This is a genomic window from Alteromonas sp. BZK5, assembly GCF_014349115.1.
GTDB classification, from domain to species: domain Bacteria; phylum Pseudomonadota; class Gammaproteobacteria; order Enterobacterales; family Alteromonadaceae; genus Alteromonas; species Alteromonas macleodii.
Window position 1 is genome coordinate 1 of record NZ_JACSOE010000025.1, and the last position, 56,810, is coordinate 56,810.

Consider the following 56,810-nt stretch of genomic DNA (forward strand, 5'->3'; position numbering starts at 1 on the left):
CGCTTGGAATACATTCATTGCGGATGTTGAACGAGTCAAAAATCTCTGTTGGAGAGAGTGGATAAAGTTGGTCAATTAATTAATGCAATTGGTATTATTCCCTTACCCCCCAGTGCCGCTAAATCAGTGAAATGTACTCTGACCCCAATCTTTGAAATATACTCTGACCCCATTATTTTTGTGTTGTCAGTATTTGTAGACATTCTTATTCGATAAAAGCCTTAATAGATCTGACTTACTTTTAGCAAAGTGAGCGTTTTTTGGTAAACTCTGTCGAGTATTTTTCTAGTCGAAGTAAATAGGACAAACTAATGGCCGTATTCGGTACAGTATTCATGCCACAAATGGCACTTGCTACCTTTGTCAACGATAAGTGGACTGACACCGAATTTGTCAGTGCAGATAGTATTCAGCTGCACCCTGGTGCACACGTGCTTCATTACTCAAGTACATGCTTTGAAGGCTTAAAAGCATTTAAGCACGAAGATGGCAGCATCAACATTTTCAGAATGGATAAGAATATCGAGCGCTTTGCTCAAAGTAGCCGTCTACTAAACTTGCCTGAAATAGACAAAGCGCAAGTCGAAAAGATGATCATCGATATTGTTGCAAAATACGCCTCCGAGGTTCCAGAGCCTCCAGGTTCTATGTATATCCGCCCTACGCATATCGGCACAGAAGCGTCTATCGGTAAAGCGGCAGCGCCATCAGCAAGTTCTATGCTATACGTTTTGTTATCGCCAGTTGGTGATTACTTTGCTGGCGGTTTGAAGCCACTTCGCTTGTTGCTAGACGAAACAGGCATGCGCTGTGCGCCGCACATGGGAATGGTAAAAAGCGGTGGTAACTACGCCAGTGCGTTGCCTCCTATTCTTAAAGCGCGTGCAGAAGTTCAGGCTGATCAAATTCTGTTTTGCCCTAATGGCGATGTACAAGAAACCGGAGCTGCTAACTTCCTGCTTATCGATGGTGATGAAATCATTACTAAAGGGTTAGATTCTAGCTTCCTACACGGTGTGACCCGAGCAACGATTCTTCAAATTGCCAAAGACCACGGCATGAAAGTGAGCGAGCGTGATATTACTGTAGACGAACTACTAGAGCGTTCAGCCAAACCGAATACTGAAGCAGCACTGTCTGGTACAGCGGCTGTACTTACGCCGGTAGGTACTTTTATTCACAATGATAAAGAGTATCAGGTGGGTAACGGTGAAGCTGGCCCTGTAACGATGAAGCTAAGACAAGCGTTAAATGATATCCAATGGGGTAAGGCCGAAGACACTCACAATTGGTTGGTGAAAGTGCCAAACTAGTCTAATCAGACACCCATTAAAAAAGCCTGCGAACGCAGGCTTTTTCGTTTCTAAAAAGGCACTCGATTACTTCGCTTTGCCTTGCTTAGCGACTGCATCCATCATTGCTTTGATAGCGTCAGCATCGCCAAGATATTCTTTAGAGATTGGCTTAAGGTTTTCATCTAGTTCGTATACTAGCGGCACACCTGTAGGAATGTTTAGACCCAACACTTCTTCGTCTGACATACCATCAAGGTACTTAACAAGAGCACGAAGACTGTTGCCGTGCGCAGCAATAATTACGCGTTTGCCTGCTTGGATGTCTGGACGAATAACGTCGTGCCAGTATGGTAGTACACGTTCGATAGTTAGTTTTAGACTTTCACCACGTGGCAAAATATCAGCATCTACATTGTTGTAACGCGGATCGTGACCTGGGAAGTGCTCGCTATCATCTTCAACGGCCGGAGGTGGGATGTCGAAGCTACGACGCCAGATTTTAACCTGTTCTTCACCATGCTTAGCGGCAGTCTCTGCTTTGTCTAGACCTGTTAACGCACCGTAGTGACGCTCGTTCAGACGCCAGTGACGCTCAACTGGAAGATAGTGCTGACCCATCTCTTCAAGTGCAATATTAAGTGTTTTAATTGCGCGAAGAAGTACAGACGTATAAGCCTGATCAAATGTAAATCCAGCATCTTTAAGAAGCTGACCTGCGGTCTTTGCTTGTGCTACACCAGTGTCGGTCAAGTCAACGTCGTGCCAGCCCGTGAAACGGTTTTCCAAGTTCCACTGACTTTCTCCATGACGAATAAGTACCAATTTATACATAGTTGGGTTACCTGCGGCGTTAGAGTGAAATAGTCTGAGATAATTCCAGAAATTGGACGTTCAGACGTATATTTAAAAATCTGCTGTTATCATCCTTGATTGGCGCTTAAAAATCCAGTTTATGCTGGTACAAAATCGCAGGTAAGACGTGTGTTTATCACTATAATTTGGGAATTATTATATAAAACGGGTAAGGTCTGGATGAGCAACTTTTATCCACTCTTGCATTGATGGCTCTTCAATAAAGCTAAAGTCTTCGAAGTCGAAGCCAGGTGCTACCGTACAACCAACAAGTGAGTAATCACCCATCGTTGCGGCTGCCTGAAAATTCCCCGCTTTAACAACTTCTACATAGTCATTGCTTTGCCCACCAATGCGACGTTCCCACAACTGTTGTTTTTCAAGTTGAAACAGTTGTAGTGGAGCCCCTTCGTAGTGATTCCACACTTCATCATGTAACACGCGATGAAAACGACTAACTTGTCCCTTTAATAGAAGAAAATAAATATGAGTAAGCGCGGGTCGACTAGCATTGTGCACAAACGATTTAGTTTCGTTTTCAGAACGGAAAACTTGACGATAGAAACCTCCCTCGGGGTGAGGTGCAAGGTTGTACTTCTTAACTAGCGGGTGTGTCATGATAACTTCGTTATTATTTTTATTGCTTACTACTAATGCTTGTATATCTCAAAGCTTTCCTAAGCATGTATTAAGACATTTAATGTTTAACCTTCTTTTAAGCATACCGTTTGGTGCGTTATAAGAAAACAGAAATGTTGCATATTTGTAAACCATCTTAATCAGCAAGTACTCTGTGCATATGCGAAGCTTTCTTATCAATAAGCGCTATCTGCCCTAGTCAGCTTTTTCCAGCTGTTACAGCGCTTCTCCATAATCCATCTGTTTAAACCAATAATGAGAAATAGCTAAAAAAGCGATGCCATTACTAATAGTAGGTGAACTTTTTTTCATGTTTAGGCCGTACAAATTGGAAAATAAGGCGACTAAAAACACGTTGCTCGTTTCTTGCGTTGGCAAAATTGAAACGTACACAATATTCACGAACAGGCAAAGAAGGATGGTGAGCGTATGACATATAAGTCTTTTTCGCAGCTTGAAGTAAACGGCAAAAACTTCAAGGCGGTAAATTTTGACGGTATAGGCAGTAAATATGCGCTCGACAGGCTTCCGTTTTGTATCAAAATTCTTTTGGAAAACCTGATTCGTCATGAAGACCAAGAGTTTGTTAACAGCAACGATATTGAGCAAGTAGCAAAGTGGGACACAGATAATCACGTTGATTACGAAGTGTCTTTTGTTCCCGCACGCGTCATCCTCCAAGATTTTACGGGTGTGCCTGCTATTGTTGATTTAGCAGCCATGCGCGATGCGGTTAATCGTTTAGGTGGCGACGCTCAGGCGATTAATCCCCTCAATCCAGTAGAGCTGGTTATTGACCACTCAGTAATGGTAGATCATTTTGCTGAAGACGATGCGCTTGAAAAGAATACCGACATTGAAATTCAGCGAAATAGAGAGCGTTATCAATTTCTAAAATGGGGTCAGTCTAGCTTTGACAATTTCAAAGTGGTTCCCCCTGGTCGCGGTATCGTGCATCAGGTTAACCTAGAGTATCTTGCTCGTTGCGCGTTTACTAAGGAACAGGATGGGGAAACGTTGGTTTACCCAGATACCCTAGTAGGAACAGATTCGCATACCACTATGATTAATGGCCTTGGCGTACTAGGCTGGGGTGTGGGAGGCATTGAAGCAGAAGCGGCGATGCTGGGTCAACCAGTAACAATGTTATTACCAAAAGTGGTTGGCTTCAGGCTTTCAGGTAAGTTGCCTGCTGGCGTAACTGCCACCGACATGGTGCTAACTATCACACAACAACTACGTGAACATGGCGTTGTTGGAAAGTTTGTAGAATTCTATGGACCGGGTCTTAAGCATCTTACTACGGCAGACCGTGCCACCATCGCAAACATGGCGCCCGAATATGGTGCTACTTGCGGTATCTTCCCTATTGATGATGTTGCGCTAGATTACCTGCGACTCACCGGCCGAGACGAAGATCAAATTGCCCTTGTTGAGGAATATGCAAAGTTCAGCCACTTATGGCACGACGACCACTCAAAAGATGCCCAGTATCATGAGACCCTTGAACTTAACTTAGATGAAGTGGTTCCTTCACTTGCTGGACCTAAGCGTCCTCAAGATAGAATTGCCCTCGATAATGCAGCAGAGGCATTTAGAGAGTGGCATCGTTCGCAAATTGACGTGAAAGTGCTTGATGAAGAAACCGATCTCATCGCGGAAGCGGGGTTAGGTACAACAGACGAGGTGGACGAAGAACACGACTCGTTCGTGGAGTTCAGAGGAAGCAAGTTCAACCTTGAAGATGGCGCTATTGTAATAGCTGCTATCACCAGCTGTACTAATACGTCAAATCCATCTGTACTCGTTGGCGCAGGCTTGCTTGCGAAGAAAGCAGCGGAAAAAGGGCTAACTCGTAAGCCGTGGGTTAAGACTTCATTAGCACCTGGTTCGCAGGTTGTTACTCAGTATCTAGAAGATGCAGGTCTGATGGATCCGCTTGAAGCACTAGGCTTTAACTTGGTTGGCTACGGCTGTACTACGTGTATTGGTAACTCTGGACCGCTACCTGATGCCATTACCGACGCCATTAGAAAAGCGAAACTTACGGTTACCTCAGTTTTATCTGGTAACCGCAACTTTGAAGGGCGTATCCATCCTGATGTGGCTGCAAACTACCTTGCATCACCACCACTGGTTGTTGCATACGCGTTGGCTGGAAACATGAATGTAGATATCACTAAAGAGCCGTTAGGTAAGGCGAGTGATGGTTCTCCGGTATATCTGAAAGACATCTGGCCTACCGAAGACGAAATTCAGCAATATATAGCGGAAAACGTCACCGGTGATTTGTTTAAAGAAAAGTATGCAGATGTATTTAAAGGAAGCGGTGAATGGAATGAATTGCAGGTAAGTAAAACGTCAGTCTACGACTGGCCAGAATCAACCTACATTAAGCATCCACCTTTCTTTGAAGTAATGGGTAAAGAGCCTGAGGCTTTAACTGCAATTGAAAACGCACGATGCTTGGTTAAGGTGGGCGATTCGATTACTACCGACCATATTTCTCCAGCCGGCGCCATCGCAGAAGATAGCCCAGCCGGAGAGTACCTGCAGGCCCAAGGGGTTGAGCCTAAAGACTTTAACTCTTATGGATCGCGTCGTGGTAACCACGAGGTTATGATGAGAGGTACGTTTGCTAACGTGCGTCTTCAAAACCAATTAGCACCCGGCACAAGAGGCAGTGCTACCACACACTTCCCAAGTGGCGATAGTATGTCTATTTTCCATGCTGCCATGCGTTACAAAGATGACGGCGTACCAGCCATTGTAATTGGTGGAAAAGAGTACGGTACTGGCTCAAGTCGAGATTGGGCAGCTAAAGGCCCTTCTTTGATGGGGGTGAAAGCAGTATTAGCCGAGAGCTACGAGAGAATTCACCGCTCTAACCTGATTGGAATGGGGATTTTGCCACTTCAATTTAAGTCAGGTGATAGCGCGAGTTCTTTGGAGCTTAAAGGCAATGAGTCTTTTTCTATTAACGCTGTTGAACGTGGGCAGACTGAGGTTGAAGTTAAAGCCGTGTCGGATGAAGGAAAAACAACAACGTTTACGATGGATATCAGAATTGATACATCAAACGAGTTCACTTACTTTGAAAACGGCGGCATTCTGCATTACGTGATAAGAGAATACTTGAAGAAATAGCACGTATAAGGGTAGTGGTAAGCGACTTCTCTGTAGTGAGAAGTCGCTATGCCATGTGATGTTAGTAATAGCGTTTTTCGCAGATTACTTCTTTAATATTCGAGCCGATGGCAGCGCGTGTCTCACATCTCAAATCTTGGGCTTGTGCACCGTAAAGAGAGATATATTCTTCTACATAAGGCTCTAAAGCATTGATGTAGACTTCAGGTAAAGCATTCTTTATCTGTCGGTAAGAACGGTTCCATTCAGCGGTTTTTTGTTCCATTGCAACATTCAACCAGAGCCAGCCTTCTTCATAATTAACGGGCGTCCCCCATCCTTGGAAATACATTTGCGCGAGGTAATATTGACCTTCTTTATTTCCCATTTTTGCAGAAGCAGTCAGCTTCTCCAGTGCTTTTTCATACTTCTCTGCCTTCAGGGCGTGCAAGCCCAATTCTAAAGTAGATAAATATTCGGATTTCCAAATATGATTCTTTGTATGCGACTGAGCCAACGTAGGGGCTGAAAGTACAACTGAAGATAAAACGGCAGCTATTGCTAATAGATTTTTCATGTAGTATCCCTTCTTTTTGATAAATTTATAACGCAATTCACACTCATAGTGAACCGTCTAAAAGTACAGTTTTTGTTTTATGTTACTAAAAATTTTAAGAGTTGAGTGATTAATCTCCACCAATAATTTGGACTTGTGCAAGGTCGGTGTCGCCTTTCAAAACTTTGAAAATTGCGTCTTGAACGAGGGTGCGCATGCCATCAGCAGCAGCCTGAGACTTCATATCGGCGACGCTGGCTTCTTTGTACACCATTGACCGAAGCTCTGGCGTCATACCTAGTAGTTCATGTACCCCTGTTCTACCTTTGTAACCCGTGTTTCCACATTCTTCGCAGCCTTTAGCACGGTAAAGCTCTAGTGGCGTCTGAATATTCAGCTCCGCCATGTGAGCATGACCATACTGGCGCTCAATAAAGGCCATATCGGTTTCAGTGGCGATGTACTTTTCTTTACAGTTACCGCATAGTGTTCGAATAAGACGTTGAGCCAATATACCCACGCAGGCATCTGAGAAGTTCACTGGGTCGAGACCCAAATCAAGTAAACGGGTAATCGTTTCAGGGGCTGAGTTAGTATGCAGTGTAGACAGTACTAAGTGACCGGTTAACGAGGCTTCAATACCTGCATGCGCGGTTTCTTTATCACGCATCTCACCAATAAGAATAATGTCAGGGTCAGCACGTAAGAATGCGCGCAGGGCAGCAGCAAAGTTGAAGCCAATCTTGGGGCTTACTTGTACCTGTTGTAGGCCGGGTTGCGTGATTTCCACCGGGTCCTCAGCGGTCCAAATCTTCTTTTCAGGCGTGTTTAAATATCCCAATATAGCGTGAAGCGTGGTGGTTTTACCTGAACCCGTTGGCCCAACAACGAGAAGAATGCCGTGAGGCTTCTTAATCATTTCTTCTAAACGCGCACGGTTGTTCGGTGCCAAGTTCATCTTATCAATAGGCATCGCACCGCCAGATGCCAGAATACGCATAACCACACCTTCACCGGCAACCGTAGGAATGGTGGCAACACGAACTTCAACAAGTTGACCATTCATTCTAAACGCGAGTTTGCCATCCTGAGGTACGCGTTTTTCGGCAATGTTCAAATTCGACATAATCTTTATGCGTGCAATAACCGCACTGTGATGCGAATTAGGCACTTGGTTCATGTCGCGGCACACACCGTCCACGCGCATACGTACACGAGTGGGCGCGTTTTTCTCTGGGTCTATGTGAATATCTGACGCGTTGAGTCTTTTTGCATCGTGCAGAATACGGCTTACTAAGCGCACCACAGCAGGGGCGTCGTCCGACAGCTCATCGACTTGGTCGTCGTTATCTTCAGTTGATGTACCAATCTCGTCGAGAATATCACTCATCTCGCCGGGGCCACCGCCACCGCTGTTTTCCCCCAAATATTGAAGAATTAAGCTTGGTAGGCTGACAGCTATCTCGTAGCTATCAATACCCATGGCGCTCTCTATTTCCATAAGTAGCGCCGCATTATTAGGTTCAGCCATCAACACGATAGGCTTGTCATGGGCATCGGCAATGACAGCCACATAGTTTCTTTTTAAATAAGAAACATTCAGACGGCTTTCATTTTCGAACCTGTGATACTTATCAGGTAAATAAGGAATAAAAGGCACCTGATAGTGAATAGAAAGCGAGTTGCCAATTTCTTCTTCAGAGATGCGGTGTTCCGATACAAGACGCTGTATAAGAGCGCGAATGTCTGGAGTAGAACTTTGAATATCGTTTAATGTAGCTTCGTCTAATAAGCTTTTGTGAACTAGTAGATCGAAAGGGTTGTTTGTGCCGCCCAGTTCAAATCTGAACTTGTCGCCAAGAATAAGTGCAAGGGCATTGCCTAGCTTTAAATCTTCTTCAGTAAAACCACCACTGACTTTGTTGATGATTTGGATAACACCCATCAACACGCCCGCATTCATTATAGGTACGCATAAAATGTTCTGGGTTTTAAAGTCATTGTCTTTGTCGAACTTATCAGCGAAGCGCAGGCGAGGGTGAATGCTTTGAAGTAGTGCAGGATTATACGGGTCGTCAATAACCACAGCCTTTTGTGATAGGGCAACATAACCAGCAATCGACATTGGGCTAATTGGCACTTTTATTTCCAGTGTCTCTTTACCCGTTTTAAATCTCGCGACCAAATCTTGATGCTGACGTCGACGTTGAAAAATACTCATACGCTGGGCATCAAACAAACCGAGGATAATTGGCTCTAATAAGCCATATGCATCCAGTAACGTGGAATGGTTATTTAAAATGCGTTTTATTTGTGCAAAAGTTTGCTGGTTATTCACTACTTCCATATTCTCACTACTAATAATGTTGGCGCCTAGTCCTTTATGCATTTGGCATTACAAGTGCCTGTTAAGCTGGGGTAACAAGATATACCTATACCACGAAAGCAACAATACTACTTATAGACAGTTACATACACTGGTATAGCGTAAAAATATGTGTATAAAAAGCAAACTGCCTCTTGCATTGCTTCTGCCTTTCTGTATAATTCGCGCCCACTGCCCAATTAGGGCACGTAATTTTTAGCCGCGACCTCACTGCTTTTAGGGTGGTTGCCGAAGTAACGGATTCATCATCACTGATTAGCCTGTTGCTGGCGTGCTAGAAAAAAGAACAGGGTTCCGATTGGGAACCATCGGTTTACGCACATCCTTTCTTTCCGGAATAAATGGAAGAGAAAGGGTGAATTTTTTTGTTCTTTCGATTGGAGCTTAATCGATGCCAAATCAAAGAATTCGCATTCGTTTGAAAGCGTTTGATCACAAGTTGATCGATCAGTCTACGGCTGAAATCGTTGAAACTGCGAAACGCACTGGTGCTCAGGTAAGTGGTCCTATTCCTCTACCTACTCGCAAAGAACGCTATACAGTTCTGATTTCTCCGCACGTTAACAAAGACGCGCGTGATCAATATGAAATCCGTACTCACAAGCGTTTGGTAGACATCATCGAGCCAACTGATAAAACAGTTGACGCGTTGATGCGTTTGGACTTGGCTGCTGGCGTTGATGTTCAAATCAGCCTGGGCTAATAAGAGAGGGTTATAACAATGGCGATTGGTCTAGTCGGTCGTAAAGTGGGTATGACTCGCATCTTCACTGAAGATGGTACGTCTATCCCTGTGACTGTTATTGAAGCGACCCCAAACCGCGTTACTCAGCTTCGTACTGAGGAAACTGACGGTTATCGCGCTCTTCAGGTTACTGCTGGAACTAAGAAAGCTAACCGCATCAACAAAGCTGAAGCAGGTCACTTTGCTAAAGCTGGTGTTGAAGCTGGACGCACTCTAGTAGAATTCCGCCTAGAAGAAAACGAAGGTGCCGATATTGAAGTAGGCAGTGAAATCACTGTTGAAATCTTTAACGACACTAAGAAAATTGATGTAACTGGTACATCAAAAGGTAAAGGTTTCCAAGGTGCTATCAAGCGCTGGAACTTCAGTTCTCAGCGTATGACACACGGTAACTCTTTGTCACACCGTGCTCCTGGTTCAATTGGTCAAAACCAATCACCAGGTAAAGTATTCAAAGGCAAGAAAATGGCTGGTCAGCTTGGTAACAAGCAAGTGACTACTCAGTCTTTGGAAGTTGTACGTGTTGACGTAGAGAACGGCCTTATCCTAGTTAAAGGTGCCGTACCTGGCGCAACTGGCAACGATGTAATCGTAAAGCCAGCTGTTAAAGCGTAACGTCTGGGGGAGTGAACTGATGGAATTAACATTGAAAGACGCGCAAAGCGCTCTTGAAGTATCCGAAGCGACCTTTGGACGTGAATTCAACGAAGCCCTGGTACACCAGGTAGTTGTAGCTTACGGTGCAGGTGCTCGTCAGGGTACAAAAGCGCAGAAAACTCGCGCTGAAGTTCGTGGTGGCGGTAAGAAGCCATGGCGTCAAAAAGGTACTGGCCGTGCTCGTGCTGGTACAATCCGTAGCCCAATTTGGGTTGGCGGTGGCCGTGCTTTCGCAGCAAAGCCTCGTGACTTTGACCAAAAAGTTAACAAGAAAATGTATCGCGGTGCGATCAAGAGCATCCTGTCTGAACTAATCCGTCAAGACCGTTTGGTTGTTGTAGAGAAGTTCGGTGTTGACGCACCTAAGACTAAAGCTCTTATTTCTGCACTTAACGAATATGAACTAAATGACGTTCTAATCGTTACTCCTGAAGTTGATGAGAACTTGTTCCTAGCGGCGCGCAACTTGTACAAAGTTGACGTACGTGACGTAGCAGGCATCGACCCAGTGAGCTTGATTGCATTTGAAAAAGTGCTAATGACTGCTGATGCGGTTAAACAACTTGAGGAGGCGTTAGCATGAAAGAAGAACGTCTACTGAAGGTGCTAGTAGCACCTCACGTTTCAGAAAAGTCTACAATGGCTGCTGAAGCGAACAACACAGTTGTATTTAAAGTAGCTAAAGACGCGAACAAAGCCGAAATCAAAGCTGCAGTTGAAAAACTGTTTGAAGTTGAAGTTGAAGGTGTTCGTACTGTGAACGTTAAGGGTAAAACCAAGCGTCACGGCATGTCTTTCGGTAAGCGCAGCGACTGGAAAAAGGCCTACGTGGTTCTTAAAGAAGGTCAGGACATCGACTTTGTCGGTGGTGCTGAGTAAGAAGGGGATTAGAAATGCCATTATTGAAAGCTAAGCCAACTTCTGCCGGTCGTCGTCACGTTGTTCAGGTCGTAAATCCTGACCTGCACAAAGGTGCACCGTACGCACCTTTGCTTGAAAAGAACAGCAAATCTGGCGGTCGTAACAACAATGGTCGTATTACCACTCGTCACATTGGTGGTGGTCATAAGCAACACTACCGTGTAATCGACTTTAAACGCAACAAAGACGGCATTCCAGCTAAAGTTGAGCGTTTAGAATACGATCCAAACCGTTCTGCAAACATTGCACTAGTATTGTACGCAGACGGTGAACGTCGTTACATTCTGGCTCCTAAGGGTATGCAAGCAGGTGATGCAATCCAGTCTGGTTCGGACGCTCCGATCAAGTCTGGTAACACTCTACCTATGCGTAACATCCCTGTAGGTACTGTTGTACACGCAATTGAAATGAAGCCTGGCAAAGGTGCGCAAATCGCACGTTCTGCTGGTGCTTATGCTCAGATCCTAGCACGTGACGGAAACTACGTTACCCTACGTCTACGCTCTGGCGAAATGCGTAAAGTTCTATCTGATTGCCGCGCCACTATCGGTGAAGTTGGCAATGCAGAGCACATGCTTCGTTCACTAGGTAAAGCTGGTGCTACACGCTGGCGTGGTGTTCGTCCTACCGTTCGTGGTGTTGCCATGAACCCGGTTGATCACCCACACGGTGGTGGTGAAGGTCGTACATCAGGCGGTCGTCACCCAGTAACTCCTTGGGGTGTTCCTACCAAAGGTAAGAAAACCCGAAGCAACAAGCGTACTGATAAGCTTATCGTACGTCGTCGAAACAAGTAATAGCGAGGATTCACCATGCCACGTTCTCTCAAGAAAGGTCCTTTTATTGACCTTCACTTGCTGAAGAAGGTAGAGGCTGCAGTGGAAAAGAACGAACGTAAACCAATCAAAACTTGGTCTCGTCGTTCTATGATCATCCCAGATATGATTGGGTTGACCATTGCGGTCCATAACGGTCGCCAACATGTACCTGTCATTATTAGTGACGAAATGGTCGGCCACAAGTTGGGCGAATTTGCGCCAACGCGTACTTACCGCGGCCATGTCGCGGATAAGAAAGCTAAACGTTAAGGGGTAGGAAGATGGAAGCATTAGCTAAACACCGTTTTGCCCGCACGTCGGCTCAAAAGGCACGCTTGGTTGCAGATCAAATTCGCGGAATGCACGTTGAGAAAGCTCTAGAGCTTCTTGCGTACAGCCCGAAGAAAAGCGCAGCGCTAGTAAAGAAAGTATTGGAATCTGCGATTGCTAACGCAGAGCACAACGAAGGCGCAGACATCGACGAGTTACGCGTGTCTAAAGTTTTCGTTGACGAAGGTCCAACTATGAAACGTATCAAGCCACGTGCTAAAGGCCGTGCTGATCGTATCTTCAAGCGCAGCAGTCACATCACTGTGGTTGTAGCGGATAACTAGGAGTAGATAATGGGACAGAAGGTACATCCTACAGGTATACGCCTGGGTATCAGCAAACCATGGACTTCTACCTGGTACGCTAATACTGCAGACTATGCAGACAACCTGTATAACGATCATCAGGTACGTCAGTATCTGACTAAGCAACTAAAGAACGCTTCACTTTCTAAAATCGTGATCGAGCGTCCTGCTAAGAGCATCCGTGTGACTATTCACACTGCTCGTCCAGGCGTTGTAATCGGTAAGAAAGGTGAAGACGTAGAGAAGTTGCGTAACTACGTATCTAAGCTAGCCGGCGTGCCAGCTCAGATCAACATCGCTGAAGTACGTAAGCCAGAGCTAGATGGCCAGCTAGTAGCTGACAGCATCTCTAGCCAGCTAGAGCGTCGTGTTATGTTCCGTCGTGCTATGAAGCGCGCAGTACAAAACGCAATGCGTCTAGGCGCGAAAGGTATCAAAGTTGAAGTTAGCGGCCGTTTGGGCGGAGCAGAGATTGCACGTTCTGAATGGTACCGTGAAGGTCGCGTTCCTCTGCACACTTTCCGTGCGGATATCGATTACGCAACCTCTGAAGCGTCAACTACTTACGGTATCATCGGCGTTAAAGTATGGATCTTCAAAGGTGAAGTTCTAGGTGGTCTACCTACAACTCAAGAGCAAGCACCAGCTGCTCAACCTAAGAAGAAAGGCCGCAACGCTAAGCGAGAGGGCTAATCATGTTACAACCAAAACGCATGAAGTTCCGTAAGATGCACAAAGGTCGCAACCGCGGCTTAGCAGCGGGTAATACTGTTGCCTTTGGTACTTACGGCCTTAAAGCAGTTGGTCGTGGTCGAATGACTGCGCGCCAAATCGAAGCAGCGCGTCGTGCTATGACTCGTCACGTTAAGCGTCAAGGTAAAATTTGGATTCGAGTTTTCCCTGACAAGCCAATTACTGAGAAGCCTCTAGAAGTGCGTCAAGGTAAAGGTAAAGGTAACGTTGAGTACTGGGTATGCCAAATTCAGCCTGGTCGTGTGCTATACGAGATGGAAGGTGTTCCTGAAAATCTTGCACGCGAAGCGTTTGAATTGGCAGCGGCTAAACTGCCATTTAAAACAACCTTTGTAACTCGGACGGTGATGTAATGAAAGCGACTGAACTGAAAGAAAAGAGCGTAGAAGAGCTGAACGCAGAGTTGATTAACCTGCTACGCGAACAGTTCAACCTACGCATGCAGCACACAACAGGTCAGCTTGAAAAAACTGATCAGTTGAGAAAAGTACGTCGTAACATCGCGCGTGTTAAAACCATTCTGACTCAAAAGGCTGATGCGTAATGACTGAGCAAAAAATTCGTACAGTACAAGGTCGTGTGGTTAGCAACAAGATGGATAAGTCTATCACTGTTGTAGTTGAACGTTTTGTTAAGCACCCAATCTACGGGAAGTTCATCAAGCGCTCTACTAAGCTTCACGCCCACGACGAAAACAACGTATGCAATAAAGGTGACGTAGTAACAGTACGTGAATGTCGCCCACTATCTAAGAGCAAATCTTGGATGCTAGTTGACGTTGTTGAGAAAGCTGGCGTTTAATCGCTAACTTTTTTCAAAGTCTTAAAAAAGCCGCTCTCGAGCGGCTTTTTTGTATCTGCAGTTTCTTACACGTGCTTCCATAGGCTTAAGCGTGTTCATTATCAGCGCCGTTGAAGACTAGCGTCTTGTATAAATCAGCGTAGGCACTGGACATCCTTTCTATACCAAATTTACTTGTGACAAGCTTATACAAAGCCTCTCCATATTGTGCTCTTTCATCAGGGGATTCAATTAGACTAATTAAGCTCTCCCCAATTCCGTCAATATCTCCCGGCGCTACCATTACACCTGTCTCCTTATGCTTGATAACTTCGGGTATTCCCCCCACAGGACTAGATAACACTGCACATTTATTAGCACCTGCCTGAAGTAAAATATCGCCTAAACCCTCTGAGTAGGAAGGATGAACCAGAATATCTACATTAGGGAGTATTTTGGCTACCTCTTTAGTAAAACCGCAAAGCTTCACATGCTCGTCTAGCTTATGGCGTTCTATAAGTGATTGATAGCTCTCTTTTAGATTTCCCTCGCCAAACAATAAACAGGTTACATTTTCATGCTTGTTCAATACATCGTGCATAGCCAAAATGATATCCGCTTGCCCTTTTTGAGATATGTACTGAGCGAAGTTTGCAATGACGATATGGTCTTCAGGAATAGAGAATGTACGTCGCAGCCAACCGCTATCTTTGCATTGGGAATACTCTGTTAAGTCTACTGCAGGATATATAACGCGCTGATGTTCTACGCCTTCACAATGTAGTGAAACCACTTTCCTCACACCTTCAGATACGCTGATAACTGCATCGAATTGTTTGTACTTATAAAATGAAAAGTGAGTTTCGGGGTTATCTATTCGCCTTGTGCAAACCGTAGGCACACCTGAAATTTTGGCGAGCATGGCACCCCATACATCCGAACCCCGTTCGCTGTGCACATGAATAATATCTGGGTTAACCCCATTTACGACTTCCAGTAAACGCTTTACACATAGGAAGTCTGACTCACCGGCATACTTGATGGTATGCGTTTCACAATACCCAAAAGCCGTATGACGAATCTCACTGTCTTCAGCGCAAACCAAGTGAAGTGATATATCATCATGGTGCTCTAACGCATTGATGAGGTATGCAACTTGTTCTGCGCCACCGTGAAGATGTATGCCAAGTTCAATGTGAAGAACGCGTATACTCAAATGCCTTCCTTAAAATTTATTTAATATTCTGTATACGCTGCTTTTTTATTTAAGACCGTTTTTTTGCGGCTTTTCTTATATGGTTGTGGTTACATCTTACTGTTTAAACATCGCTATACGCATAAAGCGAGTGATCAATATATTATTGCCTTTCTCATATACACTCTTTACTTACGTATAGGGTCGCTTTGCCCTAGACGCGGGCTATTTAGCCACTACAATGTCGAAAGAATCTATCGGGAACTGCGGCACTAGATAGCTAGAATTACCTGCTTACCTCTGGGAGTGGGTGTTTCGCAGTGCCAAGCACACCGTATTTGAAAAGCATAATTCAACATCGATAGTCGATCACTTGTAGTCGTGCCGTCGAAGTATCTGTATCAAAAAGGATGTATTTATGGTTGTTGCCAATACACGTGGCTATAAACCTACTCTACTTGAAACGCTCTGCCGGTGGGGATATTCGCTTGTATTGGCGATTGCGATTCCCTTCGCATTTATTCATTTATTGATAAAAGCCACGAAAACAAGCGATGACTCACATCGAGGGAGGTTTGAGCGTTTTGGCATAGTTCCAAAGCCGCTCAAACAGAATGGCTATTTGTTTCACTGTGTTTCAGTGGGGGAAGTCGTGGCTGCTTCATGCGTAATAAAGCGAATAATGCAACACGAGCCAGACGCGCAAATAACCGTTACTACAACCACGTCTACAGGCTCTGCTCGCGTTCGAGATATATTCAAAGACACCGTTCACCATTTCTATCTGCCTTATGATTTGTCGCTGACTATGTCTTCAATGCTGAAACGCATTAAGCCCAAAGCAGTAATGATTACAGAAGTTGAACTATGGCCAAACCTAATTCACGTGTGCTGGAAGCGCAATATTCCCGTTATGGTAATAAATGCTCGCATGACTGAGCGCTCGGCTAAACGTTATAAAAAAATCGGACAGCTATTTAACCCTATGTTGGCTAAGCTATCTCACGTATGTGCTCAAGGGCAGAGAGACTATGATAATTATGCATGGCTTGGTGTTGCGCAAGATAAGCTAACCCTCACGAATAATATTAAGTTTGATCAAGCCGCAAATACAGCGAGCTCTTCTGCACATTTTCTTGGGTTAGCTAAGGGTGCAAGGCCAATACTAGTTGCAGGCAGCACGCACGAACCTGAAGAGAGCGTTATCGTTGAATCTGCAAAGGTTTTATGGAACGAGAACCCTCAACTACGGGTGATTATTGTCCCTCGCCATCCAGAGCGTTTTGAAGCCGTAGCAAAATTACTTGAAAGGCATAATCTGAACTTCGTCAAAAGTTCAGAGGTGGATAACGTTCCAGACGATGTGAACGTTATCCTGTTGGATGAAATGGGTAAGTTAAATCATGCTTATGCGGTAGCAACATTTGCCTTTGTTGGCGGCTCTATTGCCGATAGAGGCGGCCATAATGCCCTTGAGCCGGCAGCATTCTCGTTGCCAATAATGATGGGGCCACACACCTATAATAACCCTGTTATCTGCGACTATTTAAAAGAATGTGGCGCATTAAGCATTGTAGAAGATGCTTCTTGCGTTTCTTCAACGGTGCAAGAATGGCTTGAATCACCCAGTAAAGCTGAAAAAGCGGGAATGGCCGGTAAAAAGGTACTACAGGATAACAGTGGCGCGTTAGATTCTACTTTAGCGTGTATACATCGCAGTATTCGTTAAATGCCGTCAGTCAAAAACAGCAACTCGTTGTTATTGAACAAAAAAGGAACCCCGCCTTTGTGCGTCTGATGCACCAAATTAGGCGCTGTGACAGCTAAAAGATAATGAATAGGGACTTGGTTTTTAGCTATCTATTTGATTATACAGGGATTGTCAAAGTTGGTTCGCTGCTTGCTATAAAGTGTGCGACAGCGTAACAACAGTAAAATCCAAATAAATATGCACCTTTTAAAAAGGGCACTGCGTTGCGCGTTTTCCAGGGAGAGACCTCCTGCCGGTGGGCAGGAGGTTTTCTTACTTTTGCACTTCTACTTTTTCTTCTTTTCGTTCTGGTTCAATCAAGCTAATCACACGCCATCCTGCTTTAGGCTGAATACTGTTACCGTTGATAAAAGTATAGCTCTTACCTTCAGCGTTGATCGCAATGAGAGGTGTAGCGCGCTCACCATACTGTTTTATGTACTGCTCGTAAGTAAACTCTTCAGATAAACGGGTGGTTTTCACCATTGAGTCACGGGCAATGGCCGATGCTAAATACCCATAAGTAACGCCTTCATCGAACAGAGTAAGTTTTTTCGCGTATTGTTCGCTAACTTGGTGACTTGGTCGCGTAGATTGTTCGTTATTTGTCAGCGCCCATACTTTGTCTTTGCCCATCGTGTATTCAAAGTGATAAGCAATAAGTGGGTTAAGCTGTTTATAAGGCGACATAATCAGCACGGTACCGAATGTATTCAGATCAAGATGTCGCGCTGCATGGTCAGACATTGGGTTGCCAAAATATACTGGGATATCCTTCATACGCGCTTCTCTTATTGCGTCCCAGTTAGTATCTGCAATGGTAACGTCTAGCCTTTGGTTTATCATTTCCGTCGCTAAGGCGCGGTTGAATTTACTGCCACCGAAAATCAGATAGCCAGTTGGCGCTGGCGCTCTCACCTTAAGTAGCGACGCAACGGTACGTGACGTAAGGCTCTGCACCACAACCGTCGCGATAATCACCATAAAGACGATAGGAACGATAATCCCTGCACCTTCATAGCCTATTTCTTCAAGCTTTAAAGAGAAAAGGGCAGAAACCGCCGCTGCAACAATACCGCGAGGTGCGATCCAACTTAACAAAGCTAACTCATTTAGCTTGAGTCCGGTACCAACGGAGGACGCCAGTACAGACAATGGCCGTGCCACAAACATAATGGCAGCAAGAACCACAATTGAGCCCCAACCAACATCCACTACCGATTGTAAGTTTAGGCGAGTGGCAAGCAAGATGAATAACCCTGAAATAAGTAAAACACTCAGGGTTTCCTTAAACTCAAGAATGTCTTCTACATCAACGTCCTTCATATTAGCCAGTACCATACCAGAGATGGTAACGGCCAGAAGGCCTGACTCGTGCGCCACGTAATTAGACGCTGCAAACACACCCAGAATAACGGTTAACACTGCGGTGTTAAGCAAATAGTGCGGTATCCAGTCTTTGCGAATAGACAGGCCAAGCAGATAGCCAGAAGCGAGACCAAGTACGGAGCCAATTCCAATGGTTTTGCCAAACGCTATCAGCGTATGGGTAATGGCGGTTTCTTGCGATGCAACGATAAACTCGAAAACCAGTACGGCGAGCAGAGCGCCGATAGGGTCTATGACAATCCCTTCCCAGCGTAAGATATTGGCCAAATTCGTTTTCGGTCGCACGGTTCTGAGCATGGGCACTATAACCGTGGGGCCTGTTACGGTAACAATGGCTCCGAATAGGAAGGATAGCTGCCAAGTAAGATCAAGACTGTAGTGCGCTGCAGTGGCTGCGACAAGCCAGGTTACAACCACGCCCACAGAGCAAAGGTTTCGAACCATGTTCCCATGACCCGCGATGTCGCTGAACTTCAGCGTCAGTGACCCTTCAAAAAGAATAATGGCAACAGAGAGAGAAACGACAGGAAACAGCAAATCACCGAATAAGTCGTCCGCGTTGAGCACGCCAAAAACAGGGCCAACCACAATACCGACAATTAACAACGGTAAAATAGCAGGGAGCCTAACCTTATAGGCTAAGTATTGGCAGGTAATTGACAGCAATCCAACTGCAACGAGTGAAAGAAGCGGGTCTGACAAAGTGAGTCCTTAACGTGTTGATATTATTCCATGGTATATCAGCCTAAACATTTGTCATACAGAGACTTTAGGCCAACCTATGTTTATAGCGATATACGCTTGGGCTAAAAGTTTAGACCAATAGACCTTATTTAGCGCACTAAAATGCATTTTAGAGAGTGGGTAGGTTTGATATTATTCGTCACTTATCGTTCTTTTCGGAGCCTTTCATTGAACACTCACTTTAAATTCGCGGCTTTATCAGCATCGCTTGTACTAGCATCGGCATGCGCAGTTCAATATCCCATCCCTTCTGCACTGTTACAAATAAAAAATATCGTTGAGTTGCCGGAAGAACTTTCAGAAACATCGGGTCTATTTTGCGAAACGGACGGCATGTACTCATTAAATGACTCAGGTAATGCTCCCATCATTTATCGTATAAATTACCAGGGTGAAATTATTGAACGAACGCGCTTACCGCTCACCAATAAAGACTGGGAAGCAATAACCGCTGACGCTTCATCGTTTTACATTGCGGATGTGGGAAACAATAAAGGCAAAAGAGAGCAGGTCGAAATACATAAAGTAAACCGCTCAAATGTGAATGACATCACCTCTATTACATTGAAATACGAGGGTAATGACGCTTCGAATAACATTCCTTATGCACATGATTTTGACTCAGAGGCGATGGTTAAGCATGGCGATGACCTGCTTCTTTTTTCTAAAAGTTGGAAAACTGGTATAACCCATATCTATAAAGTGAACGAAGATGAAGCTGAGCAAACCATTAGTACGTTTGCGTCCATTGATGGACTGCCGGGCGTGGTAACTGGGGTAGACTTCGATCAGCACCAAAATAGGTTTGTTATCACCGGCTACAAATCAGATCCATTTGGAAACTTTGCTACTTTCATGGCTCAAGTATCAAGCGACTTTGCCCTTCTTGATGTATGGCCGCTTGAGCAATATAAACAAGTTGAAGGCATATGCGTGGATAATAGCGGCATATATTGGTTCAGCGAAGAAGCTACGGAAGGGCGCAAAGCATCGTTGTCTAGCGCCAGAGTAATGCCATAACAAATAGCGCCATAACAAGTAGCGCCAAAACAGGTAACGCCGTAACGAGCAACGCCATAAAAAAGCGAGCTGATTGAAGTCTGGCAGCCAATCCCCCCAAGCTTATTCACGGTTGTGAATAAGCGCTCTTTCATTGTCAGCAGCTGTTCTTTTAAAGTTATCTTTTAGTCGATGTTAGTAAAATGGCTAATACCCAACTGCCTACTTTCCTGTCTATACTGAAATTGTGATCGAATAAGTTGTAGCCAACCACAATTTGAGAGGCAGCGAAAAATGAGACGATTGAACCAGTCCTTTTTAGCAATGTGCTTTTGTCCATGTTTTTTATTGGCGGGTGCAGCTAATGCCTCTGTGGTCGAAAAGGCACAAGAATGGCTCAACAAATATTCAGACAGTGACGATACGTTTTCCCTAACTCTCACTAAAAATAAAATTAAGTTCAAAGGCTGCAAACAAAAGCAGTATCAACTTGCATTTAGCCAAAAACTGGCACCAATGTTTAACATTGAAGCCATTGTCCATTACAACAAAGGGTTGCTTGACTACGGTGTTATGTCTCAGCGTGTCAGAAGCCACGAATTTGAAGTGGTTAGCTGGTGGGATAGAGGTGATTATCGGTTGGGGTTAAGCCATAAAGTACGCCCCCGTCATGAGATGAGCATTCCGGTTGCCGATACAATTCGTCTGCCTACCAGTACATCAGCCGGCCTTTACGTAGAAATTCCATTCAAGGAAGACAAGCACCTTCTTACTGTTGGAGCTATGAGAGAGTCGTGGGAAAGTGAAGGAGCATCAATGCAATTGCCATGGCGCTCCAGCCGTGACAATCAAGTAAAAGTAGAATACGCCATCACTTTCTAAATGGTGGCGCATAAGGTTGTGTTATCTCACCGCTTTGCCATTCATAAGACATAAGTAAACTTAAAGCTTAAATCTGCTCACTTCAGACGAGAGTTCTTGCGCCAGTTCATCGAGTTTGTCACTCACGCTAACCAATATCTTAGTCGCATTCAGGGTTTCTTCACTTGATGCACTAATGTCATTAATGTTTCGACTGATATCTTCAACCACCGTAGCTTGCTCTTCCGTAGCCGTCGCTACTTGCGTGTTCACATCATTAATGTGAGCAATCTCTTCGGCGATATCTTGAAGCAGTTTGTCTATTTCATTGGTTGCGATTACCACATCGGTTGTGCGTGCGCGACTTGACTCCATTTGCGAAACGGCAGATTTAGAGTCTTGCTGGAACTTATCGATCTTCACCTGTATTTCATCAGTCGCTTGAGCGGCACGTTGTGCAAGTGTTCGCACCTCATCAGCAACGACTGAGAAGCCTCGGCCGTGATCGCCAGCCCGAGCTGCTTCTATAGCAGCATTTAGCGCAAGTAAATTGGTTTGCTCTGAAATACCTCGAATTGTATCGAGGATACCGCCAATGGCTGCGGTGTGTTCATCTAGCGATTGAATAACCCGAGACACATCTTGAATTTGACCCGAAAGACCGTTTATCGCGTGCACCGCACGTTGGGTAATTTCTCGACCGTGAGCGGAATTAGTTGTTGCCATATTCGCATTTTGCGCAGCATGGGTAGCTGACTGGGCTACTTCATTTACCGTACTGCCCATCTCTGTTAGCGCGGCTGCCGCCTGTAAGGTTTGATCTCGCTGGCTCTTGGTAGAGTTTTCTGTTTGATGAGACTGCTTCGCAACATCTTGTGCTGATGCCTTTAGTGCGTGACTTGTTTTCGCCACTTGCGAAATGGTGCCGTGAAGGTGATCAATAAAGTTATTGAACCCTTCCACTAATCGGGCAATTTCCTTTTGTTCTGGCATAGGAATACGAGAGCGTAAGTCACCTTGTCCTCTGCCAAGCTGCTGGAAAACATCGGCCAGTGATTCAAGTGGCTTGGTAAGCGTGCCTGCTAGCCAAATACCAATAAGTGCGAAAGCGCCTGCTATCACCAAAGCCCAAATAATAATCTGGCGGCTGCCTGCATTTAGCGATGCGTAAAGCTCATGCTCGGGTACTTTTGCAACCACGTACCAACCGGCTTTTTCCACATAGGTACTGGCAAACAGTTGCGTGTCGCCTGCCGCGTCGCTGGTGGCCATAGCAAAGCCCTGACGATTGAGTAGTCGCCCTGATGTGCTTGAATCGCTTATGGACGCTAACTTAGCCTTTCCTAATAACTCGGTATTGGGATGCGCGATAATGGTGCCGTTTCCGTCAACAAGAAAGACAAAGCCGGTTTGCGCAATTTTCACCGCATTGATGATATCTAGCAGCTCATCGACCGATTTAGCGACACCCGACATACCTCTGCCGTTTACTTGCTGGTAATTCGCAAAAAGTCGGTAACCTTGACCCGGTTCGTTGTATAGGCTTAGTGAAATTGGTTCGCCGCTATTTTTGTAAGCGAAAAACCACCCATCAAATTCATCGTTTTGTAGCACCCGCAAGAAACCATCTTGGTTCCAATATTTGTAGGTGGTTCTGTCTACAAATGAGGCTACCGTTAAATCGTTAAATTCAACGATATTACTTAAATAGCTAAGGAGACGGCGTTCGCCAGCGCTATCTGCGCCTGCCGACGACCAAGCAAGAATGTCGGGGTTAGAAGCAATGCCGTGAGCAACGGTAAGCATTACACTTGCTTCCCTGTCCACTCGGTTACCAACCTGTTTAAGTAATGAAGGAAGCTGAAGTTCTTCCATGTTCTCTTTAACGAGGTCACGGGCAATCCATTGGCTAATAGAACCTACAAGAATAGCAGCAGCGAGCACCGCCACAATAAGAGAAATAATGAGTTTTTGTTTTATACTGAAAGTCATGACTTTCGACCACGTAAGTTAATGCTGAAATTTATGATCAAGGGTGACGTGGCATTGCAGGCACAGCAACGTCTGATAATGAGTCCTAGGCGGGTCAGTACTACTCTCTGATTCTTACGCTAGTGCTATTGTTATTTTTAAAGCGCAGACAAGTTATCGACCTTTTCCCTGCAAGGTTTATACTTTTTGCTAGGGCAAAGAGATTGTGAAGCATAATTGACCAATAGGTCAATAGAAAGATGAGGCTTTACAAAAACGTCAGTTATAAAAAAGCCCTCTGCTTTACGAAGAAAACAAGAGGACCAATGGCGTACTGAAGCTAAATATTTAATTAGCCACAGCTAGGGCCTGTTGCTCTTTGATGTACAGCGAATAACAACAGGACCTAGGAAGGGTAAGTGCGTTAACTTACTCTTTGCTTTCCTTAGGAATAGGGAAACCACGGTCACGCATCAATGCGTCTACCTTGGCGTCACGACCACGAAACTTGCGATATGCTTCAGCTGGATCCATTGCGTTACGTACGGCGAATAGATATCTCACTAAGCGATCGCCTACTTCTTTATCGTAGAAACCACCCGGTGCTTCCATAAAGGCTTCTGCTGCGTCAGCTGTAAGAACTTCTGCCCACATGTAGCCGTAATAGGCCGCAGCATAACCTTCACCCGAGAACACGTGACCGAAGTGAGGTGAACGGTGACGCATAACGATTTCTTCTGGCATACCAAGCTTCTTAAGCTCTTCACGCTCAAAAGTATCAGGGTCAATCTTGCTAGGATCGGTAGTATGATACTTCAGGTCCATAATGGCAGAAGCCATGTACTCAGTGGTTTTGAAGCCTTCATTAAAGGTTGAGGCCTTCTTAATCTTTTCAACTAGTTCTGCTGGAATTGGCTCGCCTGTTTCATGGTGAACCAGATAGTTGTTGATTACCTCATCGGTGGTCAACCAGCGCTCTAATAACTGAGACTGGAACTCAGTGTAATCGCGTACGCCAGAATGCGAAGACGGGTATTCTACGTCAGACGCTAAGAAGTGAAGGGCATGACCAAATTCATGGAAGTAGGTTTCAGCATCATCCCACGAAATAAGTGTAGCTTCGCCATCAGCACCTTTCACGAAGTTCGAGTTGTTTGAAGACAATACGGTCTTCTTACCATCGAACGTGGTGTAAGAGCGATACGTCGTTGCCCAAGCACCAGAGCGTTTACCTTGGCGTGAGAATGGGTCAAGGTACCAAAGACCGATATGCTCACCGCTGTCTTTGTCAGTTACTTCCCATACTTTCACGTCTTCGTGGAAAACGGGTACTTTGCCTTCTTCAACAGGTGTGAAGTTGAAGTTGAACAAGCGACCTGCAACGTAAAACATCGCTTCGCGCAGCTTATCAAGCTGTAAGTACTGCTTTACTTCGTTTGAATCTAGGTCGTACTTCGCTTGGCGCACTTTTTCTGCATAGAAGCGGTAGTCCCATGGCGCAATAGTAATGTCTGCACCTTCTTCATCGGCAATGGCCTGCATGTCGGCCACTTCTTCTTCAACGCGAGCAATAGCGGCAGGCCATACTTTCATCATCAGATCCATGGCGTTTTCTGGATTCTTCGCCATACGATCTTCTAAACGCCACTGTGCGTAATTTTCGTAACCTAACAGCTCAACGCGCTCATCTCGAAGGGTTAGGATGCGCTTGATAATGTCATTGTTATCAAACTCGTCGGCATTGTCACCGCGGTTGTAGTAAGTACGCCATACTTTTTCGCGAAGCTCACGATTGGTTGAGTAGGTCAAGAACGGGTCCATAGACGAACGCGTATTGATAATCGCATACTTACCTTCTTCGCCGCGAGACTCTGCTGCCGCTTTAGCTGCCTTTACAAACGAAGCGGGTAGGCCGTCAAGCTGGTCTTCAGTAATATAAGTAACGTAGTTTTCTTCGTCTGCTAGCACGTTGTTAGAAAACTTGGTGTGCAGAGTAGCAAGTTCTTGGTTAATTTCAGCATAGCGCTTTTTCGCTTCGCCATCTAACGTTGCACCGTTGCGCGCGAAGCTGTTGTAAGTCATCCACGTAATACGCTGTTCTTCTGGCGTGAGCGATTTCAGTTCATCAGACTCGTACACCGTTTTCACTCTTTCAAAGAGTTTTTCATTTTGCGTAATTTGAGTGAAGAAAGCTGATAGTTTTGGTGACATCTCGGCCTGAATTTCGCGGAATTCAGGGCTAGACTTGTTTGAGCTCCAAATGCCGTAATACGTGAATACGCGACCAAGCTCTGCACCTGCACGCTCCATTTCAACAATGACGTTTTCAAAGGTTGGTGGCGCTTCGTTATTTGCGATGGCTTCGATCTCTTTAAGATTCAGTTCCATGGCTTTTTCTAGCGCAGGCTTCAAATCTTCCAAATTCATTTTATCGAAAGCAGGCACGCCACCGTACGGGCCTTTAAACTCTTGAAGCAGCACGTTATCAAACTGTGCTTGTTGAGATGTCGCTGTATTTTGTACATCTGTGCTGGTGGTCTCAGGTGCTTTTTGTTCTGAACATGCACCGAGTGCAACCACAACCGCCATAGCGGTGAGTGATGATTTAAATTTACCCATGAGTTTTCCTGTCTGTTTTTATCTATACGTTTTATGACAAAAACCATCTTAAGATAATGTAAAAATAAGTTAAATGCTCTTTAACGTAATTCCTTGCAGCACAGCGGTTTGAAGAGAAATCGCGCTGATATGCAATTCGTCGAAATTGGTCAAATTTTGATTGGCTTTATGCTGGTTGGAAATTACACTGCGCGCGTTCTGAATAGCTGTCTTCCGCAGCTCGTAAACCACTGACTTTTTTACTGTGATCATCATGTTTGAATTACTTCTTCACGCGTTTCCCGTTGCATTCGCTTTGGCTTCCTTTTGGTCGAACACTGAACGTAAATTACTGCTACTGAATTTAGGGTTATGTATTGCTATTGGCTCACTTTTGGTTTTCGAGCAAGCGTGGGGAGGAGCTGTAGTAATTACGGTGGCGGGGCTGAGTACCAGTTATCGTTTAATAAAACAAAAACTTCTGTCTCCTGTGGCAACCTACATTACATTAATCTCTATGATGGTTATTGTGCTGACGGTGAATAACCTAACCGGTAAAACATCGTTAGTTGAAGCTATGCCGGTGTTAACTTTTATGGCGTACCGGTTTGGTGAACTTCACTGCAAGGAAGCGGGTTTAAGGGTATGCATGATCATTGGCTCCATCAACTTCACTGCGTACGGAATAATTACGCAAACGTGGGGATTAGCCATTACTGAAGCCCTGTTTGCAGCCTCGAACCTGTGGTATTACATGAAGCTAAGACGTGCCATGCGTACCAGCCCTGTTTGAAGCATAAAATAGTTCATGTCAGACCGATAACTGCACTAACCTAATGACAAGAATGTGGATGTATTGAAACCATAGCCGCTTTGTGATTTATTGCGTCTTTAAAGGGAATCAAACTTTCACAGGGAAGACGATGCAACGCAAACCCATCGACAAGGCACTATTTCTTGGTGTTCCAGCATTTCTACTGGCTCTTTTTATTTTAAATATCACTGCAGAAGGTGAAGTTAAACTCGCGGCTACCCTAGGTAGTGTTGGGCTATGTATAGGCTTTTTCTCTTATTTAAGAAGCAGGCGCTTCGGTAATAGATATCCCGTTGAAAAATTGATAGAAAAAGATGGTGATTTTGTGGTGTTTCATTTTTTACAGGGACTTGATCGCCAGCCCCTCAGGGTGAACGCCAATACTATCTATGCGCTTAATTTTTCTCACCATTACCTTGGAGTCATTTTGGAAAGCGGCAACGGTAAAGGGTTCGACTTTCACTATCCTCATAAGGAAGCCGTAATAAAAGCGAGACTTCAAGTGGTGCTAGGTGATGATGGATTTAACAACGTAAAAAAGAATGTCTAAATAAAGCGAAAAAAGTGTAAAGAGAAGCCCGAAAGTAATGTTTACTCGCGGGCTTTTTTTATTTTATCAGTGTAAAAACTTACGCAAACACCACTGTCTTATTTCTGTGAATAATCACGCGGTCTTCTAAGTGGTAGCGCACGCCATGAGCTAATGCCGTTACTTCACAATCTTTACCCTTACGCACCATATCAGCTGCACTGTCGCTGTGACTAATACGCTTAACGCTTTGCTCAATAATAGGGCCTTCATCTAAATCTTTAGTTACGTAGTGACAGGTTGCGCCGATTAACTTTACGCCGCGATCATAGGCTTGCTGGTAAGGCTTAGCACCTGCAAAGCTCGGCAAGAAGCTGTGGTGAATGTTAATGGCTTTACCTTGCAATTCTTGGCAAAGCGTATCAGGTAAAATCTGCATAAAGCGGGCAAGCACGGTCAAATCAATTTTGTATTCTTGAAGTAAAGTCGTGATTTGCGCAAAAGCGGCTTCTTTCCCTAACGCTTTAAAGTCTACCCAATGGAAAGGGACTTTGTACCAGTCTGCAAACTGTTTCATTTGCGGGTGGTTGCCAATAATAACCGGAATATCACAGTGTAGTTCGCCTGTGTGCCAGCGGTGAAGCAGGTCAACTAAACAGTGAGACTCAAGGCTGGCAAGCAGAGCGACGCGCTGTTTTTTGCTGGAGTCGCTCAGCTTCCAGTTCATCTGATATTCGTTAGCAAGCGGGGTGAATTCTTTAACAAAGCTTTGATGATCTAACTTTAGCGAGTCGGTGCTAATTTCATGGCGCATGAAAAAGCGGCCGGTTTGTAAGTCAGTGTGATGGCTTGCTTCAACGATGGTAGCGTTATGGTCGGCCAAAAATTGCGACACGCTGGCAACGAGCCCAATTTGGTCTGGGCAGTCTATTACTAATCTAAATGTTTGTTGCATTTGGGCAGTTTGAATAAAAAAACAGGCTTTCTTTTTACCTGTGCCGCCATGTGTTGTAAAGGCGACGCGCTACTTTAAACCAGCTTAAATTGCTATAACTCATAATCACATGAGGTCTTAAGCTCAAAAGGTGCGAGTCAAATGGACATCAATTTACCCAAGTCAGCACGGTATTGCGTTTGCCTTTACTCGTCGGTTATCCCTCGGCGCAGCTTTTCTCTTACCGACATATTGTGTTTTAACGGCCAAGACTGGCGGATAGGGTAGACTACCCCTTGCGGTGTAGAGACAGACTCAAAAAGGTGAAATGCCGAAACGTGAACGTCTACATTGGGGCTGTAAAGGGGAAGAGGCAAGCTCGACGTAGCCTTTCTAACAAGCGTAACGTGAGGCTTATATTCTCTACTTTCTACCTCTATTGCCGCCTTGCGGGCTGCTTTTCGCGACAATTTGGCGAGTTCACCTAGCGCCTTTGGCGCATCTGTCGGCGAAGCGAAGAGTATCTTAGGGCCGTTCCATAATCCCGTCGCATCGAGGGTTAGAGAAAAGGGTTCGCTCACAAGCTGATCGAGTTCATACACCAACGCTTCGTGCTGCCGGTGATTTATCTCACCTAAAAAGCTAAGCGTTATGTGGAAGTTCGCCGCCGGCACTGCGTACGGTTGCGCGGGCCCTTGGCTATTGGTGTTGTCGTAGCGCGCATTGGTAGACTTTCGAGAGCGGGTATACTCGCTTTTTACCCATTGACGGGGCATAACTTCAGGCAATGCCTGTTGGCGCCAGCTATCTAGAGCAAGTTTTTCTGTGGCGCTAAGATCTAAACCAATAAAGCTTCGCATAGCTTTCCTCCTTCCAATTTGCCCTTTAGCTTGTACATCACGTTAATGTCCATATAAACCTAAGTTTATCATGGCGCTACCTGCGATTTCCAAAACAAGACGCAAGTATTGAGCTATTTGCCAAATCTAAAAAAATAGCAGTGAGGTTCGGGTGCATTGCTCAAATCAGGTACACTATACACATCAACTTATAACACCTTTATGCCCTTTATGTTACAGCCGTTTTCTCACTTACCCGCTTATGAACTCGTTACGCCGCTTGAAGAAGCTGTAGCCGCTAGCAACGTCATCATAGGGGCTCCTCCGGGCGCGGGAAAGTCCACCGTACTTCCTTTGTCACTGCTGAAATCATCGCTTAAAGGAAAAATATTACTTATGCAGCCACGGCGCGTGGTGGTGAGAAACCTTGCGGACTATTTAGCTAAGCAATTAAATGAAAATGTGGGCGAAACGGTTGGCTATCGCATTAAAGGGGAGTCGAAAACATCGTCTGCCACTCGGCTTGAGATCATAACCGAAGGGGTGCTGACTCGCATGATTCAGCAAGACCCTGAGCTTGATGGAGTAGCCGCTATCGTCTTCGATGAATTTCATGAACGCAGTATTCACAGTGACTTCGGTTTGGCACTAGCGCTTGAAGTACAGTCTGGGCTTCGCGATGACTTACGATTAGTTGTAATGTCGGCTACCTTGGATGTAGCACCCCTTCAAATGTTGCTCAATGCGCATAGCGTGCCGCCAGTGGTAAACTTGAATACGCAAGGGCGCATGTTTCCCGTTGACATCCGCTACACACAAGATGTGCAGGCGCATGAGTTAGTACCCAAAACCTGCAATATCATAAAGCAGGCCGTAGGCGAACACGACGGTGATATTTTGGTTTTCCTTCCTGGGCGAGGAAGCATCAATGCTGTTGCCAAAGAAATAAAAGGGTTAGCTGAGAGTGCGGACATGGCCGTTCACATGCTCTATGGAGCGTTAAGTAAATCTGTGCAACAAGCCGCTATTACGCCAGACCCGCAAGGCAGACGAAAAGTCATATTATCTACCAATATTGCTGAAACGAGTCTTACCATTGAAGGCGTGACGGTGGTTATTGATAGCCTATGGGAAAACAGTGCTCAGTATCATCCGTCCAGTGACATAACTGCGCTTACCCAGCAGCGCATTTCGCAAGCATCCGCCATTCAAAGAGCGGGGCGCGCGGGGCGTGTAATGGCCGGAACCTGCTATCGTTTGTGTAGCAAAAGCAGCTTCGAGCGTTTGGCCAAATACAATGCGGCGCAAATTGAAAAGGAAGACTTAAGTAGCTTTTTGCTTGATACCTTAGCCTGGGGCAGTAGCCCAGATACCTTGGCATTGTTGACGAAGCCTACACAAGCGCAGCAGCAGGTTGCACAACAAAAGCTTCAGCGGGTTAATGCTATCTCACAATCCAGTATTACTCCCTATGGAAGAGCGTTGGCCCAGTTACCTTGTCAACCTCACTTAGCCCATTTATTACTCACCGTTAAACAAGGGATTGATGGGCTTTGTGCTGATGACAACGACGCGCTTCGCCACGCCGCTCCCTTTGTTGTGGCTCTTAGCGAAAGTAATATCAGTGTAGGTGGCGCAACAAATGTCATGGATGCGCTGCTAAACGCTAATAGCATCACGCGCAGTCAGCTTACACAGCAAGCTACCCGTTATGCGCGCTACGTGCGAAATAATGATGGAAAAGCACAACGCTTTAAGCCTGATATTAACGAACTAGACGAGCAAGCCCTTGGGCTTTGTATCGCTATCGCATTTCCTTTGCAGGTGGGCTATAGGCGCAGTGCGTCAGATAAATCGGCAGAGAGCTCGAATACAACAAATGGTAAGCCTAAGACCGGTATAGTCGAATACAAACTGGCAAGTGGCAAAGGTGCAGAGCTCACTGCTGCTGGTAGTGCGTCCATTTTTAATGAGAGCGAAAATGGCGATGGACCATGGCTGGCAGTGCTCGACGGGCAGCTGATAAAAAGCACGGTGGCAATACGCTTGGCACAGTCAGTGCCTGAAAGCTGGCTGCGTTTAGCCTTTCCTGACGCGTTCAAAGAAAAGCGCAGCGTTATTCTGAACAGCCATACTGGGGTAATGGAAGCCAGAGTAAGTACGGGCTTTTATGAGATAACGTTAAATAGCACACCGGTTTCTGGACAGGAAAAAAGTCGTGAAAAAGCATTCTGGGATGATGCGTTATGCAACGCATGGTTCGCCTATCTTGATGCACTTCCTCTATCAAGCTGGCCGCTTTCTGACGCAGACTGGCAATGGTGGCGAAGAGTGGCAATGGCTGGGAAGCTCAATTTGCCACAAGACAAAGCCTTCGATGAACCCGATCCGTGGCCGTTGTCATTGAGCGCTCTCGTGCACCAGGCCAAAGACAGTTTAGCGCCCGTCTTAAAAAACTGTAAAAACATCAAAAACCTTAAGCAGTTACCGTGGAAAACAGCCTTGAATAATGGTCTTTCTTGGCCTCAGCAAGATGCCTTAGCCACACTCTTGCCAACTCACGTGACTATTCCAACGGGCAGAGAGGCTAGCCTGGATTATCGCGATAATGGAGATGTGGTGCTGTCGGTCAAAATGCCAGAGTTATATTCTCAAGGCACGCCATTAACGATAGCGGGTGGGCGAATTACCGTTGTATGTGAGCTGCTGTCGCCAGCAGGTAGGCCATTGCAAACCACCAGTGATTTAGCCGCCTTTTGGCATGGCAGTTATAAGGAAATACAAAAAGAAATGAAGGGGCGCTATCCAAAGCACTTTTGGCCAGATGACCCCGCAAATGCATCGCCGACCAGCAAAACAAAAAAGCATATGTAGCGCGCTGATACGGCTACACAAACCATCGTTTTCAGGTGATTTTTATTTATTTTAAACAAGAGAAGTATCTATACGCCATTTTCCTTTATGCCAGTTTCGTACACAGTATGTTTTTTACGACAGTGGTCGTACGCTGAAACTTGCGCTAAGTTGGAGTATGAAACCTCACTCTTATTTACAGGTTAAACTCCGCAATGAAATTATCTTGTATTGCTACTGCTGCTTTTTTATTTGCTACTTCAATTAACGTTTACGCTCACGATTTTTGGCTAGAACCCACAGCATATCGTTCTCAAGAACCGAATTCGCTGGCATTGCAGTTTAAAGTGGGTCATAAGGAAGATACCTCTCATTGGAACCTTGCATGGGATAGAATAGTCGCGTTGCGCACCTACTCTTTTGACGGTGTGACTGATATGGCTGCCAGTGTTGTACCTAAAACCTCAATGCTGCCGGGCATGGCAAAAACAACCAAGCTCCCATCCGGTACTCACGTCATAGGGTTTGAAAGCTATCACGCCACAAGCACATTAAGAGCGAAGAAGTTTAATCAGTATGCAAAAGAAGAAGGCTTAACTGAGGTATTGGCGCACCGCAAGGTGAGGGGACAAAACGACATCGCCGGCAAAGAGCTGTACTCTAGAAAGGCGAAAACCATTGTGCAAGTTGGCGATGCGGTAACGAACAACGTATTAAAACCCATTGGCCACACATTGGAAATAGTGCCTCTTGAACATCCTTACAAGCTTGCAGGAAACACGCTATCTGTTCAGGTATTATTTAAAGGTAAGCCTTTGAGTAACGCGCTTATCGATGCGTATTCCTTGGTTGATCACAGCGCTAAAGAGCAAGCGGTTAAAACGGATAGTGAGGGCAAGGCGACATTTAAATTTGACGTCGAAGGACCTGTAATTCTGAATACAGTTTGGGGAGTCCCACTTACAAATAGCTCGGCTGCAGATTTCGAAACCTATTTTTCAAGCTTAACGTTTGAGTACTTTCAGTCACCAACAAAGTGAGTGGTTTACACCTTGTAGGCCACTGAAAATACCAAACAGTGAATGCGCGCCAGAAATGGCGCAGCATATATCAAATTTAAGAAGTCGTCGTTTCAAGGTCGATCTTAAGTGCAGCCATCACTTCAAGGCCTGGGAAACCATCTGCAATCATGTTGTTACTAATTTGGTAATTGCGAATGCCTTCACGGGTAGCGGGGCCAATAATGCCGTCAGGCTTACCCACATCAAAGCCCAAATCATTCAGCTTGCTTTGAAGGGCAATAATATCTTTGCGATTGTACGCAGGTAGATCCGGTAACGTGGCTTTAATGCCAGACGCGCCAGCGATGCGGTCGGCCAATACACCTACGGCAATGGCATAAAACTCTGAGTTGTTCCAGCGCATAATAACGCGGAAGTTTTTGTAGGCGATAAAGGCAGGGCCGTTGTGACCAGCTGGCACAATAACATAGGCGGTAGTATCGCCTTCGCCCAATTCAGAACCATCAGCTTTTTTCACGCCTTGGGCGTGCCATTCACTGAGAGATTTTCTATTTTTATAGCCTGACTCTTGATAGTCAAAGTTCTCCGGCAGTTGCACTTCACGACCCCAGCGGAAGCTGCGCTCCCAACCCAAGTTGGCAAGAAAGTTTGCCGCAGAAGACAACGCATCTTCTTCACTTGCCCACAAGTTTATTTGTCCGTCGCCATCGCCATCAATAGCGTAGTGGGTATAGGCCGAAGGCATAAATTGGGTGTGCCCCATGGCACCGGCCCACGAGCCAATCATGTCTTCTTTTTGCAGCTTCTCTCGCTCCATTAATTCCACAGCAACAAGAAACTCTTGGGTGAAGTAGGTGCTTCGTCGCTTATCACACGCTAAAGTGGCAAGCGAATCGAGTACCGGCATTTTGCCTTTGTAAGAGCCAAAGTTTGTTTCTAGCCCCCAAAAAGCAAGCAGATAATGAGGAGGCACGCCGTATTTTTCACTTAGCTTATGCAAAAGCTTGTCGTGCTTTGCATACATCTCTTTACCTTTTTCGGTACGCCAGTCGGTAACGCGCTTGCTGAAGTACCCCGGAAAGGTTTGTACAAATTCTGGTTGGCTTCGGTCTAGCTCAATCACACGATCTTGGTGAACAAGACGAGGAAACACATCATCGATAGTCTGCTGGCTAACCCCTTCCTGCTTGGCTTTATCAGCAAGCGCTGCGGTGCAGCTAGCGAATTGTTCATTGGCTAGCGCTGAATTCATTGTCGCACCCGCGAGAAGCAGCGCCATAGACGTGCGAAGTGACGGTCGAAGAAATGAGGCGTAAGACTTGGCCCCTTTAGGCGAACGAGTAGAGAAAAAAGAAGACTTAAATGAAGCTAAGCGCATAGTACGGTTCCTGTGTTACTTGCCAGCATGCTATCGCATTGTGACCGTGAAACGCGAGTAAAATTCATTTTAGTCCTTCAACATATTAGCGCCATGGGACGTTTCAGAAGTATACAAATTCGGAGTGTGCATATTTGGAAACAGTTGTTGAGAGGCGGTCCGAATGGTAATGTTGATACTATTAAAACTAACGTTTTAAAGGCGTTCGTTAAATCCATATCGCAATATGTGCGATGTCATCCTCAATGATCTTCATGGCGTTTTCACGTGGCAAAAAGACAGACAAAAGACAATCCATCTTCAAAAAGTAAAGCATCAAGCAATGGCAAAGGCTCGGCCAAGCGCTCGTGGTTTTTCAAACTGTTTTGGCGAGTCACTCTTATTGGTTTGGTTGTGCTTGGGGCGTATGCCTTCTACCTTGACGCCCAAATTAAGCATGCGTTCTCTGGAAATAAATGGGAAGTTCCCGCGCAGATCTTCGCCCGTCCGTTGGAAATCAGCAAAGGTGAAGAGATAACGCCCCAAGAAGTCATTGATGAGCTCAATTTGCTGGGCTACCGCAAGGTAACCTTTGCCGACAGTAGCGGTGAATATAGCTATCAAAATAAGGTGCTGACTGTGCAGCGCCGTGCGTTTCAGTTTCCAGAAGGTGCAGAGCCTCTGCGTCATATAGTGATAACGTGGGAAGGTGCACGTATTGGGGAAATTTATGACAAGTCGCAAGGCCGCCCGTATGGTTCTGCAAAGCTAGAACCCTGGTTAGTGACGCGCATGACAAGCGGGTCTCAAGAAGACCGTATGCTGGTAACGTTAGACACCATTCCTGACATGTTGCCAAAAGCGCTAACCCTGGTGGAAGACCGCAATTTTTATAATCACCATGGCGTTGCGCCGCTTTCAATATTGCGGGCTCTAATGGCAAACATTGCAGCCGGACGAACGGTTCAAGGCGGGAGTACGCTAACGCAGCAGCTGGTTAAAAACATGTTTTTAACCCGTGAGCGTTCCATTGTGCGTAAGGCAAAAGAAGCCATTATGGCGGTAATCATTGATGCCCGTTACAGCAAATCCGAAATTATTGAAGCGTACTTAAACGAAGTGTTTTTGGGGCAAAATGGCGATATGGCCGTACATGGTTTTGGGCTTGCCAGCTATTTCTATTTTGACCGACCAGCTAACGAGCTAAGTACGCCCGAAATAGCCACGTTGGTTGCTATTATTAAAGGCCCATCTTATTACAACCCACGCAAATATGCTGAGCGCACTAAAGAGCGTCGTGATTTAGTGTTGCGCATGCTGTTTGATGAAAATGAAATTAGTCGTCAAGACTACGAACGTTTTGTGAATATGCCGTTGGGGCTCGCCAGTGGGGCTAGCTTGGCAAGCGGTAAACACCCTGCTTTCATGGAGCAGGTTCGTCGGGAACTCAATGAAATTCTGGCTGAGCCTAGCTTAAGAGATTCGGGCGTAAAAGTGTTTACAACACTTGATATCGTAGCCCAGCGCCGCGCTGAAAGCGCATTGTCGGGTACGCTAGACGGTTTGCAAAAAGACAGGAAAGTGCCATTACAGGGCGCAATGGTAGTCACAGATAGTGCAAGTGGTGAAGTACGCGCTATCGTTGGCGGAAAAGACTTTGCGTTCAAAGGCTTTAACCGAGCACTAGACGCAAAACGCCCAATAGGCTCGTTGATTAAACCTGCGGTTTACTTAACCGCACTAGAAGATCCAACACAATTTAACTTGGCAACGCCGCTTAAAGACGAGCCCATTACCCTTGAAAGTCGAAATGGAAAAACGTGGTCGCCGCAAAACTACGATAAAGAGTTCAGAGGCCAGGTGCCTTTACTTCAAGGGCTAGTCGAGTCTTTAAATATACCTACGGTTAATTTAGGCATGCAGATAGGGCTTGATGCGCTAGCCGATACGATAGAGCGATTAGGGGTAACCACCCCCGTAGATAAAGTACCGTCGTTGACCCTTGGTGCTTTTGAATTGACACCATTTAGTACAAACCAAATGTATCAGACCTTATCAAATGATGGGCGTTACATACCTCTTCATACGGTGACTTCTGTAGTAACAGCAGATAATGCGCTGCTTTGGAAAAAGGCGGAGTTTTTTGCTCAGCGCACCGATGAGGCGGCGACCTATTTGCTCAACTATGCCTTGTATAAAGTAACCACCGAAGGTACTGCGAAGCGCATCGGTTGGAATTTTGGTAATGTGAATATGGCTGGCAAAACGGGCACCACAGACGATTACCGCGATAGCTGGTTTAGTGGCTTCGATAGAAACAATGTGGTTACGGTTTGGGTCGGCAATGATGACAACCAACCGGTTTATTTGACCGGTGCAGGTGGGGCCTTGCCCGTCTTTATAAACTACATGAAATCTCAGTCACCCAAGTCATTATCAAGGCGTTTCCCGAAAGGCTTAGGCATTGCACATTTTGACGCCAAGACCGGCGCGGTTGTGGTTGCAGGATGTGCTGGGAGTTTAAGCGTACCGGCTATTTTGGATGTGCTTCCTCCACCTCAACAAGATTGTTCAGGCCGTCCCGTAGACAAAGACAGCGACAAGGATGATAAAAGCTGGTGGGAACGGATATTCGGATAAAAAAACTCCAGTAAGAAGATAGAAAACACAATCACTTGGCTGGGATACAGTCCGTGCTTTCTATCTCCCTCTGGAGTAAAAGGCCCAGGGAAGGCAAATCTTTTAGCGGTAGTCGGTTAGGTTCCTATTTGTTTTTATTGCGTTTTCAGTGACCTTTCTGAAGGAATAGGCGCGCTGTTGAAAACACCAGCGCACTGACTACAAACGCAATAACCGGTCCGAGTACCACCATAAATAGGGTTGCGGCGGTTAACATGTGCATTCTCCTTATGCGTCGTTATCGTCTGAGCTGATAGGCTCAATCGGCGTAATAGTGATGTCAGCAACCAATGCATTTGCTTCTTCTACTTCTGGCTCAAACGTATGGCTTGCAGTTAACACGTCATAAGTCACGCCTAGGTCCAAGTTCTGCTTTACGTCATGCATTGCGCTTTCAACGATAAAATCTGTATGCGAAACAATGTTGTTCTGAGTGTCGTCAGCGAACGCTGATGCGCTCAATACGCTAGTTGCTAAAGTTAGTGCAGTGAAAGTTTTGCGACCGATAAACATAGTAATCTCCAAAAATTAAGTTAGACACTGCACTTGAACATACTGCGTGGCAGCTATCATGTTGCTAAAGGTTTCGATAATAAGTCGTTATCAATTAACAATTAGTTTATAGCGAGGGATGTGCCAACTCGTAAAAATAAGGTAAGTATATGAATTTATTGAATTTTAACTTTTGATAAAAAATGAAGGTGGAATTGGGGGATTAAAGAAATACTAAAATTTAGCGAATTTAATGTAGAGGTGGTCAAAATGACTAACGCAAATTTTTTAACACTTGCGCAGCGACACTGGTGACTATGAGAAAGGTCAGAAAAAGGGGCGCTAGTCTATAAAGAAGAGCAGCGCCGCCAATGTATAAAAGAGTGAATAGGTCTAGGACGCTTTACTTCTAAATTGTGAAACCATTGTCACTACTAGCGCAATGATCACACCAGCAGCAATACCAACAACACCATCAGCAAGTATAGACATAACCAGCGATGCGTCTGGGATAAGTGCGGTAAACCAGTCGGTAATAACGTGCAAAAAGCCAATGCTGTGTGTGAGGATGCCACCACCGACTAAAAACATAGCAACAGTGCCTACAACCGCAAGGGTTTTCATTAGTGCGGGGGCGGCAACTAATAACGCTCTGCCAATAAATCGTTGAAGAGTGTTCATTGAACCTGTTAACGACTTGCGAAGCATGTAAAGCCCAACATCGTCCATTTTAACTAGTGCCGCTACCAGCCCATAAACGCCAAGGGTAATCGCTAAGCTTAGTGCTACTAGTACACCAATTTGCGTAGTAAGTGTTGCATCGGTCACTGTGCCTAATGCAATTACAATAATTTCAGCAGACAGTATAAAGTCTGTGCGTATAGCGCCTTTAATTTTATCTTTCTCAAAAGCTACCATATCTACATCTTCGTGGGTAAGCGCTTCTATTCTGGCTTCTCGTGTTTTTTCTTCATCTTCGTGGGGAAGATATTTGTGCAGCAGTTTTTCCGCACCTTCAAAACATAAATATAACCCGCCCAGTACCAAAAGGACGGTTATAAGTGAGGGCACAAAAGCACTGATGGCTAATGCCGCAGGAACCAATATGGCTTTATTAATAAGTGAGCCTTTTGCTACTGCCCATACAACAGGTAGCTCTCGGTCGGCTTTAACGCCTTGGACCTGGTCGGCGTTTACCGCTAAATCGTCGCCCAAAACGCCCGCTGTTTTTTGCGCAGCGACTTTCGACATGGTTGCGATGTCGTCCATTAACGTTGCTATATCATCAAGTAGGGCAAGTAAGTTAGCTGCGGCCACGTCGAATATCCTTTGTTATGTATTACAGTTAGAGTAATCCCCAGTAAATAGCAGCTTAGCGTACTTAAAACATGTGTGATATACAATCAGGAATAATGCCGATAAATCACAGTTCTTTTTAGGCAATTTGCAGGGCTATTACCAACAGAAAAGGCGAAATCAGAGGAAGTGTGAGTTGAGAAGAGCACGCTCGTGCTCTTCTCATGTTGAAGTTAATTACCCCAAATGTTGTTTACCAGTTCTGGATGATCAACGAAAGGGTTTCGATTGTTCTGGAAATTGAAGGCAGCGTCATTCCTATCGATTTCCTTTTGGCTTACAGGGTCTTGAGAATGCCAGCTTAACAGCAGAGTTAAGAACCAGCTTTCAAATACTTGATCACTCGTACCATTCAACACTGCGTCGCCATAGGTGCTATTCGTTTCCCAATTTGCAATGACGTTTTCATAACGTGTCGCCATGTAGAAATACGCTCTAGCGAAGTCACCTTTGAACTCGTCGATGGGCTCAAAAACGGTGCCTGTATAACCAGAAGCAGAAGAGCCTGCGCCCAGTTTGGAACCATTCGATGACGTATAAGTAGCACTTGCGACATCACCGTACGGATAGCTACTTCGGCGACCGTTAACGTAGCCGTCGGTTGCAAAAACGTGATGAACATCAGTATTCATTGGCGAGACTGCACCGCCAAACCAGCTGCGCGGGAAGGCGTGTTCGCGGTTATAGCAACTGCCTTCTCCACTATAGCTGCCACACTGGTCAGAACCAGCCGTGTAGCTGTAAGCGTCACTGCCATTTGGGTTTTCTGAATACATGTCCAAAATGGAGCCGTCATTTTCATAGTAGCTGTCGCTTGTGTATGAAATATAGAATGTCCAAAGGTCGCCATAGCTTTGTGTATTATGATTTTTGATAATGTTGTAAAGCTCGGTTTTTAACGTATAGCCTGACAGACCGTTGGCACTTGCATAGTAACCAGTGAGTTCTGATGAACCACCACTGCCACCACCACTCGTTGTGCCAACGCTAAAGTTGGTGCTTTCACTCGCGCCGAAAGAACCGCCATTAGCAACAGACACGCCCTCTATTAGCAAGTTATAGCTGCCAGAGCCATAGGAGCAGCAGATTCCATCGCCATAGGCATCACTAATGGTAAAGGTATATTCTCCATCAGTAAGGCAAACCGCTTCAGTATAACTTTGGTTGTTAGCGTAGTTGCTGCCAGAGGCTTCAACTTGGTTGTTTGCGTTAGTTATTTGCCAACTGGTTTCACTGCCGTAATTGTCGGTAGTTAAGTTCAAAACGCCTGAATGGCTAGCACACGTGCTTCCACCGCCGTTATTGCCACCTGACCCAAGCGTAGTCGGCTCGAATGCGTCTACATAGACGGTTTCTGACCCATCAAAGCCAGTCTGATCATAAAAGCGTAACCCCACCTCAATCTCTTTTGACGCTGTAGCGGAATAAGAGAAAGTAAGCTGTTGCCAGTTTCCAGTTGATGAGTTGTCAGAATAACCTTGATAACCGTCTACATATAGGCGTGCTTTTACAGCACCTTCAGTGTGATATAGCCTCACTGAAAATTCATAATTTTGACCGGCGGTTACATTGATTGTCTGACGGAAGTCAGTTGAACCTTGCGTTGTCGTATTGACGGTAACTGCAGCTGACTTGCTTCCCGAGAATGAGTAGACCGAGTTTTCAGCTACACTAATGCCGGAGTCGATAGTTGACCATGAATTAGGTGCGCCAGACGTCCATGTTTCAAAGTCTCCATTGGAGACCTGACCCATAGCGATAGCGGGTAATAACGCACCTGCCAAGCCGACTATTTGACGTAAGTTTATATTCATTTATTTTCCGTTATTGTCTTTATTTTAAATGTATATTTGTTCCTTAAATGTAGTGTTCGACGCCTTCCTAGGCGTATCAAATATTGCACGTATTTGTGACAAAATGAATAAAAGTGCTTAATCTAACGGCAGAGAGTACTGAGTTAACGGCAAGGAAATAGATGCAAATAAACGGTAAGTTAAGCGAAAGATCAGTACTACCTATTATGGACTGTTGGGAGCAATAAAATGACTGACAGCCCAATTCCATCGCTATCCGTACGCTCATATACGAAGCAAACGTGCCGCCATAAACACAACTACTTTCAGTTAGTGCTGCCCATCAACGGACATATCTTGATAGAAATCGATAATTTTAGCGGGCGAGTAGGCGTTGGCGAAGGCGTATGCATAGCGCCGAATGAGGTCCATTATTTTAGCGCTAACGAACTGTCAAAATTTATTGTGGCGGACTTGGAGTATGTGCCAGTTAATTTAAATGACAGGTTGCACCCGATATTTCAGGTAACGTCAGCATTACAGGCGTTTTTATCGTTTGTAGAGATTCAAATTAGCCAGTTTGCTGACCAAGGCCATGAAGAAATACTGGCGCTATTTTTAACCTTGCTAGAAACATCCTTGAAAGGATGCAGCATGGATAAGCGAATGACTCCTGTATTAAGCCATATTCATCGCGACCTTGCCCGAGGCTTTACACAGGTGGAGTTAGCACGGATAGCCTGCATGGGAACAACGCAATTCAAAACACGCTTTAAAGAAGCCACCGGGCATAGTTTACGAGATTACCTTGTAAAAGTGAGGATGGAAAAGGCCAAAGCACTACTTAGAAATACCGATACACCAATGTTGGGTATAGCTCAGCTAACAGGGTATGAAGATGTTGCAGCATTCAGTCGCCGCTTCAAAGCGTATTTCGGGCGCCCCCCTAAGTTTTTCAAAAGAAAGTGACTGTGATAAGGGCTTACCTCACATGACGGTAAATCGTTGATAGAGACAACTAGTTAATCTCTTCGTCTTTAGGAAGTTTATTGACTCTGGCTTCTATAAATCGTTTGTGGTCGTCCATTTTGGTGCATTCTAAGGTTCCACCAGCAATTCCACTCAATATCGCCAAAGTTTTATTGGTCGTACTGCTACAGTTTACGCGTTTTGAAGGGCGTCGATTTTCATTAGCTTGTATTTGCTGTGTGCTTGGCCCGCTAAGCACAGGACTATTTTTACGCTCTTGAAATGCTTTTGCTGCCTGTTCTGCGTCTTCAGCGACTTTGTCACTGTGATACTTTTCAAAGTAGAGGGCTGCGCCATCTTTTACCGACAGATTCAGCGAGCCTGCGCGCCGATTTGCGTCTTTTGATAAAGTGGGCGACGGCAGTGTATTAGTCGGCTTACTTTCAACGGGTACCTGCTGTTTATCGGGCTCAGCATTTTTCTGCTGCTTGGACGCAGGGCTTTCTACAATTTCATTCTTACTATCAAGTGCTTCAGTCGCTTTGGTTGCTTCAGGCTTCAACTCAATTTCTTGCCTTTTAGGGGAAACATCGATTGGTTTAGTTTCTTGTGGTTTAGCTTGGGCAGAAGGGCGTGGAACGGGGGGATAGTAAAGTCTGGCGCTTATCTCCGGCGTTCGCTCCAAAACATTTACTCGTGCTTTTTGGTTGTTGATGCCCATTTGAGAAAGTATGACCACTACGATGACCCCAAACACATGTGCACAGCCCGAAATTAATAGTGGGCGCCACGCCGTTTTCTTTGCAACGGAATGGTGTTCAATGCTGCGCTCAGGCGCAAAGAAAGATGGGGTGATAGTCGTCATAGTAAACAACAGACCATGGGCCCTATCGAATAGTTCCATCCTAATTTCATCGCACTTTTTAGTCCTCTCACCTTACCGCAACCTCATACCGCTTCAAAATTGGGCAAATTTTTAACAGTGCACCATTAGTGTGCATTATTTTTGTGCGTTCATGAAGCGTTTGCTTGTATGTGTTTGATTTATTTGGCTAATCATTTGTGGCATGGCTCTTGGTTTATCTTCCCATAGTTGGAAACACGACCATAAATCACAGAATAACCAAAACAAACTGGGAGCAACTCATGAAACTAGTCACAGCGATCATCAAGCCGTTCAAGCTAGATGATGTTCGTGAAGCCATTTCAGAAATCGGTATCGACGGTTTGACCGTGACCGAAGTGAAGGGCTTTGGACGTCAAAAAGGACACACTGAACTTTACCGCGGAGCGGAATATCAGGTGGATTTTCTACCTAAAGTCAAACTGGAAATTGCTGTTCAGGATGATCAAGTAGAGCGCCTGGTAGAAGCCATCGTTGGCGCTGCCAAAACAGGCAAAATTGGAGACGGCAAGGTGTTTGTTTACGACCTTGAACACGCCGTTCGTATTCGAACTGGTGAGTCGGATAGCGACGCGCTGTAAGCCACAACGATATATTTGCGGAGAAAACCATAATGGAAATCACTTTTGAACTTGGGTATGCGCTAGATACCTTTTATTTTCTAATCTGCGGTGCACTGGTTATGTGGATGGCTGCAGGTTTTGCGATGCTTGAAGCAGGTCTTGTTCGAGCGAAAAACACCACAGAAATTCTAACTAAAAACGTGGCGCTATTCGCTATCGCTTGCACTATGTACATGATTTGCGGTTACGGCATTATGTACGGTGGCGGCGACTGGGGTCCATTCCTAAGCGGTATCATGGCTGATGGCGCAACAGGTGTCGCTGAAGAGCCAGCAACATATGCACCTTCTGCTGACTTCTTCTTCCAAGTAGTATTTGTTGCAACAGCAATGTCTATCGTATCTGGTGCGGTAGCTGAGCGTATGAAGCTTTGGGCATTCCTAGCGTTCGCAGTTGTTATGACGGGCTTCATCTATCCAATGGAAGGTGCTTGGACATGGGGCGGCGAAGCAGTATTCGGTATGTATACGCTTGGCGACCTTGGTTTCTCTGACTTTGCAGGTTCAGGTATTGTTCACATGGCTGGTGCAGCTGCTGCTCTTGCTGGTGTTCTTGTGCTTGGTGCTCGTAAGGGTAAATACACCGCTGACGGTAAAGTAAACGCGATTCCAGGTGCAAACTTACCGCTTGCAACTTTAGGTACATTTATCCTGTGGATGGGTTGGTTTGGCTTCAACGGCGGTTCAGTACTGGCTACTGCAACTGTTGAAAGTGCAAACTCAGTAGCGATTGTATTCATGAACACAAATGCTGCAGCTGCTGGTGGTGCAATTGCTGCACTTATCGTAGCACGCATTCTATTCGGTAAGGCTGACCTAACCATGGTACTTAACGGTGCGCTAGCCGGTCTTGTAGCTATTACAGCAGAGCCTTCAACACCTACACCACTACAAGCTACGCTGTTCGGCGGCCTTGGTGGTATTTTAGTAGTGCTTAGCATTGTTGCACTAGACAAGCTTAAGATTGACGATCCAGTGGGCGCAATTTCAGTTCACGGCGTGGTAGGTCTTCTAGGTCTTATCCTTGTACCTTTCACTAACGATGGTTCAAGCATCTCTGGTCAGCTAATTGGTGCAGCGACTATCTTTGTATGGGTATTCGTAGTGAGCCTAGTGGTATGGCTAGTGATTAAAGCGGTTATGGGTGTACGTGTGAGCGAAGAAGAAGAATTCGACGGCGTAGACATGAGCGAATGTGGTCTGGAAGCATACCCAGACTTCACAAGCAGCCGTTCGTAAGAGAGTCTCGATTAGGCAACGAAACAACAATAACAATAATGCCTTATTACTTCGTTTAAGCCCCGTTAATGCGGGGCTTTTTTCGTTTCATGCAATGTGTTTTAAGACCATTATTGAGCTTAGGAAAAGAGCCTAGGCGTAATGTGACAATAACGCTACACTATGAATCGATAAACTAACGCTAGATTTATTATCGGCAACGTTTTAGTAAAAGGACGGTTATGACTGCAAGTGTGCGACTTCTACCTTTGATACTGGCTTTCTTTAGTATCAGCTGTTTGGGCTATGACAGAATAACGGGGCATCCCTTTGCAAGTCGCTCAGAAGTTATTGCAAAGAACGGCATGGCAGCAACAAGCCAACCATTAGCTACGCAAGTGGCGTTGGATATTTTAAAACAAGGCGGCAGTGCAGTTGATGCAGCTATTGCAGCCAATGCCATGTTAGGTTTAGTTGAGCCTACAGGCAGCGGTATTGGCGGCGACCTATTTGCCATTGTGTGGGATGCAAAAGAAGAAAAGCTAGTCGGTTTAAACGCTTCTGGCCGTTCACCCAGACAGTTAACCAAAGCGGTGTTTGCCGAGCGTGGTTTGCATCAAATTCCAAAATTTGGTCCGCTACCCGTTTCTGTCCCTGGCGCTGTAGATGGCTGGTTTGCACTACACGAAAAATTTGGCAAGCTGCCCATGTCTGCGCTGCTTACGCCATCTATCAAATATGCCCGTGAGGGGTTTCCTGTTTCAGAAGTCATTGCCTATTACTGGCAGATGAATCAAGAGCGAATTGGTCACTATGACGGCTTCGCAGAGACTTTTCTTATCGACGGGAAAGTTCCGCAAAAAGGCGATGTTTTTAAAAACCCTGGCTTAGCCGTGACCTATGAAAAGATTGCGACAGGCGGGCGAGATGCTTTTTATAAGGGCGATATCGCACGCACTATCGATGCTTACATGAAGTCTCAAGGCGGCTTTTTGTCATACCAGGATTTGTCATCACATACCTCGGAGTGGGTAGAGCCCGTCTCTGCTAACTATCGCGGGTATGATGTGTGGGAACTTCCGCCCAACGGACAAGGCATAGCGGCACTACAGATTCTCAATGTGCTTGAGCACTATGATATCGAAGGAATGGGGTTTAACTCAGCAGACTACATCCATACCTTTGTTGAAGCCAAGAAGCTCGCCTTCGAAGATCGCGCTAAGTTCTATGCGGATCCAGACTTCAACGATATTCCAGTCGACTGGCTAATTTCGAAAGAGTATGCCGCTAAGCGCCAGAAGCTCATAGATAATGAACGCGCAGCGAATCGCGTTGATGCGGGTATTTATGAAGGGGATACCATTTATCTGACCGTTGCTGATAAAGAGGGCAATATGGTGTCCTTAATTCAAAGTAACTACCGCGGAATGGGCTCAGGCATGACACCTCCAGGGCTAGGTTTTATTCTTCAAAATAGAGGTGAGATGTTTACCCTTGAAGAAGGGCACTTTAATGAATATCGCCCGGGAAAGCGTCCATTTCACACCATTATCCCGGCTTTTGTAACAAGAAACGGTAAGCCAGTGATGAGCTTTGGCGTGATGGGCGGTGGAACTCAGCCTCAAATGCATGCGCAAATTATTGTAAACATTCTCGACTTCGGAATGAATTTGCAGGAAGCGGGGGATGCTCCACGCATACTGCACAGTGGGTCGAGTAGCCCAACGGGCGCGTTGATGACTGATGGTGGCTATGTGAGCTTAGAATCGGGGTTCAGTGAAACCGTTCAGCGAGAACTCATGGAGCGGGGGCATAAGCTTCAACGCGTGGTAGGCGCGTTCGGTGGCTATCAGGCCATCGCTTGGGACGAGCAGAAAGGTGTCTATTTTGGCGCTTCAGAAACGCGAAAAGATGGACAAGCCGCGGGCTATTAAGCACACTAGTGTAAATAATAGGCGGCGGAGTTAATTTGTTCCCCGTTTGCTGCTTCGCTTTAAAGGGTTTCAAAGTTTGAAGCAGCCGCTACACTTTACGATAAGGTTCGCACAACAAAGCGCGGCGAATGATCGCCAGCAGCGAAACGTCAGAACAAGGCGTTAATAACAACAAGAGCGGCAATGACACAACCACAAAAAGGCCTCTGCGCTGAGCCAAATTTACATGCACAGTATTTATTACTGAACGTCATTGATGACGATAGCCAAGCCGTACGCGCCAAACTATCTCGCGTGCTGGATATATTCGAGCATTTTGAGAATGAGCACTACGAAGCCATGGTAACCGGGGTTGTCGCTATTGGCACCGGTTACTGGGCTGAGGTATACCCCGGTTTGATACCTGTTGAGCTTGCCCCTTTTCCTGATATGCAGTGTGACGATAGAAGTGCCCCCACCATGCCTTGCGATCTCTTCATTCAAATTCGCGCTGATAGGCTGGATATTTGCCATGCGGTTGGCATTGAAGTGATGGATTTGTTGCGTATTCATGTAGAACTGGTGGAGCAGATAAGAGGGTTTAGGTACTTAGATGGCCGTGACCTCAATGGTTTTCTTTATGGCGCAGATAATCCACGTGGCATGAAGCGGAGACAAGTCGGGATTATTGGCGAAGATGATCCTGATTTTAGCGGTGGCAGCTATGTTCACATACAACGCTATCGCCATGATTTAAGGCGCTGGAATAGTCTTTCAAGCCGTCAGCAAGAACAAGTGATGGGCACCACGCAAGAGCACAATTTGGTAAGTAGCGAACTATCTGAATCTTCACATTGTGTTAGGGCAAGCACTGTTGCGCCCGATGGCGACGAACCAAGGCTAATTAAGCAAGGCATGCCATACGGTGATATGGCCTCTCAAGGCTTATTCTTCGTAAGCTGTAGTGCCAGTGCGCGGCCATTTAAACAGATGCTCCACAGCCAAATATACGGCAACGGTGAAGGCGATTATGACAGATGGCTGGACTTTACCAGTGCTGAAACAGGTGCTGCGTTTTTCGCGCCATCCATTAATTTTATTCGCCAGCAGGCTAAGTTATCTGAGTCCTAAATTTAACCGTCGCTTATGGCCATTGGGATTAGTAGACTAGCGCACCATCCCAATCCTCCTTAAAATCGACGCTTTTGTAAATTCGACAAACATCTATGTGATGATGCGCTAGCGAATCGTTTGGGCTCATAGCGACAGCGGTCTCAAAAAAAGAAATGGCCTCGTCCCACTGCTGATTTATACGGCATGCGATACCTGCGGCAATCTTGGTCTGAACCGCCAACTTCTTTTCCTGCTCACTCTCTGAAAGGTGGCTTAACACCTCGTATATTTCAATTGGCGCTTTTCGTCCTTTCACTCTTACCCAGTCAAGCAAGCGGGTTTTAATTGGGAAGCCAGACCCTATGGTCTGAAGAACTTGGGCACTTACGATAATATCCGCCTCGTATTTGGGGGTTAAAGCTTCTAAGCGAGAAGCAATGTTTACGCTATCGCCAATGACGGTGGTATCCATCCTATCTTCTGAACCTACCGTACCCATAATAACAGGCCCAAAGTGGATACCTATTCCCATATTAATTGGTTCGTAGTTACTGTTCTTTCTATGGCCGTTATATATTGTCAGCGCTTTGCGTAAGTCGAGCGCAGCATTAACCGCATCCATAGCTTTTTGTTGTGAAGATCCTTCGCGATGATCGAACAGCGCCATAATGGCGTCGCCCATGAACTTATCAATAAAACCGTGGTTTTGATGAATAGGATCGTTCATTCTGGTGAAATAAGAATTAAGAAAGTTCATCAACTCTTGTGGCGTAATACGTTCAGAAAAACCGGTAAAGCCTCTGATATCGCAAAACATAATCGCAACGTCGTTTTCAGCCGCATAGCCAAGACCCAGCGCGTCTACGTCAGAATTCGACATGTGCTCCACAAACTGCTTTGGAATGAATTTTTGAAAGGTTTGTGTAAGCCTTTGGGCCTCATCGGCAGCTGTGTGAAAGTGCGTTTCGTCGTCGTTTTTTGCGACAGTGGTGGAGACATGACGCCGACGTTTAAATTGGCTAGCTCTGTATGCAAACCGACGGCTGCGCCTTACGTGCAAAGTTGTGATAGCGACACTGTAGAGAAAAAGCGCGCAAATAGCGCCAAACTGCCAATCCATTGATAACACCACACCTATAAACTGCTTTTAAATGAAGGCTAATAATCTAGCCCGCGAGGAATTCAAGCGTTACGTATGAGAGAAGCAATGAAGAAGAGGCACTAATACGCCACGGTGGGCGTATTAGTGCAAAAATTACCAGAAAGGAATTAACTTAAAGCGTTGAGAACACTTTATCTGCTGCAGCAAGGGTTTGCTCAATGACTGCAGCGTCATGCGCTTTAGAAACAAAGCCCGCTTCATAAGATGCAGGTGCTAAGTAAACGCCTTGCTCTAGCATACCGTGATAGAATTTATTGAATTGCTCGGTATTACAGTTAATTGCTTGCTTGTAGTTCGTAACTTTCTCTACGTCAGTAAAGAATATCCCAAACATACTGCCGGCAATATTAGTAGTTAGACTAATATTGTGTTTGTCAGCAAGGGCTTGGAAACCATCCACTAGCGTTTGCGTATTTTCGAAAATTGAATCGTAAAGTCCAGGCTGCTTTATTTGCGTTAAAGCAGCAAGACCTGCAGCCATTGCTACTGGGTTACCAGAAAGCGTACCCGCTTGGTAAATTGGCCCTGTCGGTGCTATGTGAGTAATAATGTCACGACGGCCACCAAAACAGCCCACTGGCATGCCGCCGCCAATGACTTTACCCAAGCAAGTCAGGTCTGGTTTGATGTTATAACGCTCTTGCGCCCCGCCGCGAGATACGCGGAAGCCTGTCATTACTTCATCAAAAATCAATACGCTGCCATATTGGTCACAAATAGCGCGAAGTCCTTCAAGGAAGCCTTCCACAGGAGGGATACAGTTCATGTTACCTGCGACAGGTTCAACGATAATGCACGCAATATCATCGCCATGGGCTTCGAAGATTTCTTTTACGCTGTCTAGGTTATTGTATTCAACGGTAAGCGTATGCTCAGCAACATTTGCTGGAACACCTGGTGAACTTGGTACACCAAGGGTTAGCGCCCCTGAGCCCGCTTTAACTAGCAGAGAGTCGGCGTGCCCGTGGTAGCAGCCTTCAAACTTAACAATTTTGTTTCTGCTCGTGTAGCCGCGAGCCAGGCGAATAGCTGACATAGTGGCCTCTGTACCAGAGTTCACCATGCGTACCATTTCCATAGATGGAACCAGTTCGCTAACCAACTCAGCCATGATCACTTCAGCTTCGGTAGGCGCACCGAAAGATAGGCCGTTATACGACGCTTCAATAACCGCTTCGCGAATTTGGGCGTTATTGTGACCTAGAACCATAGGGCCCCAAGACTGAATATAGTCAATATATTGCTTACCATCCGCATCCCACATGTAAGCGCCATCAGCTTTCGTGATGAAGCGAGGTGTACCGCCTACCGCTTTAAAAGCGCGAACGGGTGAATTTACGCCACCAGGAATGGTTTTTTGGGCGCGGGTAAATAGGGCTTCAGATTTTTGCATGTAATTACTTACTCTTATTGCTGTACCAAACAACGTCACGCTCGTACTTAGTGAGAAGGTTTTCTACACCCAGAGTAAGCGCAAACAATGCCATTCTGACAAGTACACCATTGTCGGTTTGTCTAAAAATGGCGAGGTTTGGATTGAGGTTTAGATCGTTATCTAATTCGTTGGCTTCCATACGTGAATCTCGTGGAAGTGGATGCATGATAACGGTCTTCGACTGAAAGTGTTTCGTGTAAATCGACTGATTAAGGCGGAACTTACCTCGGTATTTGTTGGCTTCTTCTTGAGAAGGAAAGCGCTCTTCCTGAATGCGTGTTTGATAGCATATGTCCGCATCCATATTCCCTTCAAGGGTATCGGTAATCGTAAGCTGGTGCCCCGCATTTTCGATGGCGTCTATGATGGGCTGAGGCATGGCCAGCTCTTTTGGCGAAATGAGCGTAAAGCGAATGTTTTTAAACAAACATAACAAGCGAGATAAAGAGTGTACTGTTCGGCCGTAGCGCAAATCACCAATCATGGCGATGTGTAAGCCGTCAATGCCGTGGCCATTGTATTCCAGTTCACGTTTAATCGTGAACAAGTCCAACAGTGCTTGGGTTGGGTGTTCGTTTGCACCATCACCACCGTTGATAACAGGTACACGACTACCTTCGGCAAATTCTGCCACTGAACCCGCCGCAGGATGTCGCATTGCAATAATGTCGGAATAGCCGCTCAGCACACGGGCTGTGTCGTACAATGACTCACCTTTAGCCAGCGCAGAGCTTGACATGCCGGTGGTTTCTCTAACTTCACCACCTAAAAGGTTGAATGCGGTACCAAAGCTAACTCGCGTACGGGTACTTGGCTCAAAGAAAAGGTTACCGAGAATGGCGCCATCTAGCACGGTTGTGCGCTTTTGTCGTTTGGCATAGGGTTGCATGGAATTGGCAACTGAGAACACTTTCTCAATGGCCTCGCGATCGAATTGATTAACCGAAAGAATGTGGTTACCGGTAAAGTCAGACATGCGCTTCTCAATCATCAACGAAAACGGCGCTAGTTTATAATACCGCTGGGGTTAAGTCATTAGCGCAACGTTAATCTTGCCTTACGTTTTTCTCAGTTTGGCGTTTTATTGAAAAGGGCTTTCCAAAAATCAAAATGCAAGTGTGCATGTGCGCATATGTCGGCTAATTGTGTTGCTGAGTATAATGGGTAAAGAGTAAAAGGATCTTTTCAGCTGCGCTATTTACGTGGGCTGTAATCGCTTCGTCTTGAAGCGGAGACTGTATGCCGCACAGCATCATGGTGTGATATTCCCCCTTAAGCAGGGCGCAATAATCTACTGCCAGCTGTTGGGCGATATCACGGCTTAAGCTACCTTCTCCGAACTTCTCTATGACATCACTCAATGTAGATAGGGAAGCTTCTGGGCCAGCCTGATAAAAAAGTGTTGCCACATGAGGGCTATTTACCGCTTCAGCTATAATTACTCGAAAGATAGCAATGGCTTCAGGATCTTGTAATAGTCGCACAAATTGACAGCCAACTTTTCGTAAACATTCTAATAGTGAGAGTGAGCCTGAAGTGGCGTCGATAAGTTGCTGGGTGTCGAGTTGGTATGATCTGCATTTCGATGAGATTGCCGCTTGAAAGAGAGCATCTTTTCCTTCGAAATGAGAATAGACCGTTTGTTTAGACACACCTGAGGCTTTAGCCACAGTGTCCATAGATGTGTTGGCAAAACCCTCTTTTAAGAACAGGCAAGACGCTGCATGCAATATAAGATGGTATTTCTCTTCGCTTTTAGGTCGGCCTTGCTTTCGAGTGGTAGCCACGTTCGTTCTCACTTTATTGACGAATATTTAAATATCAAACTGGACGGTCTAGTATTTATATACTAGCATAGCACAATAAGTATGCAAATATAGCCCAGAGCAAACGCTAAACTGGTTAAAGGAAATGTTATGACTGCTGCAACGACGCCTTCTAAAAGTGGCAAACTCTCACTTATTATCGCTATTGCCGTTTTTACTGCAGCGTTGGTCATTCTTTTGATGACAGCAGGTCTTGGCAATGCGACACAAACGCCAGAGGCAAGAGTTCCGGTTGCAGTGTCCACTGGAACAGTCAAAATTCAATCGGGCTTTGAAACTCCAATCAATGTTTTTGGGCTTGTCGAATCCCCGCGGGCCACTTCGCTTTCATTCGATATGGCAGGGCAAGTCAATACATTACTTGTTGAAGAGGGCGATGTAGTAAGTAAAGGGGATGTTCTAGCCCGTCAAGATATTCAGCGTCTCAATGCCAGAAAACGTGAGCTTCAAGCCTCACTTGAGCGTGCAAACGCCGACCTTGAACTTGCTAGAGTAAACAGCGAAAGAACCACGTCGTTGGTTGAGAAAAAGCTAGAATCAGCGCAGCGACTAGACGAAACCAAGGCAAGTCTCAATGTCGCTAAGGCACAAGTTAGTGAAATGCAGGCCGCCCTTGAATCACTGAATGTAGAAATAGAAAAAACGACCCTTATTTCTCCCTTCGATGGCGTAGTCAATCGACGCTTTTTTGATGAAGGCAGTGTAGTTAGCGCTGGAACCCCCGTGTTTGGAATTACGGGCATAGAGAATTATCAGGCACGTTTCGCGGTACCTGCCGATGTTGTGGATCAGTTTGACCTTAATGAGCCGGTGCTGGTTAGCGTCGGGGATATTGATGTGGCGGGTACTGTTACGCAACGCTTACCTGTTCGCAACGTGCAAACGCGAACCATTGATATTTTAGTGACATTAAATAGTAATGAGCGGGTACGCCCCGGTGACATGGCCATTTTGTCTGGCTTTCGTTCTCACTCTGAGACAGGAAGTTGGCTGCCGGTTAACGCGCTAAGCAACGGCTTGCGCGGTTTGTGGCGCGTATTTGTTTTATCAAACGAGCAAAACGCCACCCTTGAAGCCCGTGTAGTGGAAGTTGTATATACCGACGGAAACAACGCGTTTGTGCGCGGAGCGCTTAAAGATGGAGAGGTTTACGTAAGCGAAGGTACACACAAACTCGCACCTGGCCAAATGGTATCAATCCCCAGTCAACATCAAGCTGGGGCACGCTAATGAAGTCATTTAACTTCGGCTCAGATAAATCTTATCCATGGTATACCTTATTTTACCGACGAGGGCATTTACTCATACTGAGTCTTCTGGTGCTAGTCACAGCAGGGTTGTCAGCATTAGGCTCTCTGCCGCGTATTGAGGACCCGCGAATAGATACGCGAAACGCACTGATCATCACTCAATACCCAGGCGCGTCGGCGGAACGGGTAGAGGCTTTGGTTAGTGATGTGCTTGAAGACAGGCTTAGAGAAATATTTGAAATAAAGGAAGTGAAGTCCACGTCGCGTGCTGGTATCTCCATCATTCTCATAGAGACGCAAGACTGGATAAATGATTCAAGTAACGAACAACTATTCAGTGAAATTCGCGATGCCATTGGCGCTGCCGCTGAGTCATTCCCTGAAGGTGCAATGGCGCCAGTTTTCGATGAAAAGCGCGGCGCGACAGCGTTCACTTTATTGCTATCTGTGCGAGCAGACCACTTTGAAAATACCCCTATTACACTCACCGCGCGTTTAGCCCAAGAACTTACAGACAGGCTGCGAAACGTTAACGGCACTGAGCTAGTGCGTGTATACGGCGCACCGCAGGAAGAAATTAGCGTCAATGTCGACCCTATTAAGCTTGCTGCAACGGGTCTTACCTTACAGCAAGTAAGCAATTTGATAAGCCGCGCCGACCCCAAATTACCTGCCGGTATGCTTAACTCCCAGCAAAGTAATTTGCGCTTTACAGTGGGAGAGGGCTTAAATGGCGTGAACATGATTGCTTCAATTCCCTTAGTTAACGAGCAAGGTCGCTACTTACGGGTGGAAGACGTTGCGACTGTAGAGAGAAGTTTCACAACACCTCGAAAGGACGTGGCATTCTTAAATGGTGAAGAGTCTATCTTTGTAGCAGCGCGTATGCAGCCCTCGCTACGCTCAGATGTATGGACAGAAAATGCATTAGCAGTAGTGGAACAGTTCAATAAAGACTTCAGCGGAACCTTAACCGCGACTGTTGCATTTGAGCAAAACGAATATACTGCCACTCGCCTTGCTGACTTATCGATGAACCTGCTTATGGGCTGCGCCGTGGTCATGATGGTTATTCTACTTTTCATGGGGTTTCGTGCTGCGTGGATTGTGGGCCTGGCACTTCCCTTATGCGCCGCTTTTGCCTTGTTCTCTTTAAGTTTTTACGACGAGCAAATTCACCAAATGTCTATCTTTGGCATGATCATCGCCATTGGTTTACTTATCGATAATGCCATTGTTATTACCGATGAAATTCGCATTAATTTACAAGATCCTAATTTAACGCGAGTAGGTGCTATGGCCAAAAGCGTTTCACATCTATTTGTGCCGCTTTTGGCTTCAACGCTTACGACCATTTTAGGCTTTATGCCCATCTTTCTTTTAGATGGAAACATTGGTGACTTTGTTGGCCCGATTGCCATTAGCGTGGTGATGGCACTTATTGGCTCGCTGTTTATTTCTCTTACTATCATTGCAGCCCTCGCTGCCCGATTTTTGCCAAAGCACGACAATAGTTCGCAACGTGAAATAGCATCGAAGGCGTGGTGGAAAGTGGGACTACAAGCGCCAGAGCTCAGTCTCGCTTTTAAAAAGCAATTGGGTAGATGGGTTAAACAGCCAATTTTGGTGTTACCGGTTATTGCTATCCTTTGTTTATCGGGTTTTGTATTGTCGGGCACCTTGGCCAATGTGTTTTTCCCAAGTGCAGACAGAGACCAGTTCGAAGTGTACCTGTGGACCAAAGAAGGGAGCAGCATCGACAACACAACGAGCTATGTTAAAAAAATAGATGGTGCTATTCGCAGTGAGCAAGGCGTGAAACAAGTTAGTTGGTTAGTCGGGGGCTCTGCGCCGTCGGTGTACTATAACCAGACGATGACCCGTGACAACATGCCTTACTTTGCAAATGCTGTGGTGTCGACAGATACAGTGGATGACGCTGTTGCGCTAGTGGGCAAACTACAACAAGAGCTTGATAGCGCGTATCCAGAAGTACAAATTGTAGTGCGAGCCTTTGGGCAGGGTCCGCCTATTGCGGCGCCTGTTGAGGTAGAGATTTTCGGCCCTGATCTGAATGTGTTGAATGACCTAGGCGACAAAGTACGCATGTTAATGTCTGAAGTCGACGGCATTTCTCAGTCTATAACCAGCGTTTCAATGGGAGAACCCGAGCTTAAAATAAACGCGGACAGCGATAACCTGTCTTACTTGGGGCTTACGCTTTCCGAGCTTGCCAATCAAATGCAGATAAACTTTTCAGGTATTACCGGTGGTTCTGTTTTGGAAAGCACAGAAGAAATTCCTGTACGCGTGAGGCTAGACGAGGCGTATAGACAAAATGTAACGGGCGTAGACGCCATGCCAATTCCGGTTGCAGGAGACAATGCTATTTCTTGGTCGCCACTTGCTGCTGTAACAAACTTAACGCTTCAGCCTGCAACCAGCAGTATTACGCGCCTTGATGGCGAAAGGCTAAATCGTATTCAGGCGTTTTTGCTTCCTGGTGTCCCGGCCATTGATGCAAGTAATCATTTGCGAGATCTTCTCGAAAGTCGATTAATTCTTCCCGAAGGATATCGTATTCATTTAGCGGGAGACGCTGATGAACAGCAGCAAGCATTAGGTAAATTAGCGACCTATGCGCCGGTGCTGTTGGTTCTTATGGTAACAACGCTCATTCTGACTTTTACCAGCTTGCGCATGGCGGGTGTAATCGGATTAGTGGCAATACTTTCTGTAGGGCTGGGTATGTTCAGTCTTTGGATATCTGGATTGCCGGTTGGGTTTAATCCGCTGCTAGGTTGTGCTGGCCTTATTGGCGTAGCAATCAACGGATCGATAGTGGTCATTGCCGCTATCAACGCGAACCCCAAAGCAAAGCAGGGAGACACGAAAGCCATTGTTGAAGAAACCATGAGCTGTAGCCGCCATATTTTATCGACTACTTTCACGACGGTAGGTGGATTGATTCCCTTGCTATTGTTCAGTGAAGGTAGCTTTTGGCCGCCGTTGGCCGTGGTGCTGGCTGGTGGAGTAGGATTCTCGGTAATCTTGTCGTTAGTCTTTACGCCAACTATAGTGGCTGCTTTTCAACGATACCGTTATAGAAATCACACATTGGCATAATTTTACGGTTAAACTATCCCTTTTTAACCCACGTATAAATTTGGCTTACTTAGCGTATGCGAAAATCAAATCCTCTTTTGCGTTGGTGGCAAACCGACTGCGTGAAGTGTAAACGCATGAGACTTTATATCGTTTGGGCCGTAATCATGTTGGTGGTGTATTTTTATGTCTGGTACTAGTGTCGAACCAATCTATATCCGAGCAGCCTCGAAAAGTAACGGTATTACCAGCCTGGTGCTGGGCTGTATCGGTTTGTGTGTTGCGGCACTGTGGTTAGCCTTTCTTCCCGATTGGCTGTTCTTAGCGGGGATTTTTATCACCAGTGCCGCGTTAGTGTGCTTGCTCGTAGGGTACTTCAAAATTCGTGAGCCCGACTATAGTTTGGAAATAGCCAAAGACTATATCACTTATCGCCACCGTCTGGGCAGTTGGCGCATTCATTGGGACAACCTGCTGCGCGCAGATTGCCCCCGTGTTCGCCATGGGCTGGAGCATATTCCCCTTGAAACCATCGGTTTCAAAATCAAAAGTTACACGGATTTCCTCAATACGATTTCACCACGGCTTGCAACGCACTTGTTAATGGAGCAGCGGCCATTGCTAATGCAGAACACAGATGAGAATTGCGCCTCTGGAAGCTGTTATGAGCAATCTATGTTTGACGATAAGCAGTACGTTATGGAAGACGGGACCATCATTAAAGGCATTAAAGCTATGCTGGCACATCGTATGGTAGAGCTAAGAAAGCGCCTTGGGTATGATATTTTTATCGCGAGTTCAGAGCTAGATAGGGATGCCAGCGAGTTTGCAGGACTTATTGCTCAGTGCCAGAAAGCTAGGGCCTGTTGACCTTTGGTGTACGAATTTTGGTCTAAATGGAAGCCTTTTAATCGCGAAACAGTCCTGCAAGCCTAGCGGGCTAAGTTAAAGGACT

General features: G+C 45.7%; 49 protein-coding genes. 29 read left to right on the forward strand and 20 right to left on the reverse strand.

Annotated elements, in window-relative coordinates; all coding sequences use genetic code 11:
- Positions 1 to 311 precede the first annotated feature (311 nt).
- The gene (locus BIZ39_RS09465; RefSeq protein WP_014947969.1) at positions 312 to 1,313 is read left to right on the forward strand and encodes a branched-chain amino acid aminotransferase; all 1,002 of its coding nucleotides are present in this window, start codon (positions 312 to 314) and stop codon (positions 1,311 to 1,313) included.
- 66 nt (positions 1,314 to 1,379) lie between these two features.
- Here the strand turns inward: BIZ39_RS09465 and gpmA are convergent, their stop codons facing one another.
- The gene (gene gpmA / locus BIZ39_RS09470) at positions 1,380 to 2,126 is read right to left on the reverse strand and encodes a 2,3-diphosphoglycerate-dependent phosphoglycerate mutase (protein WP_014947970.1); all 747 of its coding nucleotides are present in this window, start codon (positions 2,124 to 2,126) and stop codon (positions 1,380 to 1,382) included.
- A gap of 177 nt (positions 2,127 to 2,303) precedes the next feature.
- Positions 2,304 to 2,765 carry a cupin domain-containing protein gene (locus BIZ39_RS09475; RefSeq protein ID WP_049588569.1) on the reverse strand — a complete coding sequence of 154 codons (462 nt, stop codon included), beginning with the start codon at positions 2,763 to 2,765 and terminating at the stop codon, positions 2,304 to 2,306.
- 450 nt (positions 2,766 to 3,215) lie between these two features.
- On the opposite strand from BIZ39_RS09475, the gene acnA reads away from it, so the two are divergent.
- Positions 3,216 to 5,933, forward strand: a complete 2,718-nt coding sequence (gene acnA / locus BIZ39_RS09480; RefSeq protein ID WP_187446859.1) for an aconitate hydratase AcnA — start codon at positions 3,216 to 3,218, stop codon at positions 5,931 to 5,933.
- A gap of 61 nt (positions 5,934 to 5,994) precedes the next feature.
- Here acnA and BIZ39_RS09485 read toward each other — a convergent pair whose 3' ends face one another.
- Together BIZ39_RS09485 and BIZ39_RS09490 are read right to left on the reverse strand one after the other, a co-directional pair.
- Positions 5,995 to 6,489 carry a sel1 repeat family protein gene (locus tag BIZ39_RS09485; protein ID WP_061094026.1) on the reverse strand — a complete coding sequence of 165 codons (495 nt, stop codon included), beginning with the start codon at positions 6,487 to 6,489 and terminating at the stop codon, positions 5,995 to 5,997.
- 109 nt (positions 6,490 to 6,598) lie between these two features.
- On the reverse strand, positions 6,599 to 8,857 hold the full coding sequence (locus tag BIZ39_RS09490; protein ID WP_410369560.1) for a GspE/PulE family protein: 2,259 nt from the start codon (positions 8,855 to 8,857) through the stop codon (positions 6,599 to 6,601).
- Positions 8,858 to 9,245: 388 nt separating this feature from the next.
- On the opposite strand from BIZ39_RS09490, the gene rpsJ reads away from it, so the two are divergent.
- Genes rpsJ through rpsQ form a run of 11 tightly spaced genes read left to right on the forward strand, consistent with a single transcriptional unit; the run spans position 9,246 to position 14,184 of the window.
- The gene (gene rpsJ / locus BIZ39_RS09495) at positions 9,246 to 9,557 is read left to right on the forward strand and encodes a 30S ribosomal protein S10 (RefSeq protein ID WP_010179497.1); all 312 of its coding nucleotides are present in this window, start codon (positions 9,246 to 9,248) and stop codon (positions 9,555 to 9,557) included.
- A gap of 18 nt (positions 9,558 to 9,575) precedes the next feature.
- On the forward strand, positions 9,576 to 10,214 hold the full coding sequence (gene rplC / locus BIZ39_RS09500; RefSeq protein WP_014947975.1) for a 50S ribosomal protein L3: 639 nt from the start codon (positions 9,576 to 9,578) through the stop codon (positions 10,212 to 10,214).
- 19 nt (positions 10,215 to 10,233) lie between these two features.
- A complete protein-coding gene (gene rplD, locus BIZ39_RS09505) occupies positions 10,234 to 10,839 on the forward strand; it encodes a 50S ribosomal protein L4 (RefSeq protein ID WP_012516958.1) in 606 nt (201 codons plus the stop codon).
- Positions 10,836 to 11,135, forward strand: coding sequence for a 50S ribosomal protein L23 (gene rplW, locus BIZ39_RS09510; protein WP_012516959.1), 300 nt, complete (start codon positions 10,836 to 10,838; stop codon positions 11,133 to 11,135). Before rplD ends, rplW begins: the two co-directional genes overlap by 4 nt.
- A gap of 14 nt (positions 11,136 to 11,149) precedes the next feature.
- Positions 11,150 to 11,974: a 50S ribosomal protein L2 gene (gene rplB / locus BIZ39_RS09515; RefSeq protein WP_014947976.1), complete on the forward strand. Its 825-nt coding sequence runs from the start codon at positions 11,150 to 11,152 to the stop codon at positions 11,972 to 11,974.
- Between the two features lie 15 nt (positions 11,975 to 11,989).
- Entirely contained in the window at positions 11,990 to 12,265 is a 276-nt protein-coding gene (rpsS, locus tag BIZ39_RS09520; protein ID WP_012516961.1) for a 30S ribosomal protein S19, read from the forward strand.
- Positions 12,266 to 12,276: 11 nt separating this feature from the next.
- A complete protein-coding gene (rplV, locus tag BIZ39_RS09525; RefSeq protein ID WP_014947977.1) occupies positions 12,277 to 12,609 on the forward strand; it encodes a 50S ribosomal protein L22 in 333 nt (110 codons plus the stop codon).
- A 9-nt stretch (positions 12,610 to 12,618) separates the two neighbouring features.
- Positions 12,619 to 13,323: a 30S ribosomal protein S3 gene (rpsC, locus tag BIZ39_RS09530; RefSeq protein WP_014947978.1), complete on the forward strand. Its 705-nt coding sequence runs from the start codon at positions 12,619 to 12,621 to the stop codon at positions 13,321 to 13,323.
- Between the two features lie 2 nt (positions 13,324 to 13,325).
- Entirely contained in the window at positions 13,326 to 13,736 is a 411-nt protein-coding gene (gene rplP, locus BIZ39_RS09535) for a 50S ribosomal protein L16 (RefSeq protein ID WP_014947979.1), read from the forward strand.
- Positions 13,736 to 13,927, forward strand: a complete 192-nt coding sequence (rpmC, locus tag BIZ39_RS09540) for a 50S ribosomal protein L29 (RefSeq protein ID WP_014947980.1) — start codon at positions 13,736 to 13,738, stop codon at positions 13,925 to 13,927. The genes rplP and rpmC overlap by 1 nt, the downstream gene beginning before the upstream one ends.
- Positions 13,927 to 14,184 (forward strand): 30S ribosomal protein S17, encoded by a 258-nt coding sequence (gene rpsQ / locus BIZ39_RS09545; RefSeq protein WP_014975444.1) that lies wholly within the window; start codon positions 13,927 to 13,929, stop codon positions 14,182 to 14,184. Before rpmC ends, rpsQ begins: the two co-directional genes overlap by 1 nt.
- A gap of 85 nt (positions 14,185 to 14,269) precedes the next feature.
- On the opposite strand, the gene BIZ39_RS09550 is transcribed toward rpsQ, so the two are convergent.
- Positions 14,270 to 15,379 (reverse strand): glycosyltransferase family 4 protein, encoded by a 1,110-nt coding sequence (locus tag BIZ39_RS09550; protein ID WP_187446860.1) that lies wholly within the window; start codon positions 15,377 to 15,379, stop codon positions 14,270 to 14,272.
- 397 nt (positions 15,380 to 15,776) lie between these two features.
- On the opposite strand from BIZ39_RS09550, the gene BIZ39_RS09555 reads away from it, so the two are divergent.
- Positions 15,777 to 17,087 (forward strand): 3-deoxy-D-manno-octulosonic acid transferase, encoded by a 1,311-nt coding sequence (locus BIZ39_RS09555; RefSeq protein WP_187446861.1) that lies wholly within the window; start codon positions 15,777 to 15,779, stop codon positions 17,085 to 17,087.
- Positions 17,088 to 17,381: 294 nt separating this feature from the next.
- On the opposite strand, the gene BIZ39_RS09560 is transcribed toward BIZ39_RS09555, so the two are convergent.
- Positions 17,382 to 19,199, reverse strand: coding sequence for a cation:proton antiporter (locus BIZ39_RS09560; protein ID WP_187446862.1), 1,818 nt, complete (start codon positions 19,197 to 19,199; stop codon positions 17,382 to 17,384).
- 210 nt (positions 19,200 to 19,409) lie between these two features.
- On the opposite strand from BIZ39_RS09560, the gene BIZ39_RS09565 reads away from it, so the two are divergent.
- Both BIZ39_RS09565 and BIZ39_RS09570 read left to right on the forward strand, forming a co-directional pair.
- Positions 19,410 to 20,261 (forward strand): hypothetical protein, encoded by an 852-nt coding sequence (locus BIZ39_RS09565; RefSeq protein WP_187446863.1) that lies wholly within the window; start codon positions 19,410 to 19,412, stop codon positions 20,259 to 20,261.
- 273 nt (positions 20,262 to 20,534) lie between these two features.
- Complete coding sequence (locus BIZ39_RS09570; RefSeq protein ID WP_187446864.1) at positions 20,535 to 21,122, forward strand: hypothetical protein; 588 nt, start codon at positions 20,535 to 20,537, stop codon at positions 21,120 to 21,122.
- Between the two features lie 60 nt (positions 21,123 to 21,182).
- Here BIZ39_RS09570 and BIZ39_RS09575 read toward each other — a convergent pair whose 3' ends face one another.
- The 3 genes from BIZ39_RS09575 to BIZ39_RS09585 form a co-directional block, all read right to left on the reverse strand.
- Complete coding sequence (locus BIZ39_RS09575) at positions 21,183 to 23,093, reverse strand: methyl-accepting chemotaxis protein (protein ID WP_187446865.1); 1,911 nt, start codon at positions 23,091 to 23,093, stop codon at positions 21,183 to 21,185.
- A 408-nt stretch (positions 23,094 to 23,501) separates the two neighbouring features.
- The gene (locus tag BIZ39_RS09580) at positions 23,502 to 25,691 is read right to left on the reverse strand and encodes a M3 family metallopeptidase (protein WP_187446866.1); all 2,190 of its coding nucleotides are present in this window, start codon (positions 25,689 to 25,691) and stop codon (positions 23,502 to 23,504) included.
- Between the two features lie 69 nt (positions 25,692 to 25,760).
- Positions 25,761 to 25,946: a hypothetical protein gene (locus tag BIZ39_RS09585; protein WP_014975451.1), complete on the reverse strand. Its 186-nt coding sequence runs from the start codon at positions 25,944 to 25,946 to the stop codon at positions 25,761 to 25,763.
- Between BIZ39_RS09585 and BIZ39_RS09590 the strand changes: the two genes are divergently transcribed.
- Positions 25,945 to 26,463 carry a YgjV family protein gene (locus tag BIZ39_RS09590; RefSeq protein ID WP_014947990.1) on the forward strand — a complete coding sequence of 173 codons (519 nt, stop codon included), beginning with the start codon at positions 25,945 to 25,947 and terminating at the stop codon, positions 26,461 to 26,463. The two genes, BIZ39_RS09585 and BIZ39_RS09590, sit on opposite strands and share 2 nt — an antisense overlap.
- A gap of 130 nt (positions 26,464 to 26,593) precedes the next feature.
- Positions 26,594 to 27,034 (forward strand): hypothetical protein, encoded by a 441-nt coding sequence (locus BIZ39_RS09595; RefSeq protein ID WP_187446867.1) that lies wholly within the window; start codon positions 26,594 to 26,596, stop codon positions 27,032 to 27,034.
- 79 nt (positions 27,035 to 27,113) lie between these two features.
- Here BIZ39_RS09595 and purU read toward each other — a convergent pair whose 3' ends face one another.
- Together purU and thpR are read right to left on the reverse strand one after the other, a co-directional pair.
- On the reverse strand, positions 27,114 to 27,968 hold the full coding sequence (gene purU / locus BIZ39_RS09600) for a formyltetrahydrofolate deformylase (protein ID WP_014947992.1): 855 nt from the start codon (positions 27,966 to 27,968) through the stop codon (positions 27,114 to 27,116).
- A 185-nt stretch (positions 27,969 to 28,153) separates the two neighbouring features.
- Positions 28,154 to 28,807: an RNA 2',3'-cyclic phosphodiesterase gene (thpR, locus tag BIZ39_RS09605; RefSeq protein WP_101563344.1), complete on the reverse strand. Its 654-nt coding sequence runs from the start codon at positions 28,805 to 28,807 to the stop codon at positions 28,154 to 28,156.
- A 156-nt stretch (positions 28,808 to 28,963) separates the two neighbouring features.
- Between thpR and hrpB the strand changes: the two genes are divergently transcribed.
- Both hrpB and BIZ39_RS09615 read left to right on the forward strand, forming a co-directional pair.
- A complete protein-coding gene (hrpB, locus tag BIZ39_RS09610) occupies positions 28,964 to 31,660 on the forward strand; it encodes an ATP-dependent helicase HrpB (RefSeq protein WP_187446868.1) in 2,697 nt (898 codons plus the stop codon).
- Positions 31,661 to 31,854: 194 nt separating this feature from the next.
- On the forward strand, positions 31,855 to 32,679 hold the full coding sequence (locus BIZ39_RS09615; RefSeq protein ID WP_049588558.1) for a DUF4198 domain-containing protein: 825 nt from the start codon (positions 31,855 to 31,857) through the stop codon (positions 32,677 to 32,679).
- A 76-nt stretch (positions 32,680 to 32,755) separates the two neighbouring features.
- On the opposite strand, the gene BIZ39_RS09620 is transcribed toward BIZ39_RS09615, so the two are convergent.
- On the reverse strand, positions 32,756 to 34,039 hold the full coding sequence (locus BIZ39_RS09620) for a lytic murein transglycosylase (protein WP_049588557.1): 1,284 nt from the start codon (positions 34,037 to 34,039) through the stop codon (positions 32,756 to 32,758).
- Between the two features lie 267 nt (positions 34,040 to 34,306).
- On the opposite strand from BIZ39_RS09620, the gene mrcB reads away from it, so the two are divergent.
- The gene (gene mrcB / locus BIZ39_RS09625) at positions 34,307 to 36,658 is read left to right on the forward strand and encodes a penicillin-binding protein 1B (RefSeq protein ID WP_049588556.1); all 2,352 of its coding nucleotides are present in this window, start codon (positions 34,307 to 34,309) and stop codon (positions 36,656 to 36,658) included.
- Between the two features lie 267 nt (positions 36,659 to 36,925).
- On the opposite strand, the gene BIZ39_RS09630 is transcribed toward mrcB, so the two are convergent.
- From BIZ39_RS09630 to BIZ39_RS09640, 3 genes are all read right to left on the reverse strand, one after another.
- Entirely contained in the window at positions 36,926 to 37,210 is a 285-nt protein-coding gene (locus BIZ39_RS09630; RefSeq protein ID WP_049588555.1) for a hypothetical protein, read from the reverse strand.
- Positions 37,211 to 37,582: 372 nt separating this feature from the next.
- On the reverse strand, positions 37,583 to 38,506 hold the full coding sequence (locus BIZ39_RS09635; RefSeq protein WP_014948000.1) for a DUF808 domain-containing protein: 924 nt from the start codon (positions 38,504 to 38,506) through the stop codon (positions 37,583 to 37,585).
- A 212-nt stretch (positions 38,507 to 38,718) separates the two neighbouring features.
- On the reverse strand, positions 38,719 to 40,359 hold the full coding sequence (locus tag BIZ39_RS09640) for an endonuclease (RefSeq protein WP_049588554.1): 1,641 nt from the start codon (positions 40,357 to 40,359) through the stop codon (positions 38,719 to 38,721).
- Positions 40,360 to 40,587: 228 nt separating this feature from the next.
- On the opposite strand from BIZ39_RS09640, the gene BIZ39_RS09645 reads away from it, so the two are divergent.
- On the forward strand, positions 40,588 to 41,307 hold the full coding sequence (locus BIZ39_RS09645; RefSeq protein WP_014975463.1) for an AraC family transcriptional regulator: 720 nt from the start codon (positions 40,588 to 40,590) through the stop codon (positions 41,305 to 41,307).
- A 49-nt stretch (positions 41,308 to 41,356) separates the two neighbouring features.
- Here the strand turns inward: BIZ39_RS09645 and BIZ39_RS09650 are convergent, their stop codons facing one another.
- Positions 41,357 to 42,172, reverse strand: coding sequence for a hypothetical protein (locus tag BIZ39_RS09650; protein ID WP_239635950.1), 816 nt, complete (start codon positions 42,170 to 42,172; stop codon positions 41,357 to 41,359).
- Positions 42,173 to 42,453: 281 nt separating this feature from the next.
- Between BIZ39_RS09650 and glnK the strand changes: the two genes are divergently transcribed.
- The 4 genes from glnK to BIZ39_RS09670 all read left to right on the forward strand — a co-directional run bounded on the left by glnK (position 42,454) and on the right by BIZ39_RS09670 (position 47,095).
- Positions 42,454 to 42,792, forward strand: a complete 339-nt coding sequence (gene glnK, locus BIZ39_RS09655; RefSeq protein ID WP_012516988.1) for a P-II family nitrogen regulator — start codon at positions 42,454 to 42,456, stop codon at positions 42,790 to 42,792.
- Positions 42,793 to 42,824: 32 nt separating this feature from the next.
- A complete protein-coding gene (locus tag BIZ39_RS09660) occupies positions 42,825 to 44,072 on the forward strand; it encodes an ammonium transporter (RefSeq protein ID WP_014948004.1) in 1,248 nt (415 codons plus the stop codon).
- Between the two features lie 221 nt (positions 44,073 to 44,293).
- Positions 44,294 to 45,985 carry a gamma-glutamyltransferase gene (gene ggt, locus BIZ39_RS09665; RefSeq protein WP_049589086.1) on the forward strand — a complete coding sequence of 564 codons (1,692 nt, stop codon included), beginning with the start codon at positions 44,294 to 44,296 and terminating at the stop codon, positions 45,983 to 45,985.
- A 183-nt stretch (positions 45,986 to 46,168) separates the two neighbouring features.
- Positions 46,169 to 47,095: a Dyp-type peroxidase gene (locus tag BIZ39_RS09670; RefSeq protein WP_049589087.1), complete on the forward strand. Its 927-nt coding sequence runs from the start codon at positions 46,169 to 46,171 to the stop codon at positions 47,093 to 47,095.
- Positions 47,096 to 47,123: 28 nt separating this feature from the next.
- Here BIZ39_RS09670 and BIZ39_RS09675 read toward each other — a convergent pair whose 3' ends face one another.
- From BIZ39_RS09675 to BIZ39_RS09690, 4 genes are all read right to left on the reverse strand, one after another.
- Complete coding sequence (locus BIZ39_RS09675) at positions 47,124 to 48,197, reverse strand: adenylate/guanylate cyclase domain-containing protein (protein ID WP_039225111.1); 1,074 nt, start codon at positions 48,195 to 48,197, stop codon at positions 47,124 to 47,126.
- A 154-nt stretch (positions 48,198 to 48,351) separates the two neighbouring features.
- The gene (hemL, locus tag BIZ39_RS09680; RefSeq protein WP_014948008.1) at positions 48,352 to 49,632 is read right to left on the reverse strand and encodes a glutamate-1-semialdehyde 2,1-aminomutase; all 1,281 of its coding nucleotides are present in this window, start codon (positions 49,630 to 49,632) and stop codon (positions 48,352 to 48,354) included.
- 4 nt (positions 49,633 to 49,636) lie between these two features.
- Positions 49,637 to 50,650 (reverse strand): aspartate carbamoyltransferase, encoded by a 1,014-nt coding sequence (locus BIZ39_RS09685; protein ID WP_014948009.1) that lies wholly within the window; start codon positions 50,648 to 50,650, stop codon positions 49,637 to 49,639.
- 163 nt (positions 50,651 to 50,813) lie between these two features.
- Positions 50,814 to 51,461 (reverse strand): TetR/AcrR family transcriptional regulator, encoded by a 648-nt coding sequence (locus BIZ39_RS09690; protein WP_049589088.1) that lies wholly within the window; start codon positions 51,459 to 51,461, stop codon positions 50,814 to 50,816.
- Positions 51,462 to 51,590: 129 nt separating this feature from the next.
- Between BIZ39_RS09690 and BIZ39_RS09695 the strand changes: the two genes are divergently transcribed.
- From BIZ39_RS09695 to BIZ39_RS09705, 3 genes are all read left to right on the forward strand, one after another.
- Entirely contained in the window at positions 51,591 to 52,730 is a 1,140-nt protein-coding gene (locus BIZ39_RS09695) for an efflux RND transporter periplasmic adaptor subunit (protein WP_049589089.1), read from the forward strand.
- Positions 52,730 to 55,876: an efflux RND transporter permease subunit gene (locus BIZ39_RS09700; protein ID WP_049589090.1), complete on the forward strand. Its 3,147-nt coding sequence runs from the start codon at positions 52,730 to 52,732 to the stop codon at positions 55,874 to 55,876. Before BIZ39_RS09695 ends, BIZ39_RS09700 begins: the two co-directional genes overlap by 1 nt.
- A 165-nt stretch (positions 55,877 to 56,041) precedes the next feature.
- The gene (locus BIZ39_RS09705; RefSeq protein ID WP_049589091.1) at positions 56,042 to 56,725 is read left to right on the forward strand and encodes a DUF2982 domain-containing protein; all 684 of its coding nucleotides are present in this window, start codon (positions 56,042 to 56,044) and stop codon (positions 56,723 to 56,725) included.
- Positions 56,726 to 56,810 lie beyond the last annotated feature (85 nt).

What these genes read in the sequence shown, in the direction of transcription:
- BIZ39_RS09465 (WP_014947969.1), top strand. Translation starts at nt 312, where the DNA reads ATGGCCGTATTCGGTACAGTATTCATGCCACAAATGGCACTTGCTACC.
- gpmA (WP_014947970.1), bottom strand. Translation starts at nt 2,126, where the DNA reads ATGTATAAATTGGTACTTATTCGTCATGGAGAAAGTCAGTGGAACTTG.
- BIZ39_RS09475 (WP_049588569.1), bottom strand. Translation starts at nt 2,765, where the DNA reads ATGACACACCCGCTAGTTAAGAAGTACAACCTTGCACCTCACCCCGAG.
- acnA (WP_187446859.1), top strand. Translation starts at nt 3,216, where the DNA reads ATGACATATAAGTCTTTTTCGCAGCTTGAAGTAAACGGCAAAAACTTC.
- BIZ39_RS09485 (WP_061094026.1), bottom strand. Translation starts at nt 6,489, where the DNA reads ATGAAAAATCTATTAGCAATAGCTGCCGTTTTATCTTCAGTTGTACTT.
- BIZ39_RS09490 (WP_410369560.1), bottom strand. Translation starts at nt 8,857, where the DNA reads ATGCATAAAGGACTAGGCGCCAACATTATTAGTAGTGAGAATATGGAA.
- rpsJ (WP_010179497.1), top strand. Translation starts at nt 9,246, where the DNA reads ATGCCAAATCAAAGAATTCGCATTCGTTTGAAAGCGTTTGATCACAAG.
- rplC (WP_014947975.1), top strand. Translation starts at nt 9,576, where the DNA reads ATGGCGATTGGTCTAGTCGGTCGTAAAGTGGGTATGACTCGCATCTTC.
- rplD (WP_012516958.1), top strand. Translation starts at nt 10,234, where the DNA reads ATGGAATTAACATTGAAAGACGCGCAAAGCGCTCTTGAAGTATCCGAA.
- rplW (WP_012516959.1), top strand. Translation starts at nt 10,836, where the DNA reads ATGAAAGAAGAACGTCTACTGAAGGTGCTAGTAGCACCTCACGTTTCA.
- rplB (WP_014947976.1), top strand. Translation starts at nt 11,150, where the DNA reads ATGCCATTATTGAAAGCTAAGCCAACTTCTGCCGGTCGTCGTCACGTT.
- rpsS (WP_012516961.1), top strand. Translation starts at nt 11,990, where the DNA reads ATGCCACGTTCTCTCAAGAAAGGTCCTTTTATTGACCTTCACTTGCTG.
- rplV (WP_014947977.1), top strand. Translation starts at nt 12,277, where the DNA reads ATGGAAGCATTAGCTAAACACCGTTTTGCCCGCACGTCGGCTCAAAAG.
- rpsC (WP_014947978.1), top strand. Translation starts at nt 12,619, where the DNA reads ATGGGACAGAAGGTACATCCTACAGGTATACGCCTGGGTATCAGCAAA.
- rplP (WP_014947979.1), top strand. Translation starts at nt 13,326, where the DNA reads ATGTTACAACCAAAACGCATGAAGTTCCGTAAGATGCACAAAGGTCGC.
- rpmC (WP_014947980.1), top strand. Translation starts at nt 13,736, where the DNA reads ATGAAAGCGACTGAACTGAAAGAAAAGAGCGTAGAAGAGCTGAACGCA.
- rpsQ (WP_014975444.1), top strand. Translation starts at nt 13,927, where the DNA reads ATGACTGAGCAAAAAATTCGTACAGTACAAGGTCGTGTGGTTAGCAAC.
- BIZ39_RS09555 (WP_187446861.1), top strand. Translation starts at nt 15,777, where the DNA reads ATGGTTGTTGCCAATACACGTGGCTATAAACCTACTCTACTTGAAACG.
- BIZ39_RS09570 (WP_187446864.1), top strand. Translation starts at nt 20,535, where the DNA reads ATGAGACGATTGAACCAGTCCTTTTTAGCAATGTGCTTTTGTCCATGT.
- BIZ39_RS09575 (WP_187446865.1), bottom strand. Translation starts at nt 23,093, where the DNA reads ATGACTTTCAGTATAAAACAAAAACTCATTATTTCTCTTATTGTGGCG.
- BIZ39_RS09580 (WP_187446866.1), bottom strand. Translation starts at nt 25,691, where the DNA reads ATGGGTAAATTTAAATCATCACTCACCGCTATGGCGGTTGTGGTTGCA.
- BIZ39_RS09590 (WP_014947990.1), top strand. Translation starts at nt 25,945, where the DNA reads ATGTTTGAATTACTTCTTCACGCGTTTCCCGTTGCATTCGCTTTGGCT.
- BIZ39_RS09585 (WP_014975451.1), bottom strand. Translation starts at nt 25,946, where the DNA reads ATGATGATCACAGTAAAAAAGTCAGTGGTTTACGAGCTGCGGAAGACA.
- BIZ39_RS09595 (WP_187446867.1), top strand. Translation starts at nt 26,594, where the DNA reads ATGCAACGCAAACCCATCGACAAGGCACTATTTCTTGGTGTTCCAGCA.
- purU (WP_014947992.1), bottom strand. Translation starts at nt 27,968, where the DNA reads ATGCAACAAACATTTAGATTAGTAATAGACTGCCCAGACCAAATTGGG.
- thpR (WP_101563344.1), bottom strand. Translation starts at nt 28,807, where the DNA reads ATGCGAAGCTTTATTGGTTTAGATCTTAGCGCCACAGAAAAACTTGCT.
- BIZ39_RS09615 (WP_049588558.1), top strand. Translation starts at nt 31,855, where the DNA reads ATGAAATTATCTTGTATTGCTACTGCTGCTTTTTTATTTGCTACTTCA.
- BIZ39_RS09620 (WP_049588557.1), bottom strand. Translation starts at nt 34,039, where the DNA reads ATGCGCTTAGCTTCATTTAAGTCTTCTTTTTTCTCTACTCGTTCGCCT.
- BIZ39_RS09630 (WP_049588555.1), bottom strand. Translation starts at nt 37,210, where the DNA reads ATGTTTATCGGTCGCAAAACTTTCACTGCACTAACTTTAGCAACTAGC.
- BIZ39_RS09640 (WP_049588554.1), bottom strand. Translation starts at nt 40,359, where the DNA reads ATGAATATAAACTTACGTCAAATAGTCGGCTTGGCAGGTGCGTTATTA.
- BIZ39_RS09645 (WP_014975463.1), top strand. Translation starts at nt 40,588, where the DNA reads ATGACTGACAGCCCAATTCCATCGCTATCCGTACGCTCATATACGAAG.
- BIZ39_RS09650 (WP_239635950.1), bottom strand. Translation starts at nt 42,172, where the DNA reads ATGACGACTATCACCCCATCTTTCTTTGCGCCTGAGCGCAGCATTGAA.
- glnK (WP_012516988.1), top strand. Translation starts at nt 42,454, where the DNA reads ATGAAACTAGTCACAGCGATCATCAAGCCGTTCAAGCTAGATGATGTT.
- BIZ39_RS09660 (WP_014948004.1), top strand. Translation starts at nt 42,825, where the DNA reads ATGGAAATCACTTTTGAACTTGGGTATGCGCTAGATACCTTTTATTTT.
- ggt (WP_049589086.1), top strand. Translation starts at nt 44,294, where the DNA reads ATGACTGCAAGTGTGCGACTTCTACCTTTGATACTGGCTTTCTTTAGT.
- BIZ39_RS09670 (WP_049589087.1), top strand. Translation starts at nt 46,169, where the DNA reads ATGACACAACCACAAAAAGGCCTCTGCGCTGAGCCAAATTTACATGCA.
- BIZ39_RS09675 (WP_039225111.1), bottom strand. Translation starts at nt 48,197, where the DNA reads ATGGATTGGCAGTTTGGCGCTATTTGCGCGCTTTTTCTCTACAGTGTC.
- hemL (WP_014948008.1), bottom strand. Translation starts at nt 49,632, where the DNA reads ATGCAAAAATCTGAAGCCCTATTTACCCGCGCCCAAAAAACCATTCCT.
- BIZ39_RS09685 (WP_014948009.1), bottom strand. Translation starts at nt 50,650, where the DNA reads ATGTCTGACTTTACCGGTAACCACATTCTTTCGGTTAATCAATTCGAT.
- BIZ39_RS09695 (WP_049589089.1), top strand. Translation starts at nt 51,591, where the DNA reads ATGACTGCTGCAACGACGCCTTCTAAAAGTGGCAAACTCTCACTTATT.
- BIZ39_RS09700 (WP_049589090.1), top strand. Translation starts at nt 52,730, where the DNA reads ATGAAGTCATTTAACTTCGGCTCAGATAAATCTTATCCATGGTATACC.
- BIZ39_RS09705 (WP_049589091.1), top strand. Translation starts at nt 56,042, where the DNA reads ATGTCTGGTACTAGTGTCGAACCAATCTATATCCGAGCAGCCTCGAAA.